This is a genomic window from Bacillus sp. 05T22 (assembly GCF_056396765.1).
Genome location: NZ_JBFTMC010000026.1, coordinates 1 through 49,255, shown reverse-complemented (window position 1 = coordinate 49,255; position 49,255 = coordinate 1). Strand labels below are relative to the sequence as shown.

Sequence of the window (49,255 nt, the reverse complement as noted above, 5' to 3'; positions counted from 1 at the left end):
CAATTATCCTCTCAGTTATATATCATTGATGATTACGATTTACAACATGAAGAGCGAACTGGTACATATGTCTTACTTGGTGATGAAATTACTTTAATTGAAACTTGCGCTGCTCCTTCCCTTCCACATCTTCTAAATGGCTTACAACAATTACGGATTAACTTAGCAGATGTTAAAAATATCATTGTTACACATGTTCATCTTGATCACGCTGGCGGTGCTGGTTTAATGATGGAAAAATGTCCAAATGCAACTTTATTCGTCCATTCGCGTGGTGCTCGTCATATGATTAATCCTACGAAATTAATTCAAGGTGCCAAAGCTGTATATGGTGATTCTTTTGATGAACTCTTCAATCCAATTCTTCCTATTCCAGAGAAACAAGTCCATATCGTACAAGATGGTGAGACATTGCAAATCTCAGAAAAGCGGGTACTAACATTTTACGATACACCAGGGCACGCCAAACATCATATAAGTATCCATGACTCCTTAACAAATGGCATTTTCACGGGTGACACAATTGGTATTTATTATCGAGAACTAGCTGAACTTGGTGTTGAACTATATTTACCGACCACATCTCCTTCACAGTTTCAACCAAATGCGATGATTGCTGCAAAAGACCGCATTCGAAATATGAATGTTGACTCAATCTACTTTGGACATTATGGTGCATCTTCCCATGTTTCTGAAGTATATAAACAGCTTGAATATTGGCTCCCTATCTTTGTTGAAGCTGGAAAACAAGTATTTGAAAAAAATCAAGATTTTGAAACATCAAGTCATGAATTGTATAGTTTATTATTGGAAACAGTATCCTCACATCTTACAAAACAAGGTGTAACACCGACCCATTCTATTTACGATGTTATCAAACTCGATATGGAGATCAGTGCGATGGGAATTATTGATTATCTTACAAAGCAAGAAAAGGCGGAAGCAACTACTAACTAAATAGAAAGACAATTCGAGGATATTATGCTACATTTCAAGCATATATCCTCTTTTTTTGAATATGTTTTTTCAATAATAAACATACAAAAAAAGGAGTGATACAATGAAAAAGGTTAGCAAATACTTATGTTTCACTTTATTCATTGTTATATTGCTATTTACAGGAGGGAAAATTCAATTTTATTTAGATCAACAAGCTGAACTATCCTTTCATATGTATCCTCGAATATTTTCCTTTGTATTTTTCCCCTTTTTCATTGGTGGCGTACTGCGCTTCTGTCAACTTATCAATAACAAGAAAAATCAACATGTATGGAAATTTCAACTAGAGAAATTTATAGGCATTGCGTTACCTTCAGCATTGATTGGCTTTTCACCTATTCTATTATTCTCACCTATCGGACAATTTTTTCCTTACTTAGCTTACTTAGCTATCCTAACTCTTTTAAATACAACATTTCCCGTAATAATAAATATAATAGCTGGTTACTCATTATTAGATAGTTTCATACGAAAAGAAAACTAACATGATACGAACCTCACACCAATAAAAAACCCTATCGGTATACCTCTACTCCTGTGACTTTAAACATATAAAGGAAACTTGACGATTTAAGTTCAAAATTAGAGAACGGTGAACTATCCCTAAAAGTCGGATTTTTCTCAGATCCAACAAATGCTTCTTTTGTCACCACATTTATCTCTCAACTCCTTATCGCTCTTATAGGAACAGCATTTGGCGGTATTTCAATTGATGTCTTATATTTAGCAAACAATGCAAAAGAACCAAACGATCAATTTTTAAGCGTAGTTGGTTACGGTGGCTTATTTATTAGTGCAATTCTCCTTGTGAGAGTGGCTATACATGCGGTAAGAAAATTCAAATAATAACTTGCATACACTACAAAGAAGAGCCTTTTTATAAACATCGGCTCTTCTTTTCATATATTTAATTTATTTGTTGTACTTTTCCATTTACATACTCCATAAACCGATCCGCTTGTACAAATTCTTGTACAAATTCTTCTTTATACGCTTCGGGGACTTCTTCTACCGTTACATGTCCGCTTGATTTAATGTTCACCAGCACTTTCTCATATGTCATTAATGCTTCTATATACTGCTCGTACTCTTTAGATGTTAATACTTCTTTACTAGATTTATCCCCATTCAATTGTCTTACACTATATATTGGCAAGTTAAAAACATTTCGTTCGTTTTTTAAAATTATTTTCGATATAAATTAATATAATGATTTAAAACTTATAACTTTATAACATTAACTTATAATCCGCTATAACAATTATATAATTTTCCATTTTATGATAGGTGTTTAAAATAATATATATAATATATTTTTAGGAGGACATCTAAATGAAAGCAATTGTTGTAACTGCATTTGGCGGACCTGAAACAATGAAGTATACAGAAGTCGATATGCCAACTTTTAATGAGAAACAAGTGTTAATTCGCGTTATCGCGACAAGCGTCAATTTTGCCGATATTAAATCGCGCTATGGCAAAAAAGGGAATGGAAAACTCCCATTTATTCCAGGTATAGATGCGGCAGGAATTGTAGAACAAGTAGGTTCAGATGTGAGAAATATTCGCGCTGGACAGCGTGTAATCGCCTTTCCTCTTACTGGTTCGTATGCTGAATATGTTGTCGCAAATGAAAACCTTACCTTTGTATTACCTGATGAAATTGACTTCACAACTGCAGCCGCTTGTCCTATCGTATCTTTTACGAGTTATAACTTGCTTGCAAATGTCGCAAGATTACAACAAGGTGAAACCGTTCTTATTCATGCTGCGGCTGGTGGTATCGGAACAACATCGATTCAATTAGCAAAAATATTAGGGGCTGGAAAAATTATTGGAACAGTCGGAAATAAAGCGAAAAAGAAAGTTGCTTTAGAAGCTGGGGCTGATCATGTTATTTGTTATCAAGATGAGGATTTTAGTAAAAAGGCAAATGAACTTACGGGTGGTAAAGGTGCCGATGTTATTTTGGATTCCATTTCCGGAGCAGTGTCAGAAAAAAGCTTGGAGTGTTTGGCTTACTATGGTCGCCTTGTCCATTTTGGTAATGCTAGCGGGGAAATTGGAACATTTCGGACAAAGGATTTACATGCAAGCTGTCGTTCTATTCTTGGCTTTAGCTTTGGAACGACTCGTAAGAAACGTCCTTACTTACTTCGTCATACCGCTAACCAAGTTTTTCAGTATTTACGTGATGGAAGCCTACAAATTGCAATTGGTAAACGTTTTACACTTCAAGATGCAGGGAAAGCGCATGAATGGATCGAAAGTAGACAGAGTACAGGAAAAATCATTCTGACTGTTAAATAGAGGTGTCATTCATGGGGTCACGAGTTATGCATTTGATTATCGCAAATGGTATTGCAGAGAAATTATCCATCCCTGATAAAACATCTTTCTTGCTTGGGGGAGTAGCTCCTGATGCAGTTCGTTCAAAAGAGGAAAAAAACGTATCACATTTTTATGCTGGTACAACAAAGAACTATACCAGAAGAATTGATTACGGTACATTTCTTCAAAAATATAAAAAGCACATAGATTCCTCTTTCATTTTAGGGTATTATACACACCTTATTGCTGATGATAATTGGCTCAACGGTTTTTTTCTTCCTTGGCTCAAAAATAGAATCGAGCATGATCAAACAATTTTATCTATGTATCATAACGATTTTAAATTATTGAATGCAAAACTATTACATCATTACGATAAAGAGCAGGAATTCCTTTCTATTCTTAATCAAGAAGCAAACATACCAAATGTTGAGGAAGTAACAGAAGAAAACGTTCTAGCTTTTAAAAAGCTTATTTTTAATGATATGGTATTTCCACAGCAAGATCTGCATGCTGAATTACAAGTGTTTACGTTTAACCAAATTGTCGGTTATGTAGAAACTGCTATTGAGAAAGGTGTTTTCTTTTTAGAAAGGCTCTAACATAGTTATTTAACCTTTTAAACACTAAAAAGGCGTGACTACTTTATACATGTAGACACGCCTTCTCACTTTCATTATTCTCCCATTAAGGGAAGTCTCCTATTATCTAGGCTTCTTCTTCCCAGTAAATGCAGGTTTCGTTTTCTTTGGTGCTTTCGGTTTAGACTCTACAAATGTTCCTTTAAACATCTCGTGTTTCTTGAACTGAATGCCTAACTTTTTCGCAAATTGAAGTAGTTTACGCTCTTCTTGCGGAGTAACAAGGGAAACAACTGTCCCCTCTTTCCCCATACGTCCTGTACGGCCTGAACGGTGAATGTATTGATCTAATGTATCTGGTAACTCTAGGTGAATTACATGTGTTAAATCATCGATATCTAACCCACGCGCAGCGATATCTGTCGCTAATAAGATTTCTAAATTCCCATGACGGAATGCGCGCATCGTTGCTTCACGTTCTTGCTTATTCGCTTCCGCATGAAGAGCTGCTGCTTTCATTTTACGGAATTTCAGTTTCTCAGTAATTTCATCTAAGCGGAAGGGATCATTTAAAAAGGCAACTGCTTTTACATTCCCCATATGCATAATTCTTCTAATATAATCATTTTTTTCACGGCGTTCACAAACGATATACGTATGCTCAACTAAACTCTTTGTTTCTGTACGTGTGATGCGAACTAATTGTGGATCAACTGCAAAATCGCGTGCTACTTCTTCTGCAGCTTTTGTCATTGTTGCCGAGAAGAATACTAATTGACGATCACGCATTGTTGATTTAATTACATCAAACACAGCTTCCATCATCTTTTGTTTTACAATTTGATCAAATTCATCAAATACAATTGTCTTCACTTCATGCATTTTTAACTTTTTCATACGAATTAATTCTAAAATACGTCCTGGTGAACCAACAATGACTCTTGGATGCTTCTTTAACTTTTCGACTTGGCGCTTAATATCCGCACCACCAATTAAAGATGCACCTGAAATGTCAGTTCCGATTGTAAACTTTTGAACTTCTTCATGAATTTGCATAACAAGTTCACGCGTTGGCGCTAGAATTACAACTTGTGGTTGTTTCACTTCAGGATTAATTTTATGTAAAAGTGGTAATAAGTACGCTAATGTTTTCCCTGTCCCAGTTGGTGATTCAGCTATAACGTCTTGTCCTTCTAAAATGGTTGGAATCGCTTGTTTTTGAACTTCAGTAAACTCTTTAAAACCAGCCTTCTCCCAAGCTTGTTGCAAAAATGGTTGCATATCTTTTATCATTTGTTTTTCTCCTTTATCTCTATTTTTGAAGAAAATGTTGTATTGTTCGCACTGTTTCTATCATGTGAGAAATAACAGTTATTAAATCATCAACATGGTCTTCTGTAATCGCTTTTTGAAATAGAACCTCTACCTTATTATGATATGAAATCGCTTGCTTATTATATTCGTATGAAATTTCCTGCGTAATCATTCGCTCTTTTCCCCAAATAGATTGTACTAACGATTCGATCTCTTGACAATCTGTTTCTGGGTGCTGTAACGGAAATGCAAATTGCAGTTTCAGTTCACAACCTGGTATAAACTGCGGCACTTCTAAAATCTCACCTGATAAATTTTTCGCATCTACTGACAGTGAGAATGTCGCTTCTACTAACGGTTTAAACTGTTCAGTTAATTGAAATGAAATATGATATATACGGCTTAGCGATGCAAGGTCCATCATATCTTTTCGATCCGTTACAAGAATATCACCATGTAAATCAAAATCATAGACAGCTCCTTCAACGATTACTTTTAAATTTTCAAAAGCAGTTGGATCAAACATAATTTCCTCCAAAAAACAGGCGCCTTTCGATGGAAAGGCGCCACTTGATGTATATATAGTTTACAGATAAACGTGATGAATTACAACCTTTTAGAATAAACCTACTGCTTTTCCATCTGCATTTACGTCCATTTGAAGTGCCGCAGGCTGTTTTGGAAGACCTGGCATTGTTAACATTGTTCCTGTTAACGCTACAATAAACCCTGCACCAATCGATGGTTTCAATTCACGAATTGTAACAATAAAGTCAGATGGTCGACCTAATTTTGTTGCATCATCAGAAAGAGAATATTGTGTTTTCGCCATACATACTGGCAGGTTGCTCCAACCTTCTCCTGCAAATTGAGCCAATTGCTTACGAGCTTTTGGAGCAAATTCGATATCTTTTGCACCGTATACTTTTTGAGCAATTGTACGGATTTTTTCTTCTAATGGCAATTCTAATTCGTAAAGTGGTGCGTATTTGTTGTCACCTTTTTCAATTACTTTTAATACTTTCTCAGCAAGGTCTACACCACCTTGGCCGCCTTTTTCCCAAACTTCTGTTAAGGATACTTCGTAGCCACGCTCATTGCACCATTCTTGTAAGTATGCAACTTCCGCATCTGTATCTGTAATGAATTTATTAATTGCGATTACGAATGGAACACCGAACGCTTGAATTGTTTCAACATGTTTTTGTAAGTTTTCCATTCCTTTTGCTAGCGCATCTATATTTTCTTCTTTCAGCTGATCTCTCGCCACACCGCCGTGCATTTTAAGCGCACGAATTGTCGCAACGATAACGACTGCTTCTGGTTTAATACCAGCTGCACGCGCTTTAATATCTAAGAATTTTTCAGCACCTAAGTCCGCACCGAAACCAGCTTCCGTGATTACATAATCGCCTAATTTTGCTGCCATTGTTGTAGCGATAACACTGTTACAACCGTGAGCGATATTAGCGAATGGTCCGCCATGAATGATTGCTGGTGTATTTTCTAATGTTTGTACTAAGTTTGGTTTTAACGCATCTTTTAATAGAAGTGTTAACGCTCCTTCTACGCCTAAATCTTTAACTGTTACAGGCTCGTTGTCCATATTATAAGCAACGACAATGCGAGATAAACGTGCTTTTAAATCTTGAATATCTGTCGCAAGGCAGAATACAGCCATAATTTCAGATGCTACTGTAATATCAAAACCGTCTTCACGCGGTACACCTTGAACCGGCCCACCAAGACCAATTACTACATTACGCAGTGCACGGTCATTTAAATCGACACAACGCTTCCATACGATTTTTCGCGTATCAATCTTAAGTGTATTTCCTTGTTGAATATGGTTATCGATAAACGCTGCTAATGCGTTATTTGCAGTTGTAATGGCATGAATATCACCAGTAAAGTGAAGATTGATATCTTCCATTGGTACAACTTGTGAATAACCTCCACCTGCTGCACCACCCTTTAGTCCCATTGTTGGTCCAAGTGATGGTTCACGAAGTGCAATTACTGCTTTTTTACCAATTTTATTAAAAGCTTGACCTAGACCAACTGTTACTGTTGATTTACCTTCTCCTGCTGGAGTCGGGTTAATCGCTGTTACTAAAACAACTTTTCCGTCTTTCTCAGTTTGTAAGCGCTTAAAAATATCAAGAGATAATTTTCCTTTATAATGACCATAAGGCTCTAGTTCTTCTTCTAAAATGTTTAACTCCGCTGCAATCTCTTGAATTTTCTTCATACTTGCTTCTTGTGCAATTTCAATATCGGATTTAACTGTTGTAGTAGTTGTCATATACCCTAGTCCCCCTTTAATTGGTTCTGCCCATATTGTATCAGTTTTTTGTATTTTCTGCACTTATTTACCTCCTAAATTTGCGCATTTCGTTGTACTTTATTTTTTCAACATAAATACCCATAAAAATGTTAGTGCTTGCTGCAGTTCTACCGATAATTGTCCAAGCATCTTTTCATTTACTCCTCGTTTATATACGCCTATACCATTCACTACTTGGAACCCTTGCTCCTCTGCAAGCTTTTCAAATTCCCAAGGCATCATCGTATTACAAACGACATCTTTTCCATATAAACGAGGATAGCTATTTTCACGCGGTTTTGCTGTCGGTCCTAAAATAGCAATACACGCATATCCATCTGGTTTCAAAACACGCTTTATCTCGTTTAACGCCTGTAGTGGCTGTTCTGTCCATTCTAACGAGTTCACTGCTAATATGGCTGGAAATTGCTCATTTTCAAAGGGCAATGAAGAAAGATCTCCCTTTACAAATGACAAATTAGGCCCTTCTCCGCGTTCCTTTCCCTTTTGAATCATTTGTTCGGATAAATCTATACCACACGCCTTATATCCTGCGAGACTTAATTTATATGTACCATATCCATCACCACATCCGACATCTAAAACTGCCACACCATTTTCTACATACTTTTCAAAAAACGGGATGATTGTACTCCGACTCCCATGATCCCACATTTCTTGACTATTTTGATTCCAAGATTCCGCATTGCTGGTACACTTATCGGTTATGTAGCACTGTTTCTTTCTTTATTCTCGATTGCCTTTTATCCAGTTACCCTTGGTTCCCTTTCCATTTTAATTGGCTTATTGGCTGTTAATTTTGGAGCAAAAACACTCGGATATACAGCCATTGGGTTTGGTAGTTTTTCTGTTTTATTTACATTATTGTATCCACTTGCTTTATCAGCATTATAAAAACACACCAAGTATTACTTGGTGTGTTCACTCATGATACAACATAATATGTCCACATCCGCAGCAATGTTTTGCTGTAATTTCTTGAAACACTGGATAATTCTCTTCATTCCGATGTTCAATAAATACCTTTTCAAAACGATACATGTTAGGTGCATATGCCCAGTCTTGTTTCGTACGTGCATATAATGTAGATGAAAAAAATTCTTCTCCACCACAAACTACACATATTTTTTTCATTCTCATCCCTCCTATGCTTGTCTTACTTCATCTATATGAACATATGCATAAAAAAAAGACCTTCTATAATTAGAAAGTCTTTTCCGTAACAAAAAGAAATGTACCAAATATGCCTATTCCGCTATACTCTTTCTGTTTACCATTTTCCATTTCAAAAGTTTGTTTCACTGTTATAAAAAATACACCGTTTCGTGTATTCGTACTTACAAACTTCATCTTTTGTTCTTTCTCATCTACATTTTGTGTACATTCAAAGCTATCTTGATTACAAATCAATGCATACTTATCCTCTAAGTAAGACCTGAAATCAGATTCTTTCGGACAAGTTAAAAGTAGTACTGCAACAAGGATAATGCTGACAATACCTACCGCTATATAATATTTCTTCATTTTTTCTCCTTTCAAAAAACAAGAAAACTTGACCTAAATCGTCAAGTTCTCTTAGTCCACAACCCATTGCCACTCTTGTTCTTTCTTATCAAAAATAAGCCAGCCAGTTTCGGTTGCACCTTCTTTTAATTCCTCTATGTTATCTAGTACTTCATCCGTACTTTCATACGAACCAACTACATATACAGGAATCTCTAAACCTCTTCTTGACTCAATTTTCCCCGCTAAATCAATATACAGCCCGTCTTCCATTAATGGAACAAGCCCAAGAATAACTTCTTTTGAAATTGCTGGGAATATTTTCGATTTTTGAAAGAAAGAAAATCGTTTTTTTCCAAATGAACCTAGTTTGTACGGAATTACTTTGCTAAGCATTCCTACAAAATCAGCGATTCTACGGTAATACACTTTGTTGTACCAACCGTCATCATGTGAAAAATAGACAAATCTATTTTTCAAAAGTGGGAAAAACGCTCTCCCAAGTGGTTCTTTTTTGTGAGCCAAATATAACAATTCTGCAATTTCCTTTGGCTCCAATTCATCTAAATCGCTTGCGTCATCAAAATCCACCCAACAAAACTCATCAAATTCATCAATCTCTGCTTTAATTAATTTATGTATGTTTTCTTCTTCGACATATTCAAATAAAGTATGATAGTGAAAATCAGTCCACTCAAAATTATGTTTCAAAAGCAACACTTGATGAAGCGGTGATGGGATATTACTTGCAAACTCTTCAAATGTAATTCCAGATGTAATAAAACAATGACCCCGACGATTACCATTAATATATATCATATTTTTTACTTGGTCAGATCCTCCAGACAAAGCACCTAGCCACCTTCGTTTTATATGTTTCAATTCTATAGCATATTTTAACATGAAAAATTTTAGAAACATAGAAAAAACTTCAAAAACTATTTACAATTTCATGAGTTTTATTACATACTGATTACAAGAAAAAAAGCCTGTTGAAAAACAGGCTTTTTTACGCGATTTCGTCTGGATTTTGCGGATGATGATTTTCAGTATGCTTTTCGTTTTTTTGAAAAATGGATTGAATCTTATCAATTGTTTGTGGCGCTAACTCAATCATTTTTTCAGCTAGGTGTGTGGCATTTTGTAAGTGAAGAATATTTACTCCATCTTTATTCACTACAAGAAAGGCTACTGGAGTAATGGAAACACCACCTGCGCTCCCTCCGCCAAATGCCGGATTACCTTGTGCTCTTTGACCATCATTTGTTTGAAAATCCGATCCACCTGCTCCAAATCCAAACGCTACTTTGGAAACAGTTAACACTACACCGCCGTCAGCCGTCTGAACAGGCTCTCCAACAATCGTATTAACATCGACCATTTCCTTTAAATTTTCCATTGCTGCTTTCATTAATCCTTGAATTGGATGATCCACCGTTCATAACCTCCTTTGTCATATCTTTCCTAGTTTTTCCGAAACCTTGTGAACTAAACATAAAATTTTATATTGATTTCAAAAATGATAAGTAATAATATTTAGAAAAAACAAACTAAAGAGGGGATTATAATGATACGGAAGCTAACAAAGAGTGATCATGAACAAGTACTGGCCTTTTTAACGCTTTATCCGAAAGAATTCTCCTTCCTCAAGCGTGTGCAGGGCGATAGCTCAACGGTAGGTGGGAGATGACTTTCGGTTTGGCGTTAGCCAAAAAGTACTTGCTATTATTTTTATTTTCGCTCTGATATAATCAGTCTTATATTGTAGAAAAATTTGAAGACATACAAGACATACAACTTGGCACAAAAAATAAAATGTACTTTTGTGAATGTAAAGATGATACTGCACTACCTAAAACAATGCTTCATACTGCAATCACACTAGCAACCATAGATGATGTTGAGCAAATTATGAAGCTCCGAAGCAACATTGAAGAATTCCCTCAAACAGGACAATCAGAAAAGATTTTGCGGCAATCACTCGAAGCAAATACAGGACGCACTTACTACATTGAAAAGAAAGGAGAAATCATCTCTTCCGCTTCCACATCAGCTGAAAATTCCTTATCTGCAATGGTCGTTGGAGTATGTACTCATTCAAATTATCGTGTCAAGGGATATGCTTCACTCATATTACAAAAAATGATTCAGGATTTTATTAAAGAAGGAAGAACTCTTTGCTTATTTTATAACAACCCAGCTGCTGGATGGATTTATAAGCGGTTAGGTTTTAAGGATATTGGAATGTGGACGATGTATCGGTAAATTTGGATATTTATTAATAAAGTGAAACTTTAATCAGTGGGATCCCCCACTGATTATTAGCTCTCACCAATTGGACTACATAATGAAATTTATCCTGTTATTCCATTCTATTCAACAGCAATTATATCGATAAAATTAAAAGTGCTCTTGTGATAAAATGCATCCGTACATATTACATTCTTTCTTTTAGGATCGATATCAATAACCGTCATATAACTAGTAAGGACATAACCATCTTCATAATATGTAATTAATATTTCCTCTTCGGATAACAACGAGAATAATAACTTATTCTCGTTCATTTCTTTCGCATCTTGAGTCAGTATTGGTCGTGGTACTTTCGTTTTTTCTTCAATAATCTTTCGTATACCAGCAAATTGTTCCGGCATAGATACAAATGGTGTCCACTTTACCATCCCTCTTCCTTTTGACATGTTTGCGTTATTCATGATTTATGTCCCCCTATAATAAAGTATTTCTATATCTTGCTGTCGCGATACTTGTATAAGATACGTCACGCAAAATACTATTTTTACCGAAACGATTGCGTATTTCATCCATCACTTTTGTTAGTTTCATTTCTTTTTCGCGCTATATTACATTATCAAAAAGAGAAATTTCTTAAGTAGTGGCGTCGCTGCCAGAACAATTGAACCATTACGATTTACGTCCTCTACTACCGCTAGCTTCGTACGCAAAGGGTCCAGACCCATTTTGATACATGATACACCTGCATAAAAACTACGAAGATCTACACACAAAATAATTCGATTAGGTAAAAGAGAATAATCATACAAGATAATCGTTCTTTTAGAAGTCTTTTTTAAGAAAATATTGGTTAAAACAAAAAAGCGCTGACTCTCAATTGATGATTTTCATCTGAGTCAAACTTCATTTTATATTCAAAAATTCGAATGTAAAGCTTATCAATCCCCTCTAAACGTATGAAAAAAAATGATTTGGACATGAGCACATAGTAATAGATGTTCTCATACCGTGATATATATGTGTTCAAAAAAGGAGTGTATTCATTATGTACCCTTATTGGCAATCCTATTATTTCACACACGATGCCCCTTATTTAAATTGGAATCCAACAGCTACATTTTCACCCGTACGGAATTACCGTGTCAGTAAAAATGAAGTTGATTTAAAAAGTTATATGCGTTCACTATGGGAACAACATGTTGCTTGGACCAGATTGGCTATCATTAGCATTATTTTCAATTTACCTGATGTTAACTTTACGATTACACGCCTCCTTCAAAACGCTCCAGATATGGGAAATTCTCTTAAACCTTTCTACGGTGACAATGCAGCAAAAAAATACAGTGATTTGATAAAAGATCACTTAGTGATTGCTGCCGATCTTGTCAAAGTAGCAAAAACTGGTAATCAAAACGCCGCATCAATTGCAGAGAAAAAATGGTACGCCAATGCAGACGACATTGTTGAATTTTTAAGTAGTGTAAATCCGCATATACCTAAAGAAGAATTTAGGAAAATGTTTTATGAACACCTAGCATTGACTAAAGCGGAAGCAGTAGCCATTCTAAGTAAAGATTATCAAGCAGGTGTTCAATTGTATGACAAAATTGAGAAAGAAGCTTTAGAAATGGCGGATGCACTTACTGAAGGAATAATAAAGCAATTTCCTCAACTATTTCAATAAAGTGAAACTTTAATCAGCGGGAATTTTCTTCTTTCCCCATCTTACTTCTTTTTTTGCTGAATTTTGAAGTGGGTGTCTTACTACCCTCGAATAGCTAAATAAAAAAGGGACCGATTCTTTCAAAAGAATGGTATTATCCCCTTTAGGTAGACAGTGTAAAAAAGACCATGTGCACACATGGATGTTACACTATTACTTGGAGGGGATTTTTCATGACTAAAAAAGGCTCAACTTTTAATACATATTCAGAAGAATTAAAGTTATCAGCTGTTCAAAGTTATTTAAACGGAGAAGGAAGAGTGTATTGAACTCTCGTATTCTCTCTAACAACTGCGTTTCTATACGGAGCTTTCCAACCTCTTTACCATATTTTCATTTACGATTAATACATCATTATTCTGACCAATTTCATTCAAATAATCGGATTGGAACTGTAATTCAGAATATACTTCTTATAAACAACATATTCCTTTTCTTCCCCCTTCAAGCTACTTTTCTTGCTTCAAGGTCATAACTACTTGCCTCTCAACAAATCCAAATTCTTTATACATCTCTTTGGCGAAATTCCCAGCGAATACATTTAAACGTATTTCTTTATACTTTTCTTGCAATCTATCAATTCCTACTTTCATTAGTTTTCGGGATAATCCTTTTTCTCTATACGTTGGAAAAATATATAATTCATAAATGAATCCCATTTTTTCTCCTGAAAAATAATCTGTATTCTCTCCAATTAAAATCCATCCTGCTAGCACATTCTCTTGTTTTACAACTAAATAATACGCTCCTTTTTCTAATAGAGGCTGTGTAATCTCAATCGCTTTTTCTTGGCTTAACTGGCACGTTTCTTTTGTTCCTTCAAAGAGTGATTGTGCTGCAAAATTTAATATTTGCTGAACTTCCTCTTCATTCGCCTTTTGAATCATCCCTTCATCCTCCTATTCCTTCGTCTTCTCTTTCTACAATCGGCATTCGGATATTACTTTCTAGATTCTCTGACTCAATTACAATTGCCATAAGTCCAGTTTCAGTAGTTGTTTCATGGAATTCCCCTCTACTCCAGAAAACAGCTTGACCAGGTTGCACTTTCTTTTTCTTTTTATCTGCGCCACAAACAAAACCATCCCCTTGCACAATAAGAAGCAACTGAGAAACAACTGCTTCATGATACCGGATTATTCCTTTTGGTTGTAAATGCATACAACCAATATGTATATCTTCTTGATGTTTTACTATTTTTGACATAATAAAGTTAGAATGAACCACTGATATGTGATTCCCTACCTTTTCACTGAAATCGAATATTTTCATCTTTTCTCCTCCTAAAACATTCCCTACACATGTAACACCATTCTTACCGTTTGCATCATGCACCCCTCAAAGTCTTCTTCAAACTGTTCTAAAACGGCAAAACCTTTCGCTTTATAAAACGTTTTTCCTTTTTCGTTTGCCGCTTCTACACAAATATAAATCTTCTTAACACCATCTAAAATTGCGATACCTCTTTGCAATAAAGCTGTCCCAATTCCTTTTCCTTGATGCTCCGGTAATAAATAAATAGCCCCTAATTCTGCTTCGTTTTGATGTTTTACAGGTGAAAAATTAGCAAATCCAACAATTTGGTCTTCTACTTCTGCTACGAGTAAGTATGAATGTTCTAAACGTCGTTTCATCATTTCATTTGAATATGCTTGCTTTAAAAATTTATCTTGAATTTCCTGTGGAATGATTCCTTTATATGTATCATGCCAAGCTATTTTTGCCACTTCTTGTACAGCTGTAATGTCCTCTACATTCATTTCTCTAACTACATACGTCATATCGATGTCTCCACTCCTTTTAAATTGTATTCTGCTACTATGCTACAAGAAGCTGAATTCCGATTTTCATAGTTCACTTTAATTAACTTTAAACTTTCTACAACTGCCGTTTGTGCACGAAAACCTTTATATACAAAATCCATTACACGAACAAATTGCTCCTGCTCTAAACGATTGGTAATTGTACAATGTGGTACCCACTTCTCAGGTACATAATACGACTGTGGCTGATCATGAAAATCCGTAAAATGATTATGAAACGATTGATGCAACTCTAGTAATCTTCTTGTTATTGTTGGTGCCAAAAAGATTGTTCCATTTGTAGGGAAGGTACCAACAGAAGAGAATTCAACTAGAAAACACTCTACACTCTCTGTAAACTTTTTAAATTCATGTCTATATGTTTCCAAATCCAAAGTATGATAATCAGCTAATGTAATATGAAGCTCTAAGCCCTCATTATGTACAATGTCCGTTAGTCCTTCCCGAATCTCTTTCACGTGCTTTGAAAACTTCTTATCAAATGTAGCAATAACGGCATACATCTTTCTTCACTCCTTCGCTTCTCTTAATGTTTCCCACTCTTCACGAATCATTCCCATTCGAATAGAATCATAATATGTCCCATTATAGTAACGACAGTTTCGCATTCTACCTTCTAACTTCATCCCAATTTTTTCTGCAACTTTCATCATTCGTTCATTTCCAGACCAAGTCGTTAATCCAACCCTACCAATCTCCATATTTTCGAATAATAAATCTCTATATAGTTGCAAAGCTTCTGTTCCATAACCGCCATTCCAATATGCTGGGTCATAAATGGTGATCCCTATTTCTAACCAGCGTGACGCCTTATATTCCCAATAGAAACCAACTGTTCCAATTATTTCGCCATCAACCTCAATAATAAGTTGAGACAAGGGTTCCTCTCTTAACTTAGATTGTAAATTCTCCTTGTACACCGGGTATTCCTGAATAGAAAATGGAAAGTATGGTGCATCCCACCTTTTCCACTCAGGATTTTCTTCCTTATATATTTGTGAATATAAAGAATGTATATCTTTCTCTTCTATTTTTCTTCCTATCACTTTTTTACCTTGTAAATATATCTGTTCCATATTGCCTCCTATGCTATCAAGTAGAATATTAGAATTTAATGTATCACTAATAATAAAAATAATATACATTCTTCTGAAAAATCAAACAATAAATCCCACTTTGTTGTATAATATTGTAAAAAGATGACGGAGGGATTTGATGTTACACAAAACATCTCAATTTATGATAAAACTTTCATCAATTGTTTTATCACTTTTACTACTATTAAATCTACCTTATTTATTTATCACTCAAGGTGGATTCACCTTTCAACCAATTCAATTTTTCAAACAGATCTTTACTATGTTAAAACAGGTTTTCTCTCCCGAGTCTCTTGTAGTTCTATCATCAGAAGCGAAGTTCGGTAATTTCAAAAAAACACCATTATTTCCAACCGTATTAGAACCTTACATATATTCATTTACTGTTTTGTTTGTAGCTTTCGTTCTTGCACTCTTTATTTCATCTAGCATGGCGTTTTTCTATTTTTTAGCAAAGGATTCTATCAAAAAGTGGATTAACAGATTTATTTTTGTATTAGAAGCTATCCCTGATATGATGATGATGATTTGTTTACAAATGTTTTTCATTTGGTTCCTTCAGAAATTCGGGGAATCTCCTGTCACAATTATTTCTTTTAATGAAAATCGAGCTTATTTACTCCCTATTTTATCTTTAGCAGTCTTACCTACATTACAAATGTTTCGCATGATGATTTTATATATAAAAGAAGAACATGGAAAACAATATGTAGAGGTTGCTTACGGAAAGGGCCTTTCATCAAGTTATATACTATGTATCCATTTATTCAAAAATATATCCATTCACTTCTTCCACCATTTAAAAACAATTTTTGTTTTCTTACTTTCTAACTTGTTCATTTTAGAATTTATTTTTAATATGCAAGGTATCATTCAATTTTTATTTAAGAAGGCTTTTATTTCACCTCCCTCTACATTTATCATACTTATCATGATTATCTTACCGTTTTATATTATTTTTCAAATCACTTCTTTTATGATAAATAGGTGGCAAAAACAAATGAAAGGAGAAACTCTATGAGGTCTATTTGGAAATCAAAACGCTTTTTAATCGGATTCATTTATCTTTTTGTACTACTTACAGCTAGCTTTATTTATAGTTGGTTCTTTAAAGATAGCATACCAGAAGCACCTCTATTGCTTTACAATGACAAGAATGAATTAATTGGCAAGGCACCCTTTTCACCATCTTTAATGCCACCTTTTGGCTCTGACCGTTTTGGAGAATCTATTTTCTTACAAATTTTAGACGGGGCAAAATTCACAATTTTATTTGCTGTCGGAATTAGCTTATTACGTATTTTATTTGGAACATGTGTAGGTATCCTATTAAGTTTATACGCTGCAAAATGCAAAAGATTTTTCCAAGCATGTTCAGAAGTATTTTATTATATTCCCACTTTATTTATCGCATTTATACTCATCACACCGGCTAATATTGTAATCACATCAAATGCGGATCGGCTAAGTCCAAATATTCCATTTACACTTTATCAAGCTATCATACTCATTTTCATTGCTCTACCTACAATTTCTTTATATATTTCATCAGAAGTTGATGAGTTTATGAAGCAAGATTATATAATGAGCTCACAATTAATGGGGGCAAGCCGTTTTCATATTATAAAGAAACATTTGCGTGTCTTATTATTAGACCGAGCATTTGTTTTATTTATGGAGCATATTGTCCAAACACTTATACTTATGATCCATCTAGCATTACTTAACATTATAATCGGTGGAATACAACTGAAAGAAATGGATCTAGGTGAGTTCAAACCTGTTTCACTCTCAAATGATTGGGCAGGCCTTATTGGATTAAATCGTTATGAAATGAATCTTTCATTATGGATTATCTTTTATACACTCGTCACATTCTTTATTACTATACTTTTCATTAAACTCATGACTATTGGAATTCAAGATGCCCTAAAAACAAGAAGTTCACAAGCAGTAATGGTGCAACCTGTTCAAGACCAAAAAATATATGTAAAAAAGAAGGATTCTTTTTCATTTGCTTCTTTAGAGGAAAGAAAACGTTCTTCGTTACATTTGTAAAAAATGATTGAACTTATACAAGAGAAAAACTATTTGTTAATCTATGCCTTTTATATTAATGCATCAATAGTTCCAAGAAGAAATAGGCTGGAGTCGTAACGATAAGAGAGACGTATTTCAAGCAAGCTAATAATGTCTCTTATACACCCATCTATTATTGACAACAGATGTAGCGAATGTGATCAAGGAATTTCCCACGCTTTTTTCTAAAACTGAACGGCTAAAAAAGACAAGGTTCCTAAATTTGAAGCCTACCTTCAAGCAAAAACAGAAATACGCGAAAATCTCGGTAAAGAGTTTGCAGATTGTTTAGCTTATCTATGCAAACTAGCTAATTTTTTTGAGTTCAACTTAAAAGATGAGCTTCACAAATAATTAACCGAAATACAAATTCGCTCTCAAAGCCTACAACATAAAGTGAAACTTTAATCAGTGGGGGTTTTCTTCATCCCCCACTGATTATTAGTTGAACGAATCGGGCTTTTACGGGCAGTTTATCCCCCACCTAACTTCTTTGCTTTTTCTGAATTTTGAGGTGGGGGTATTACTGCTCGTTAATGCGGGATAAAAAATAGGGGGATAAGTTCCCCCTATTTTCTTTCATTAGCTAAATGTCTTAATCTTCTTATCACATTTAGAATCTACTATTTTTCTTCTCTATTGTAACTCTTTACGAAAAGAATAACTTACCTTATCATATCCTTCTCTTTCATAAAATCTATGTGCATCACTTCTTGGAAACGCTGATGTAAGAACGATAGAACTGCAGCCCTTTTCTATCCCCCATTCCTCTATATACGACAGAAGAACCTTTCCATATCCTTCTGATCGATGAACCTCTGCCGTTACAAGATCATATACAAAAACATGTTTCTTATTATAGAAATTCGTACATACCGCTACCCCTGCAAGGCTTACCACCTCATTCTCTTCATTATACAAAGAAAATAATTGATAACGTTCCTCTTTCATCTGATGAAATAAAGACTGTGCTTCCTCTTTTGTAAGTGCAGTTCGTAATTGGTGTAAAACGGGTAATACCTCATCTAATTGCTCTTCTGTTTTTATTTCCTTAACATTCATCACGAATCTCCCCTAACTATTTATACAATTTTCTAAATGTTATATTATTAGTATAAATAGAGACTGCCCTTTCCTTAAGTGGCAGTTCATTTCTTTTTTATAAGGTCAGCTTTAAAGGAGAGCGCATGCAATGGATTTAACCATTCCTTTACAATTAGAAAGTAAAACACCCATCTATATACAAATTTACGACTACATAAAACAAGAAATCTTAAAGGGAACGCTCCCTGCCAGAACACGTCTCCCTTCTCACCGAAATTTAGCATTACAACTTGGTGTTAGCCGCATTACAGTCGAATCAGCTTATCAGCAATTATCCGCGGAAGGCTATGTGGACAGTAAACCGAAGCGTGGCATATTTGTTACGGAAGTAGATGTAGATGTTATACCAAATAAACAACATGCTCCATCTTACCAATTTGAAAAAAAACAAACAGAACCGCTCTTTTTTGATTGTAGTCAAGGAAACATCGATCAAACAGCCTTTCCACTCTCAAATTGGAAAAGAGCACTACAAGAATGTTTACTCCAATATGAAAACGAATTATTTACAAAAGAAGATCCACAAGGAGAATATATACTTCGTACTCACATTGCAAAATATTTGTATCATGCTCGCGGGGTTCATTGCACACCTAACCAAATTATTATTGGAGCTGGTACACAGCCGCTTCTTTGGTTACTTGTTCAATTACTTGGGAAGCAAAAATCATACGCAATCGAAAATCCTGGATTTCACCGCGTAAAAGCTATTATTCAAAGCTGCGGCATTCCTTTTCATCCTGTTCCATTAGATGAGCAAGGAATGAACATTTCATCTCTCAATAATTGCAATGCGGACGTTGCTTATGTTACACCTTCTCATCAATTTCCATATGGCATGATTATGCCTTTATCAAGGCGGCTTGAGTTATTAAAATGGGCTAATGATCGCTCTGGTTATATTATTGAAGACGATTATGACGGGGAATTTCGCTACGTTGGAAAACCTATTCCCTCACTGCAAGGGCTTGATACAAATGAACGTGTTATTTACATGGGAACTTTTTCAAAATCATTTTTACCTTCCTTAAGAATGGGTTATATTGTTCTTCCAAATCATCTTTTGGATGCTTATAAAAACTTAGGTGGTATCTTCAAACAAACTGTTTCTAAAATACAACAGCTTGCTCTTGCTAACTTCATCCAAAAAGGAGATTGGGATCGGCACTTAAACCGCGTTCGTACATTATATAAGAAAAAACATCATAAACTAGTCAAATCACTTGTGAATCAAATGGGCACTGGTGTTAATATACTTGGGGATCAATCTGGACTTCACATTGTACTACATGTTCATAACGGCATGAATGAACAAGAACTCATTCAATCAGCTGCTGAAAAACATGTAAAACTTTACCCGTTATCCATATACGATTCAGTAAATAACTTACAAAAAGAAGCTCATGTATTATTAGGTTTCGGAGGGATACCGATTGATGCAATCGAAACTGTTGTAACATTATTAAAAGAAGCTTGGTTTACAAAAAAAAGCTGTTCCCTGCAAAAATAATTGCAAGGAACAGCTTTTTCACATGCCTAATCATTTGATGTTTGCCCTGAACGTGATGAGATACCTGGGCGTTTTACGCCAGTTGTTTCCGTTGAATAAGAAGCTTCAATGATGGCACTTGAATCTACAGAGAGAACGAGATCTTTCATCTTCGGATAAATAAAACGGTTTGTAATACAGTAGATAATTCTCTGGTGCTCTCCTAAAAAACCACCTTCTCCATGTAGATACGTAACTGAAAGTTGTAACTCCTTCATAAGAAGTTCACCAATTTCTTTATTCTTACTCGAAATAATCATGACACTCTTGCCTTGATTAATGCCATCTAATATGAAATCAATCATCTTCGTAACAATATAGAAAATTGCAAGTGAGAACATCGCTTGCTCGATTGAAAACAAAATAGCGACAAATACAAAAATAACAGCATTTACAGCAAGTAAAAATGTACTAATCGGCACTTTAAAATGTTTGTTCATCCAGACCGCTAACATTTCTGACCCGTCAATTGCACCGCCCATCTTCACAACAATTCCAACACCAATTCCAAATAATACTCCACCATACAATACAATTAGTAATTCAGACGTTGTGATAGCCGGAAATGGCTTCAAATAAATTAAACCGAGAGTTGTTACAACATTTGCATAGGACGTACGAATAAAGAACTTTTTCCCCATTACTTTTGCAGTAAATAATAAGATAGGAATGTTAAGTCCTAAAAACACACCATAAAGCGGTAATCCAGCAACTTTATTCGCCATAATAGAAATGGCTGTTACCCCACCATCTACCAGTCCATTTGGTGCCAAAATCAACTCCAATGAGCCAGCTACAATAATCGATCCAATTGTTAATAAAACATATTCAAATATTTTTTTCATTGATTACCCCCAAAACAGATATATTTTCTTAGTATTATCATACCGAAAATTCTCTATTTTTTCAAAGAAATGGCTTTATTTACACAAATTCGACACTAATTTGGAAATTTTTATATATTCTATGTCTAAATAATATATAATGATTTTATTGAATTTTTAGAGAAAAGGAGTTTTCTTATGTTACAAGCCCTATTTACCTCCCCTATCCTATCTATAGACACATTACACCCAGGTTATGAAGATCATGCTTTCCGAAAAGGTTACGAAACAATTATGCCTCTTCCTAATTTAGAACAATGTAGGGCACCGTACCGATATTTAATTTATATCGATTATTATCCGTTCAAGGAAATGTGGATTTAGAGGAATGGCTACAACACCCCGCCTTTTTCTAAAATACTCTTAAGGAGATTACAATATGCAGATTCGAAAAAAGAAACGGTTATCAATGACTGAAATTCAGCACATTATAGATTTAGCTCATATTTGTAAACGAAAAGATGGCGTCGATTATCCATCAGACTTGCACGTCAATATTCTTAAGAATCGAAAAGAAAACCAGCTAAACGATTTTCTTTTTTATAACAATGAACAATTAATCGGTGTGTTAAGTATGTATGAATTTGAAAGACCGACGAAACTTGAATTAACAGGATTTGTCCACCCTCATTTCAGAAAACATAAAGTAGGAACTACTCTTTTGCAAACGGCCATGGAAGAAATACAACAACGAGATGTTGATGAAGTCTTACTCATTATAAACGGGGCATCAACCTCTGGAAAAGATTTTGCCAAACAGGCCCACTTACCATACTTATACAGCGAGTACGGTATGGAGTTTCAGTTAGACACACAACAAACAACTATACAAAAAAATACGATTGAGCTTATCCCAGCATCTACTGAACTATTTCCTACTCTTTTAGAAATCTCTAGCAGAGCTTTTGGTGATTCATTGACAAACACATCCTCCTGGTTACAAAAAATAATGTCTTCACCTACTCACCAAGTATATATTTCTCTCATTCATAAACAGCCAATCGGGACCATTACAGTAAATAAACAAAACGGATTTACTTCCTTATCCGGATTTGCTGTTCATCCTTCTTATCAAGGAAAAGGATATGGAAAAAGCATTTTGCAGTACATCATACATCAGCTATTAACTGAGGGAAGAACGAAGATTGAATTAGAAGTTGAAACTAAAAACGATAGTGCTCTAAAACTTTATAAACAGTGTGGTTTTGAGATTACAACAAGGTATGATTATTATAATTTACTAAAATAGAAAAGGACTGAATCTTAGCGATTCAGTCCTTTTCTATTTCATTTGTTTCTTAATATATTCACAACAGTAGTCGTTTCATCATTTTCTTTATATACACGTGGGATTCTTCGATCTAGCATACAAGTCACTTCATAATTAATGGTACCTAATATATCCGCGATTTCTTCTACAGAAATTTCTTCCTCACCTTGTCTACCGTAGAAAACAACTTCATCTCCTACTTGTACAGGCATTGCTTTTGTAACATCTAACATTAACTGGTCCATACAAACGCGCCCAAGAACTGGTACACGAATTCCATTAATTAACGCATGCCCCTTATTCGACAGCTGACGGTTATACCCATCTGCATAACCAATTGGAACAGTCGCAATCCATTCTTCTCCTGTTGTTACATACGTATTCCCATAACTTACACCACGATTTTTTTTCGCGTGCTTAATATGAGCCACTTTCGACTTCAATGATAGTGCTGGCTGTAAAGAAACAACTGTATGATCTACTTCTTTCGAAGGATACATACCATAAATCCCGATTCCAACACGAACCATATTTTGAAATGTATTGCTTAGCTCCATTGATCCAGCACTGTTTGAACTATGGATATACGGAAGATGAATACCCATTTCCTTCGCTGTATTTACAGCTTTCTCAAATAAACTGGTTTGCATATTTGTGTATGTTTTATTAATTTCATCAGCTGTAGAGTAATGTGTAAACATACCTTCTACTTCTATATATTTCATATTTTTTAGTTCTTCTAAAAATGGCGCAACCTCTTCTTCTTGTAAACCAATGCGACTCATTCCTGTATCTATTTTCACTTGAATATGCGCTTTCTTTTCAAGTTGCTTAGCAATTTCATTGATACCTTTTAGATCCTCTATTCTATATACCGTCATCATAATATCATACCCAATAGCATCTTTAGCAGCTTCCACTGGTGTATAACCTAAAACTAAAATCGGCACCGTAACTCCTGCTTCGCGTAGTTCGATTCCTTCATCTACAAAAGCAACTGCAAGTTGATTCACTCCTGCCTCAATTGCCGCTTTTGCAACTTCAACCGCCCCGTGTCCATACCCATTTGCTTTTACCGCTGCCATCATTGCAATATTTTTATCATTCACACGTTTTTTAAATTCTCTTACATTATGTTTTACAGCATCTAAGTTAATTTCAACAATTGTATCTCTTCCATATCTCGAACTCATGGGTCTAAACTCCTAACTCAATAATTGCTTTCCATTCTATTTCTCGTTTAATTATGACCTTTTACAATATAATACTTTTCATTTTCCTAGTCAAACTACTAGAATTTTCGGAATTTTGAATATGATTTAATACTCCTAAGACACTATTATATACGGAGATGAGGAGAATTACAATGTTTGCTCAAGCTACATTAATCGACTTTAAGCCTCATCAAAAATAGATTCATTGTTAATGAAAAGAGAAGAAATCAGTCCTACAAAGAGTATTAAGCCTATTAAAATAAAAGTTAGATGGAGCGTATCACCATCTAACTCTCTTACTTTCGCTCTACAAACAAAAAAGTAATTCTTATTTTTAATAAGAATTACTTTTACAGGCTGTGGAGAAAGTCTTCTCCACGGCCTTTTTTTGTGTCTGAGCCTCTTTTAATCTGTCAACACTGATAAAAAGAGGAAAAGGAGCGATTTTATTATGATGGGTGCATTGAAAAATCATCGCAATGAGTGCGTATCAGTTTCTGTTGAAGAGTTAGTTCCTCAAGATCATTTTCTTCGTGCAATTGAGGCAACAATTAATTTTGATTTTATTGAGGAAAAGTTACGTCCCTATTATTGTGAAAATAATGGACGTCCTTCTATTCATCCTATCGTTTTATTCAAAATGATGTTTATTGGCTATTTTTACGGTATTCGTTCTGAGCGTCAATTAGAAAAAGAGATTAAGATGAATATTGCATACCGGTGGTTTTTAGGGTTTTCTTTATCAGATCCTGTTCCTGATCATTCAACAATTAGCTGGAATCGTCGTACTCGTTTTCTTCATACAAATATTTTTGAAGAAATCTTCGAGGGAATTGTACGTCAAGCGATGGAACATCGCATGGTAGGAGGACGTGCGTTGATGACAGATTCCACACACGTAAAAGCAAACGCAAATAAAAACAAATTTGTAAAAAAAGTAAAAGAAGAACGCCCGAAAGCTTATATAGAAGAGTTAGAAGCAGCAATAACGGAAGATCGAGAAAAACATGGAAAAAAGGATTAAAACCTAGAAAGGAACGTGATACCCCAATCAAAGAAACACGTGTAAGTACAACGGATCCTGATAGTGGCTTTTTAATGAGAGATGGAAAACCAAATGGTTTTCATTTCTTAGACCATAGAACAACTGACGCAAAATATAATATTATTACAGACACTTTTATTACGGCTGGAAATGTAGTGGATTCCGAGCCGTATTTAGCACGCCTGCAAGTGCAAATTGATAAATTTGGATTTGAAGTAGAAGCGGTAGCGCTTGATGCAGGATATTTTACAAGCTACATTTGTAAAAAATTATCGGAACAGAATATATTTATGGTGATGGGGTATCGCCGATTTGGAAAACGAAATAAAGACGTACCAAAAAGCCAGTTTAAATATGAAAAAGAAACAGATGTATTTGCCTGTCCAATGGGATGTATTTTAGAATATGCGACAACTGATCGAGAAGGATATCGCCAATATAAGTCTAATCCAACAGACTGTGTAGTTTGTCCGTTGCGTGACAAATGTTGTTCAGTGAAACAAAAGCAGAAAGTTCTTACTCATCATATTTGGGAAGAGTATAAAGATATCGCCAGAAAAAATAAGTTAACCCGTACAGGAAAAAAATTATATAAAGTACGGTGTTCTACGATTGGACGAAGCTTTGCGGATGCCAAAGAATTACATGGCTATCGATACGCTCGGTTCAGGGGGCTAAAGTCTGTCCAAATGCAGGCTTATCTCACTGCAGCCTGCCAAAATATGAAAAAAATAGCCCTTCATCTGACCAAAAAGGGTCAGGTGAAGGGCTATTTTTTGTATTTCTATCATTTTTTACTGTTTTCGTTCACTAAAATACTAAAAAACTTCAGAGTGTCGGAAACCCTAAAGGGTTTCCCAACACTCTGAAAAAAGTAATTCTTATTTTTAATAAGAATTACTTTTACTCAACAACACTATTTTTCTTCTACATTACCTTTTACCTTTCCTCCGACACCCCAATGCGAACCCGGAATCTCATTTACTAGTACACGTACACGTTCAGTCTCCACGTCCAAACTTTTTGCAACTGCATCTGTAACATTTGAAATGAGATTTTGAATCTGCTCCTGTTTTCGACCCTCAATAACTTGAATTTGTACAATTGGCATACCCATCTCTCGCTTTACTCTTTATTCACAAAACATCAATACACTACCCAACCCTTCAAACTGCGCAATAATAGCGTCACCAGTTTTGAAAGCAACCGCTTCAGATAATGCCCCACTTAGCACAATATCACCTTTTTTCAACCCTTCATTTTGTAATCCAAGTTTATTTACCGCCCAAGCAATTGCCGTTGCCGGATGTCCAAGTACAGCTGCCCCTGTGCCAGTTGTCGCCGTTTTACCGTTTTTCGACATAACCATTCCAACATTAGCTAAGTCTATTTCCTGAGCGTTAATCCATTTGCTTCCTAATAGAAATTTTGAGGATGAACAATTATCTGCAATTACATCAGGCAATGTAAATTTAAAATTCAAATAACGACTATCAATAATTTCCAAAGCTGGCGTAACATATTTTGTTGCCTTTAATACATCATCCGCTGTAACGCTAGTACCCTGTAAATCATCTCCCATTAAAAAGGCAATCTCTGGTTCTACTTTTGGATGAATCAACGTTTCATACTGCACAGGTTCCCATTCAAACGCTAACATATCATGTAATAAATAACCGTAAATTGCTTCCTCAATCCCCATCATTTGTTGTTTCGCTTTACTCGTTAACCCAAGCTTTACACCAACTCGTTTGGATCCTTCTTTCATCTTTTGTTCAACTAATTGTTTTTGCAATATGTAAGCATCTTCTACTGTTAAATCCGGATGCTGATCTGTTACCTTTACTACTTCTTTTCGTTCCCTCTCCGCCTGAAGTAAATATTCAATAATCTCTGAATCCGCTCCTTTAACTAAAGCCATATTTTACACCCCCGTTTTTATCTTTGCTAATTCAGCTGCTACATCTAAAATCATATCTTCTTGCCCACCAACTACTTTTCTCTTGCCAAGTTCTATTAAAATATCACGAGCATCTACACCAAATCTATGAGCAGCTCTCTCAGCATGTAGTAAAAAGCTTGAATATACACCAGCGTATCCCATGACAAGACTACCTTTTTGAATTTCTTGTGGTCCTGGTAACAGCGGTGCAACAATATCCTCTGCCAAATCCATCATTTTATACAAATCTACATCTAGCGTATATCCCATCCGATCCAATACAGCTAACAATACCTCTGTTTGCGCGTTCCCAGCTCCAGCTCCAAGGCAGCGGACACTTCCATCAATACGGGTTGCTCCTTCTTCAATTGCAGTAATCGTATTCGCTACTGCAACAGAAAGGTTATTGTGGCCATGAAAGCCGATTTCAATATTTAGGGATTGACGTAATGCCTGGATACGTTCACGTACTTCATGAGGCAATAAAGCTCCAGCTGAATCTGTTACATAGACAGCTTGTGCCCCGTAACTTTCCATAAGTTTTGCTTGTTCTACCAATTTCTGTATCGGTGCCGAATGTGCCATCATTAAAAAACCACACACTTCCATACCCAATTCTCGTGCAAAATGAATATGTTGAGCGGAAACATCCGCTTCCGTTACGTGGGTTGCTATACGAACAAGTCTTGCTCCAATGCTTTCTGCTTGTTTTAATTCATGGACAGTGCCAATACCAGGAATAAGTAACACAGCTACCTTTGACTGTCTACATTCTTCCACTGCCGCTTCAATGAGTTTCATTTCATCTACTAACGATTTTCCATATTGCAAAGTGGAACCACCTAATCCATCCCCATGACTAACTTCAACATAATGCATACCAGCCTCATCTAACGACCTAGTTACAGACCGAACTTGTTCCTCTGTAAATTGATGCCTCATTACATGACTTCCATCACGCAAACAAACCTCAGTTATTTTGATTGGCATATCACTATTTCTTTTCACTCATCATACCTCGCTTCTGCTCTCCAATTATTCGAGATGCAAATCCTTCACCAACTTTTAATGCCGCTGCTGTCATAATATCTAAATTCCCAGCGTAAGGAGGAAAGTAATCCCCGGCTCCTTCTACCTCTAAAAATACAGTCACACGGTTTCCATCAAACATTGGCTCTTGTTTTAAAGAATATCCTGGAACGTATGACCTAACTACTTCAACCATCTTACAAATTGCTTGCCCAATAATGAATTCATCCATATGCTTAACTTCGCAATATACTGTATCTCTCATTAAAATAGGAGGATCCGCAGGATTTAATATAATAAGTGCTTTCCCGCAATCTGCTCCACCAAGCTCTTCAATCCCACGTCTTGTCGTAATCGTAAACTCATCAATATTTGCCCGTGTACCTGGACCTGCACTTAAACTAGAAATCGTAGCAACTATCTCCGCATACGTAACGTCCGCTACTTCATTGATTGCATGAACAATTGGAATTGTTGCCTGCCCACCACATGTAATCATATTGACATTTCGCATTTCTACATGAGTACCATCTTGTATAGCTGGACAAACAAATGGGCCACATGCTGCAGGAGTCAAGTCAATCACTAGCTTCCCAAACTCTCTTAAGACTTCCGCGTGACGAATATGAGCTTTGGCTGAAGTTGCATCAAATACAATATCTGCTATGCTAGGATTCTCAATAATTGCTTGTATACCATTATCAAAAATCTCATATCCTTCTTCCTTCGCTCGCTTTAATCCGTCTGATTCAGAATCTATCCCTATCATAGCAGTCATTTCAATTACTTCACTTCTTCTTAATTTATACATTAAATCCGTACCAATATTTCCGGAACCTATAATAGCCGCCTTCACTTTCCCCACATATATCCCCTCCTTTTCACACAACTATAAAACTATACAAATTTAATAGAAACCGAACCAAGAGATCCGAAATCAGCTTGAATTACATCATTACATTGAACTGAAACAGCGCCCGATAATGCACCTGGCAAAATTAATTCCCCTGCCTTCAATGAAATATGAAATCCACTAAGTTTATTCGCTAGCCAAGCAATCGCTTGTGCAGGATGTCCTAATGCCGCTGCTCCTGCTCCAGTAGCAATTAAACTATTATTTTTATAGAGCGCCATTCCAGCCGTACGCAAATCTACTTCAGATACATTGGACATCTTTTCACCAACAACTACTTTTGCAGAAGAGCCATTATCTGCTACTGTATCGACAAGCTTAATCTTCCAGTCTGCAATACGACTATCAATAATTTCAAGTGTAGGTACAATATATTTCGTTGCCATTAGCACATCTACATATGTAATATTAGGTCCATTCAAATCCTCAGCTAAAACAAATCCGATTTCCGCTTCTACTTTTGGAGATACAAACGAATCTATCGAGATTACACTTCCACTTTCTACTTTCATATCATCTAGTAAATGTCCGTAATCTGGTTCATCTACCCCAAGCATTTGTTGCATTGCACTACTCGTAAGTCCAACTTTCTTCCCAATCACTTTGCGGCCTTGTCTTAACTTTCGTCCCACTACTTCGAGCTGAATGTTATACGAATCTAAAACTGATAGATTTGAATACCTTTCCGTGAAAGGCGAAATTGGCCTACACGTTTGTTCTGCCTGTATAAGTTCATCTGCTAATTCCTTTATTAACACTTGCATTTATCTCACCTCATTTTTAAAATCTATATTTAGAACACATCAGTGGAAATACCATTCCACTGATGGAACATTCATTTTCCCCCGCTATTCGCAGGCAGTAAGACCCCCACCTCAGGTTTCAGAGAGAAGCAAAAAAGATAGGCGGGGGATAACTGCTCGTAAAAGCCCGATTGGTGAAGCCCCCACTGATGGAAGTTTCACTTTATAATTTCATCGTAACTGTCTTTGCTTCTGTATAAAATTCAAAACTATGGCGTCCACCTTCTCGGCCAATACCACTTGCCTTAGAACCACCAAATGGAGTACGTAAATCTCGCACATACCAACAATTAATCCATAATAATCCCGAATCAATTTGCGAAACAACTCGTTGTGCTCTTCTAAGATCATTTGTCCAAACAACTCCCGCTAAACCATAAATAGAATCATTTGCGATACGAATTGCATCTTCTTCTGTTTTAAATGGTATAACAACTAAAACTGGACCAAAAATCTCTTCTTGAGCTACACGCATACGATTATCGACATCATATAATATAGTCGGTTCATAAAAGTTCCCTTGTGCTAAACTCTCGATTCTTTTTCCGCCGTGGGCTAATTTTGCTCCTTCTGAAAGACCTATTTCCACGTACTGATCAACTGTTTCTAGATGTGATTTCGAAACAAGCGCTCCCATATCTGTATCTTCATCAAGAGGATCTCCCACTTTTATGTTTTTCACCGCTGTTACAAATTTCTCTAGAAACTGTTCATATACGCTTTCCTGTACAAGTAATCTTGAACCAGCTAAACAAATTTCTCCTTGATTCCGATAAATTGCTTCAATCGATCCTTGTACTGCTTCATCTAAGTCAGCATCTTCAAATACAATGTTTGCTGATTTTCCGCCTAATTCTAATGAAACTGGTATTAAGTTTTCTGAAGCATTCCGCATAATTGTTTTCCCTGTATTACTTTCCCCCACAAATGAAATACGTCTTACAGACGGGTGCGTCGTCATTTTCGTTCCTACCGTACTTCCTGGCCCTGTAATAATATTCAGTACACCTGGAGGTAGCCCGGCCTCATTCGCAATTTCACCAAGCATGACTGCACTTAGCGGCGTGTAAGATGCTGGTTTCACAACTACTGTATTACCAGCGGCTAGTGCAGCTGACGCCTTCCACGTCATCTGCATAAATGGCAAATTCCAAGGAATAATTAAGCTCGTTACTCCTGCTGGTGCGTATTTTGCATATGACATAAAGTTATGCTTATCATAATGTTCATGTACTATATACTTTGCCATCTCGGCAAAGAAACGAAGATTATGTGCAGAACGCGGAATATCAAAACCACGACTTTCTTTTATTGGCTTTCCGACATCAAGTGTCTCTATATACGCTAATTCATCTACTTTTTGCATAATCAAATCGGACATTTTGCATAAAATAGCTGAGCGCTCTTCCACAGGCATTTTACTCCAGATACCACTTGTGAATGTACGCCCCGCTACGTCTATTGCTCGCTTAGTATCCTCTTCATTTGCTTGTGCAACAGAGGCAAGTTTTCTATTTGTCGATGGATTGAACGTATCGAATGTTTCGCCGGACATCGCATCGACATATTGACCATCAATAAATAACTTCGCATCTTTTACTTTCATTTTTTCAGCTAATAGTTCTTTATTCACACTCTTTACCTCCTACTCTACAATTTCTAAAACCATCTCGATTTCAATTGTTGTATTATTCGGTAGTTGAGCCATTCCAACAGCGGAACGAGCATGCTTTCCCTTTTCACCAAAAACATCTACTAATAAATCGGATGCACCGTTCATCACTTTTGGCTGATCAATAAAATCTTCTGTACTATTTACAAATCCAAGTAACTTCACAACTCGTTTCACCTTATTTAAATCACCGAGTTCATTCTTTACAACGCTTAATAAGTTCAACATAGACCGCCTAGCTGCCTTATATCCATCTTCTATTGATACATCTTTACCTAATTTCCCATGGTACTGGTCAACACCTTGTCCAGCAGTAAACAATAAGTTTCCGACCCTTACACAACTTACATAATTACCTACCGCTGGACGAATAGCTGGTAGTGTGAGTCCCATTTCATTTAATTTACTCTCTGGTGTTTGTGCTTTCTGCATATACTACACCTCTTTTTTTCATATCAACATTTAAGAAACTCGCTGCATTTCCGCCAAGCATAGCTTCCTTTTGCTCCTCTGATAAATCAAGTGTCTCGTCAATTACTTTACCTGGCTGAATTTCTCGTAGTAAAAACGGATAATCCGACCCCATAAAAATCTTTTCATGTCCAAATCGCTCTATCATATATTTAAGGTTGATAGGATCATAGTTTAAAGAATCGAAGTAAAATTTCTTTGCGTAATGGCTCGGAGGATATGTAGTTAATCTCAGATGTGGCCATACTTGCCACCCTTGATCTAATCGCGGCAAAATATATGGAAAAGAACCTCCACCATGAGCAAAGCAAATTTTTAACCTAGGAAACTTCTCCATTATCCCGCCCCATATAAGTGTAGCTGCGGCAAGAGCCGTTTCACTTGGCATCCCAACTGTATACATAAAATTATGATGCGGCATTCTATCTCGCCCTAATGTTTCCCACGGATGAATAAAAATTGGAACCTGCCATTTTTCAGCCATCCGGAAAAACTCAATAAATGAAGGATCATCTAAATTTTTCCCATTTACATTCGTTCCAATTTCGATTCCATGTAAGTTTAATTCTGTTATGCATCGCTCCATCTCACGAACTGCCGTTTCTCCATCTTGCATTGGCACTGTTCCTAATCCAACAAAACGATCTGGATATGCCAAGACGGTTTCCGCAATAAAATCATTTTGAATACGCGCCATTGCTTCAGCTTCTTCTGGTTTTGCCCAATAGGAAAATGTAACAGGAATTGGTGATAATACTTGTATATCAACACCTTCACGGTTCATATCTTCAATTCTTTTCTCCGGGCACCATACTTGATCTGTCACATCGCGAAAGTTTTTCCCACCAACCATAATCGCAGCACCACATGTACAAGTGCGATTTAATATCGGCCAACGTCCACCACCAAACTTCTCCTCAAAATCCGGAAATGTTTCAGGAATAATATGTGTATGAAAATCTATTCGCACTTCCATTCCTCCACTTCCTCTGGCATAATATGTCCGCAGTTTTTACACGCACGAATTTCTTTATTTGAATTAAAACTATGAATCGCTTCTTTCACTTGTTTTTCAATATCGGTTAATTGAACCCGTACGCGATGCATTTCATGATTACACTCATCACAGAACCAAACAAAATCTTCAAGTTCTCCTTGGTTACGTTTCCTTTCAATTACTAATCCATATGTGTTTGCAACGCGGTGCGGTGAATGTGGCACCATGGCTGGTAACATAAACACATCTCCTTCTTTCACTGTAACAACTTCACGTTTCCCTTCTTCCGTAATACATTCCACATAACATTCGCCTTTTATTTGATAAAAGAATTCATCTGAAGGATCAACATGAAAATCACGTCTTCTATTTGGCCCTCCTAAAATCATGGCAATAAACTCTGAGTCTTGCCAAATTACCTTGTTATTTACCGGTGGTTTCAATAACTCTTTATTTTCATCAATCCATTTTAGTAAATTAAAAGATTGTAATGTTTTTGACATGTTTTTTCCTCCTTATAATTCATTCGCTTATATTGTTTTAAGAGGCCATCCTAATAAGGATTGAGGCCTTTGTAATTCTCCTTGAAATAAGTGATTCCGTATCCTCGTTGATGAAATTCGTTCACCTTCTTCGCAGCAAACCTCTTCGACGATAGAAACATCAAAGTATTTCATCAGTAGCTCTATATCACCCTCGCGATTTTTTCCAAATCGAAAATCTTCTCCGACATAAATTTCAATTGGGCATAATCTTTGTAATTCTTGAATAAAGTAACTAGCCCTTCTCGTTACATACAACTCATCAAAACGAATAACAATTACATGTTCAACACCGAGCTCCTGAAATCGATTTAACTTCTCATTAATTGGCGTTAGCACTTGTGCTCCCTGAAAATAAGAACGTGGTGATGGATCAAATGTATACACGACATTTGGAATCTGTAACTCTTTCCCTTTCTCCACCGCGTTTCTAATAACGGTCTGATGTCCTTTATGCACACCATCAAAAGCACCAATAGAAACAATCGATTTTTCCAATTCAGGTACACTATAATCATGTATATAAATGATTCTCACCTCTCTTTTACAGTTATGATTAAATGTCTAAATAACCAAATTCCTTTGAAATTAAATTTGCAGTATTCATCACACTTCGAATCATGACTTGACGATTGCTTCCTTGCATATACGTTTTCGGACCAACAATATTAAGAGCAGCAATGGTTCTCCCGGTGTAAGAACGAATAGGAGCCGCAATGCCATATAATCCATGTTCATTTTCGTTATCACTTATGGAATAACCTTGCTTACGAATTGTCTGTAACTCTTCTTGAAATCTCTTCATACAAGTAATTGTATTTGGTGCTCGAGGCAGCAGCCCATTTTCTGAAGTATACTCTAAAGAAGAAGGGTTAAATGAAAGAAGAACTTTTCCTGTACTTGTGCAGTATGCAGGTTTTCTTGATCCGACATGAGTTGATATTTGAACAGAATCCTTTGATGAAATTTTCAAAATAAATACAACATCTCCACGGTCAAACATACCGATATGTACCGTCCCATTAAATTTCCTTACAAGTTCTTCAACGATTGGAATTGCCCCGCTATAAATCTCTTGTTGAAACATCACTTGATTGCCCCACTCCAACAATTTCCATCCCAGTCGATATTTTCTCTGCTCATCTCGAATTAACATTCCTTCTTCACACAATGTACGGACAAGATGGTGAACTGTACTCGGGTTCATATTTAATTTTGCAGCAATTTCAGAATTTCCTAACACCGGCTCACCACTCGTAAAACAATTTAGAATTTTACAAATTTTACTGATAGATGCTATCACAATAACTTACCTCCTCTATTCCAGTTACATATTTTCCGGTTCATATATAGCTAAAACATGTAAGAAGATTTACATCCTAACAGTAAAATTCTTGTTATCTATTTGCCACTCCTTCCTTTTTTATTTCAAAATGTAAGCGTGATCATTTTATTGTCACCTTAATGGATTTCCAGATAATTCCGTTCGCAAGGCACTGTCCACAAGTGACAGCGATTGTTGTTTTTTGTACGCATTATAAAACATGCCCATTTTTCTCACTGGATCACCAGAATAATAACGCTCATATTGTAATAGGCGTTGTCCAAACGCTTCACCGCATAAGTCCCAAGCTAATTTAAATAATCGAACGCGTTCCTCAGAAGATACCCCTTCACGCCCGATATAATATTTATACATATCCTCTTGAATCTCTGGATTCATAAAGTCGGCACCTGTTGGCGACATTAGTAGGCCACCAGCCCCAATGGTTTGAATAATTTCAATAGCACGTGGATACATTTTAGGTAATAAGCTACGTATTGTATCAAGCGGTAGTCTCGCAGGAACAGCTTCACCATATGCATTCGTTTCATACTCATATTCTGCTACTTGCAAGAGTGCACGGATTGTTTCTACATCTTGTATTAATTCTGCTAACTGATTTTGTACATTTAAAAAGCCGTCTACTCCAATTGAATCTGCTAGTTTTATAGCCACTTCTGCTGCAAAAGAAAGTTTCACTAATCCTCTTACTCCTGATTGATGTGCTGGTTGATGACCAATTCCTGTTTTTGGATACAGCTGATTTCCAGCCTCTACACTTTGATAGATAAACACTTTATCCCACGGAATAAACACATTATGAAATACAAGGAGTGCATCCATTTCTTCAAACCTTGATGCAAGTGGATGATCAAACAAGGATCGTTTTCCATCTTGCATTGGCTCGCGACAAAGAATCCTTAAACCCGGTGCATCAATAGGAACTGCAAAAGAAATTGCATGACGTTCATCACCCGGCTTAAAACTTGGATAAGAATAAATGATTACCTCATCTGTAATTGGTGCAAGTGTCGCTAACATCTTAGCTCCGCTTACATACATTCCCTCTTCTGTTTCGTTCACTACACCTAAATGCATCGTTGCATCTTCTTGCTGATGTGAGGCTTTACTTCGATCATTTTGTGGATTGATAATCGCATGTGTTAAAAACAAATCTTGATCACGTATATGTTTATAATAATTTTTTATATTAGTCCCCCATGAGGAATCAAATTTTTCAAAAAACCATGCATTGCTCGCCATTGAAGTAACTGTAACATTTAAAAAATCTGGTGTTCTGCCCATTAAACCAAATGTAGCCTTTGCCCATACTTCAAACAATTCGCGGCGTGCTTTTAAGGCCTCATAATTTTTGGGCACTAAAAATGCATTCGAAACCCGCTCTCCTGTCTCTTCGCATATATGGGTAATCTTGTCCTGATACTCTGGATCGTGCTGCATATCATATAATTTAGCAATTTGTAAAATCGGTTCCCGAAAAACATCTTCATTCACAACATCGGTTATTCTTCTTCCACCAATCCAAATTTCAGGATTTCTTGCCTTTAATCCTTCAATATACTGAGCCCCTGTTCGAATCGCCATTTTTACCCCTCCAATATATACATTTTGAAGTTTACTATACAAATAAGTTTAGAAATTCTGTCACCTTTTTAAATTAACAGAATTTTAAATTATTATAAACCAATCTCAGCTCAAAACTACTGCCTTATTTCACATTATGAAATTCTAGTAAAATTTTTAAGGGACATGTAAAAAAGGAACAGTTCCCTGTTCCTTTCACATCATTCATTCACCTTCTCCGCATCCCAATAATATTTACTAAATGCTTCAGTTAACACATCAATTGTGTTATATAGCTCTTCTAAAGTATTATCAACGCCACCAACTTCGATAAGCATGGCATTTTTCGATAAATCTTGATTATAGACTCCATTTCCATCCTTTTTATACTTTGGAAAAATCCCTCTACTTAACCCATAATAGTTTTCATCTAAATACGAATTTATCGCTCTTGCAATCTTTTCATTATCAGAACGCCCTGCATTTTCCATCCCTATTATAAAATATAACCTCGCATAGGATTTGCCATTAATCACTTTTGTCGTAACATTCTTCCGCTGATCGTCCCTGTGAATATCAATTGGAAACATAATCTTATCATTTTGTGCCAAGGCTTCTTTCACATATCCATGAGATGCGGTATATGCTTGATACCATTTCCATTTCTTATTCGCCAATAAATCACCCATGTTTGTTTTGTCATGAAGAACCGGTATTCCCTGCCCTTCCAACTGTTCTTTTAGACGCTCTCCCAAAAGCGAGACATTTACATCCGGACTTGATGGACTCTTCGCCCCAGGTAACAATGGATAAAAGGACTCCCAACTATGCGTGTGATAAATATATACAGCTTTTTCACCTTTTGCATCGTTTTTATTTTTTTGTACAGGATTCTTTTTGTCTGCTTCTGTGACTTTATCTTTCGCTACTTCCCGTTCTTTCGTTACCTCTTCAATCGGTACACTAGATTCATTCGGAATATTCGTATAGTCCGTTCCTTCTCCAGCTACGATAATATTAGAATAGTACTTTGACATCCCCGGTACTTCTTTGCCAACGAACGTTCGTAAATCATGTATTTTCAGATCTGTTGTGATAGAAAACAATAAATTCCCAACAGACTCTCGTTTATTTGTTTTAAAATAATCCGATGCAAAATAACGATTTTCACTCTCAAACATTTGAATAAATCCTTGCATTGATACTTTTCCAAACCACTGACTCGCATAATAAGATTTCATAGTATGTAAAAGCGAGGTCACAATAGACGCCGCCACTATCACTACAAATACATATGATAAAATTAAAAATAGAAATTTCTTTCCATGTATACGAGTTGCATACTTTTTCAATGTATCACCTTCTTTATCATTTTAGGTGAGAAGCCCCCACCTCAAGGAACGTGAAGGGCACAGACCAATGAGTAAGTGGTGGTAGTTCAAACATGGATATGTACAAGCTTTATGTAATATATATTTACTAGACTTTTAAATTAGACCTTACATACTAGAATTCCATTTTCAATTTGTGTTGCACCCAAGTTTAAGTGTAAGTTAAAAATAATGTCTTTTCTTACCTAGCCCACTTAGAACAAATATAAATGATATACAAATCTTCAAAATATCTACAGCCCGTTTTGTACAATCCTCCCTAATTGAACTACCCCCACCTTCACTTCGTTTAGAGGAGGGGGTCTTCTCGGTTAAAATGATAAAAAAAGAGAAATGGCAGCCCATTTCTCTCTCATTAGTTATTGTTCTTTCGATGTATCCGACGAAGGTGATTTCTTCGCTTGTTTTTCTTTAAAAATTTCACCGATTGCACCAAGTGTGCCAAGTGTTTCAATTGCATTAGATGGGATGAAGATCTTATTTGCTGGTCCTTTTGCTACTTCAGCTAACGATTCAAATGATTTATAAGCAAGAACGCGTTCATCTAAGTCCGCTGCACGTATTAATTCGATTCGGTTTTGTTCTGCTTTCGCAATCGTTTCAATTGCTCTTGCTTCCCCTTGTGCTTCTAATTCTTTCGCTTCTCGTATACCTTCTGCTTCGCGAATACGCGCTTCTTTATCCCCTTCAGCCATCAAGATTTTACTTTGTTTTTCCCCTTCAGCACGAAGAACTTTATCTTGTTTAGCCGCTTCTGCTTCTAGAATAATCGCACGCTTATTACGCTCTGCTTTCATTTGTTTTTCCATGGATACCTGCACATCTTTTGGTGGATTAATATCAACAACTTCCACACGTTCAATACGAACGCCCCACTTCTCTGTTGCTTCGTCAAGAGCTAGACGAATTTCTGTTGAAATCTTTTCACGCCCTGATAATGTTTCATCCAGCTCCATTTTACCAATGATTTGACGCATTGTTGCAGATGTAATATTACGAACACCATATTCATAGTTAGAAATACCATATGTCGCAAGTTCCGGTTCAACGATTTGATAGAAAATTATTGTATCAATTTCTACCTGTACGTTATCTTTCGTAATTACCTTTTGTGGTGGCACATTTGTTTGTTGAATACGTAAATCATGGTATACACGTATACGATCTACAATTGGGATTATTAGATTTAACCCTGGCTGCATGATGCGTTGGAATTTACCAAATCTTTCAACCACACCTACCTTTTGTTGGGGCATGATTTTAATTGTTAACGCGATAAATACAATGACAATTAATGCAAAAATAATCGTTAATGTTAATGCTACCATTTTTATTCACTCTCCCTTTTCACATATAAAACAGTGCTGCTCCTCTTTATAACAATGACTCTTTCCCCAGTAGAAATAGGAACATCCGAAATAGCAGTCCAAGTATCGCCATCCACTTTCACGATCCCATTCCCTTCACTTGTAATCGCTTGCAGGATAATTCCTTTTTTACCAGCTAATTTATCGACAGTATCGATAAATCCTTTTGCCTCTCGAAAATTTTTAGAGATTCGTTTCGTAAAGAAAGTCAATGTTAAACTTACAATTGCTCCTACAACAACTTGTAAAAATAGTGCATCTGGAGCAAACAATGCAATAAGACCTCCGACAACCGCTCCAATTCCAAGCCATAACATGTAAAAGGTAATCGATAACATTTCTGCTATAAATAAAATACCGGCTATAATAAACCAAACTACCCATCCAGCCATATGCAACCCTCACTTTCTTTTTTATTTTCTATATGTATATGAAAAAAAAGAATTGTTTATCACGTCCTCCTAATTAAGGCGAGACGTTTCATCGGAAGCTACTATACATATTCACTGTTATAATGAGTATTATTAAAATAGTATATTAATATATTCTTTATTATACATGAAAATCCCTGTATAAAAGTTACAAAAAATAAAATTCTTTCAAAAATTTATTCCACGAATTATGATTACTATAAAGAAATATGTATTATTCTTTGAGTGGAGGTACCAATATTGCACCAACAATCGCTATCCTTTTATTGGTTTTCTAAAATGTGCATCACTCTTGCTGAAGTTGTTTACATAATGATTCTTACTACTCATATTTATATAACAACCAAATCAGCTACTATCACAGCTCTTTTTCCATTATTACGAGTTATTACAAGTTTTATTGCGAGTACATCCGCACCACTTTTAATGAACCGTTTTCCATCTTATTCATTGCTCTTTACATTGCAAGGCGTTAAGACTTTCTTTTTTATTCTTTTAACTGCATTATTTCCCTTACTATCATCTAACATCATTGCCCTTCTTGCTTTTATTATTCTCATTTCATTATGCGAAGGTTGGAGTTCTCCTTTATTATACGCTGTTATTCCACGTCTAACATCACAAGAAAAGTTAGTAAAAGTAAATAGTGTCTTTTCCTTTTCAACACAAATTGTTCAAGCAGCTGCTTATTCATTCACAAGTGTAGTGGTCTTATTGATTGGTGCCACTTCTACACTTATGATAAACAACGTATTAATGATTTTGGGGTGTATTGCATTATATGTTTCATTGCGCGCTATACAAACTGAACAAACAATAGAGAAATCCTCTTCCAAATCAGCTGTATTAATAGAAGGATGGAAACTTTTATTTCAGCATCCCTCCCTCCGTATAGTTACATATATGGACTTAATTGAAACTTTTGCTGGAACGATATGGATTGGTGGTATTACTATGGCTTACGTAACGACTGTTCTTCATAGAGGAGCAGAATGGTGGGGTTATATCAACACAAGCTATTATTTCGGAACATTAATTGGTGGGCTATTAGCATGGCGAATGAGTACATATATTCAAAATAACTTAATACGCTCAATGGCCTTAGGATCACTTCTATTTAGCGTGCTTACCTTCTTATATGGCATAACAAGCAACGGATTTATTGCACTGTTTCTTTGTGTTCTAATGGGACCTTCCTATCAAATTCGAGATATTTCCCAAACAACCGTTTTACAATCAAGCGTACCACCATCTCTATTATCAAGAATGTATACAGCTCACGGTACACTTACTTCGGCTGTTTCAGGACTTTCTATGCTATGCGTTGGCATTATTACCGATATGTTCGGTGTCCGTACTATATATATCATTGCTGCTTTTCTAATTTTTTGTTCTGCTTGTTTATCTTTTATTTTGTTAAAACATACAAAACAGCAAGAAAAAGACATTTCTCTTTAAGTTCACAGAATGCAAAAAGGATAGGTTACCCTATCCTTTTTGCATTCTATTTACGATAAATTTGGAATTCGTCTATGTTTTGTAGCTTGTTCAAATGCATATGCAAGCTTAATTAAAGTCCCTTCACTAAAAGCAGTACTTGCAAAAGTGATTCCAAACGGTCTTCCGCTTTTCATATATCCAGCCGGTACTGCTATGGAAGGATAACCAGCTTTGGCACATATTGTTGATCCTATATATGAAGGGAAGAGAATTGCATCAAGATCATATTTCTTTAACGCAAAATCAATTCCTTGTTCCTGGGAAAAATATAAATCTTCTAATTTTGCATTTAAGTATTCAGGGTTTCTTAACGTATTAGAAAAATCCTTTCCAAACTCCAACCTACTTTGTCCATATTTTAATGCTTTCTCTTCTATATTTTTATTAAATGCAATTAATTCAGAGATAGAATGGACTGGAATATTGGAAGGTAACTTGGAAAGATAATTATCTAGACTATGTTTTAATTCATACGATGAGACTCTCCAACTCCACTCCCTATGAAAAGATGGAATTTCGATATCTTCTAATACTGTTGCTCCTTCATTACGCAGTACTTGTATAGCATTCTGAAATAGTTCCTCATCATACTCTCCAGATTCGTAATAGCTTTCAGAGGCTTTGTTAAATACTCCAATTTTAGCACTCCTTAAACCATTAGAATCTAAATAAACCATATAATCTTGTTGAGCTCTTCCTTCACTTTTATAAGTTGCAGGATCAAGCTGGTCTATTCCTGTTAGACTCCCCAATAAAATTGCCGCGTCAGTTACTGTTCTAGCAAAAGATCCCGCTGTATCTTGCGAATATGTAAAAGGTATAATCCCCTTGCGACTTACTAAGCCAACAGTAGGCTTAATACCAACTACAGAGTTCTGAACTGCTGGACTTAAAATAGAGGCATCTGTTTCTGTTCCAACAGATAAAACGGTTAAGTTGGCAGCAACCGCTACGGCCGATCCTGTACTTGAACCACCAACAAAAAGGTCATCATCACCTGATCCATATGGATTAATGACTTGTCCACCTCTTGAACTATATCCAGCCCACATTTCAAAAGACATTCCATTCGCTAATTCTGTCATATTCGTCTTACCTAATATGACTGCACCTGCTTCACGAAGCTTTTCAACAAGAAATGCATCATGATTACTCCTATAGTTTTCAAGCGCAATTGTTCCTGCACTTGTATGCATTGAATCATTTGTTTCAATATTATCTTTTAAGAGAATAGGAATACCGTGCAAAGGACCTCTGACACCCTTTATTTTTCTTTCATGATCTAATCCTTCTGCGATAAAAATTGCATCTGGATTTATTTCTAAAATAGAATTTATTTTCGGACCGTCTTGGTCATACTTCGCTATTCTATGAAGGTAATACATAACTAACTCTTTCGAAGTAAGTTCCCCATTTTCCATCGCTGTTTGTATACCATGAATTGTTAATTCTTTTCTTAGTAGTTTATTGAATTGAATCTCCATCTGATTTCTCCCCTTACAAGTTGTTTCCTAGTTTCAGATCTTATCTTATTACTTATTAACTTTAATCATTGCCTTGTCTCCTCATTTCGACAAATTCACATCTGTTTAAACATTTCGTCTACCATACATAAAAACCTTCAAACAAAATAAAAAACGCCTTAGACGAATAAAACTATCTAAAACGTTGTTAACAATCACATATATTCTCTTCCTATTTTCAAACTCTCTTTTATTTCACATACACGTCCTCTAATAAATGTACAAATTCACCTTGATTCCCTGCTAATACAGGACACTTTGCTATATCAACCCATTCATAACAAAATGTTAGGCCCTCATCTTCCTCTCCTGCACTTACTATATGTTCCCACATATCTTTTACATCTGTTAATAATGAAATGTGAAAGAAGTGACGCTTTTGATACTCCTGTTTTTCTTTCATATAGATGATATAATCATCAATGAAACGTTCTATACATAAATGACGAAGTCCAGACTCTTCTATTACTTCACGCAGTACTGCTGCTTCTAATTTTTCTCCTTCGTCAACTGTGCCACCTGGGACCTGTATACCTGCTTCTGGTATATCACGATGAGTAAAAACAAGCAACTGCATAACTCCTGCTTTCTCCCTTGTAATGTATGCATATACTTTTTTCTTATATAACATCGTCATCTAATCCGTCTCCCCTCAATTCATTACTTCATCGCTTCCTCTAAGGTGAGTTGATTTTCATATAGATATGTCGCTTGTGGATTCCCTACATAACGTACGTGCCACGGTTCATACCGATAACCCGTAATGGACTCCTTCTCTTTTGTATACCGAATGACAAAACCAAATCGATGCGCATTTTGAGATAGCCATTTCCCTTCTTTTGTATCTCCAAAAACAGACTCTAATTGGAATTTAGCTGATTGTGATGTAATATCCATTGCGAGTCCCGTTTGATGTTCACTCGTTCCTGGAACAGCACTAGACATTGCTGTTTTTGCTTCTCCATCTTGAATCTTATACATTGTATTTAATGCTTTTTGCCGATCAAAAGACCGGTATCCAGAAACTGCAAAAAGAAAAATCCGCTCCTGATCTCCTTGCTCGAACATTTTTTCAAGTGCCTGCGCTGCTTCTTTCCTCATCTTCTTTTTCTCTTGATCACCTTCACTCGAATAACGCACTTTTGGAATAACTAAATCTTGTGGCTTATAACGATCTGGTAGCCGTCTGCTTTTATTTACAAGTACAAGTACGGAATCAGGATTATTGACAACCGCAAGATCTCCTTCCATTTTGGCAATAGTTTCTTGTGCTTTTGGAAATACAACGCTACTATTCACCTCTTGTGCCTGTTTATCTTTATACATTTTATAATTAATGCTTGCCACTCCAATAATAATTACAACTACTACGACACCCAGTAGTGTCCATCTTTTTTTCATACAACGACCTCTTATTTTAATAATTTGGCCATATAATACTCATCGACACGCTCACCCTCGACAATAAGAGAATCTTTTTTGACACCTTCTTGTTCAAATCCTGCTTTTTTATATAGTGCCTGCGCTCTTGTATTGTGGGCCATTACTGTTAATTCCAAACGCCATATATCATGTAATCTTGCCCACTTTTCTACTTCTTTAAACAATGTCGTCCCAATTCCTTTTCCGCCATATTCTTGTAAGATTCCAATTACAATTGCTGCTGCATGCTTGTTTCTTTGCACATTACCACCATTAGCTAAAATAAATCCAACTAATTGCTCCCCTTCTACTGCTACAAATATAGTAGAATTATAATCTTCTACAAAACGTTGAATCATTTGTGTTTGCTGCTCTACTGTTGTATTCCGTTCACCTGGTTCTAATAGCATAAAAGTAGTTTCTTCATCCAATTGTTTTCCTAATTGCAAAAATGCTGCTGCGTCCTCTACTCGAATTTCTCGAATCATTTCTATCACCCTACCAAGTTTATAATATAAAAATTTTCTTTATAAAGAGATTTTCGCTATTTTTTTATGAAATTCCTTTCTATTTTCCCCAGGAGAAATAGACAATTTTCGATATCAATATAATGAAGAAAAAATTGTGACAATAAAGTGAAACTTTAATCAGTGGGCGTTTTCTTCTTACCTCACTTAAATTTTTTACATTTGCTACATTTTAAAGTTGGGGCTTACTACCCGTGGATAGCGAGATAAAAGCTTAGCTTCCATCTTTTTATTTTTTGAACACACAAAAAAACGTAAGTATCTCACTTACGTTCATCCATTTACCTTTTCTGCTTGCCAAAAATATTCACTAAATGCTTTCGCCAATACATCAATGGAACGATTTAATTCTTCAGATGTATTATCTACACCTCCCACTTCAATTAAAATCGCTTGTCCTGATAAGTCCTGATTATAAACACCGTTCCCTGTTTGAAATCCCTTTTGAATAACACCGCGGCTTACTCCAGGATATTTTTTATTAATCGCTTCATGTAGCGCAGTTGCTAATTGTAAGTTTTTTGCATAATTTTTATTTCCTTTTCCAATGACAAAAGCAAGCTTCGCATATGATTTATCTCCAATCGCTTTTGTTGTGACATTTTTACGAGCGCTATCTCGGTGCAAATCAAAGAAGTATTGCAATTCTCTGTTACTAGCCATTGCTTCCTGTACAACTTCACGAGACATTTTATAAGAACTTGTATCATTTAAACCCTTACTAATCAACCTCTCCCCAACATCTGTTTTATCATTAACTGCCCCTATCCCTTCATTTTCTAATTGCTCACGGAATCTGTCTCCCAAAATAGAAATATTCGTCACAGAGCTTGTCGCTTTATTTGGATTTGGATTATTTGTCAAATTTAATAACGGTAAATAAGACTCCCAGCTATGCGTATGATAAATAAAGGCCACTTGTCTTTTCCCAGTTGTTTGAGATGGTTGTTTCTTGTCTTTATTTGTATCCGTTTTCGGAACTTGTCCTGCTTCTCCAGTCCGCTCTTTCACTACTTCCTCAAGTGGAACACTCGATTCTATTGGTAAGTTAGAATAATCTGTTCCTTCACCAGCAATGACGATTTCCGTATCGTATTTCCCAAAACCCGGAAGCTCCTTTCCAACAAAGCTACGTACATCATCAAATCGAATATTCGTTACTGTTGAAAAAAGAAAAGATGAAATCGAAAAATCTTGATTTAAATTCCGATATTCTTGTGTAAAATAGTGATTTTCCTTTCCAATCACATACATATAACCATTTATTGACAACTCATTCAACCAATTATATAAATATGCTGACTTTGTTTCTTTTAATGAAGTCACCATCATACTAATAAGAAAAAAAGTTGCTAACATCATAATGACAACAAATAAAATGAGCTTTCGTACACTCGTTAATTTTACATAAAAAAAGCCTCGATTCATAACATCACCCTCTCTGTTCCAACTTATGTACAAGCTATAGAGAATAGACCGCCTAAATTTCGGCTATATTGTCATAGAGGTGAAGTGAATTGAAGCTAATTATAGGTATAATTCCTATTGTTTTATCATGTGTTTTTTTATTATTTGCAGCACACCCTAAAATCCGTGCTTTCTTAGATATTTGCGCGTACCTTTCATTATATATACTGGGTATACTAATTGCTTTTAACATATATGATGTTGTACTGCACGGCTTAGTATTTATGACAACCATTCACAGTATTTTATTGAATCCATTATTTCTCCTTACCGGGGCTTATGTAGGAGTATATTCTTTATATCTCCTTATTTATAAACTAGTAACAAATGTAAGAAAAACTTAATACTTACCTTTAACGTATTTCCGAAAGAAGTCCCCATCTTCAAGCCCGTGACGGGCAATAGCCCAGCGATAAGGTTGGGATGAATTTCGTTTAGGCACAGCCTAACTGATTTGTAAGAACAACCAATTGTTATTATGGTGTATGCATTCTATATCCGATATCTTCACTTGCTTGTAAGACTTAGAAGGATTTTGTAGATAATGACCATCTATATCTTGTACATACATCATCTTCCCTGTAAATCCTGTCACAAATCCTACTTGTCCAAACACTTTTACTTTATCACCCAAATAGATTCCATGTACCTTTGGTGTATTTTTATTGTTTCGTTTTGCAGTTGTATTTTTTGTTTTTCTTCCTTTTCTTGCAGTCGATTCATGAAGGGATCGTTTTTTCTTTCTAAATTGTTTGATGCGAAATTCACCACTTTGCTCATATTCTTGTAGTTTTGTTGGGGTTGTAATCGCAATGGCATCATTATAATGTGTTTTCGATAAACGTAATTCTTTTCGTTTCGGTGTGGTGTAGCTGCCATACGTAATCTCACAACCTAAACGATTCATGATTTGCAGACGTAATATATTCATAAAAGCGGTCTCTTTATATTGTTTTGGTTTCTTGAAAATGTGTTTGATAGTTCCTTGGTGAAATTTCTGATGGCACTCTTCATGTACGGTTACAAGGTTATCTGCCATATCTGAACCGCCACTACATCGTTCAATGATATGATGCGTATGCAAAATACCGCCTTTTTTCTTACAAATTTGACAAGTATAATGATCTCTCGTAAACACGTAATACCTTGTATTCCAAAAGCCAAAGGCATCACCTTGTTGATATTCTTTTCCTTGTATGTCGGAGTTTTTTAGTTTTTGCGCATCAAACTTTCCTACTTCAACAATTACTTTTGGGGATGGTAATAACGAGCGGAATATTTCAATCCAATGAATTTGGTTATGCATCCTACTTTGAATCGATGGAGGCAACCAGCCTTCTCTCTTTTTTCGATTGAGAAAACGTGCTTTTCGATATCTTGTTTTTCGTTGTCTTCTACTTCTGCGTAATGTAGCTCTCAGTGTAAGATTCTCTTTAACGTCTTGACGTAACTCGATTGTTCCCTTTGCTAGCACTTTGTCTTCTGTGGTGATCGCAATGCCTACATACTTCGAACCGCTATCAACACCAATTGCAACGGATTGCACCGTTTCACCAGTAGCATACTGCAATTGAATTGTAAACGGAGTATACCCAATAATCTTGGCTTTTCCTTGTTTGAGAAGAAGCCTAGCTTTGCGATTGCTGCAAGGCATGAGCGGTTCTCCTCTTAAATTCTTGACAAATACACGCATGATTTGTCCCTCCTAAGAGTTTGTTTCCCTTCGCCAATGTTTGTAGGTGTTGGCAACTTCTTGTGCAAGAAGACTTGTGGTTGACCGTTCCTTCCCAACCAGAACTTTTACAGAGCCACCATAGAGCCAAGAACTAGGGAATCATTCTTGGGTATGCAACCTACGAACGGAGTCCACAAAGGACCGTGGCTAGACAACCAGAACTTTTACAAGCCCCCACTTCAAAACGCGCTAGCGTTTAAGTGGTGGGTAGTTGACATGGAGTGTAAAGATGAAACCACCTTTTATATGTCATAAATGCCAGAAAAAAATTGTCAGAAAACAAGATCTTATCACCACAATATTTTACATACGTATCTACTTATTTCACAATACTTGTTTTAGCCAACAATTTTTCTTTTCTAGTTTCATTCCTATTAACACGTTATTTGGAGCATATTTCATTTGGTATACTCTCGCTATAGGGAGTGTTTTAACCATAACTGAACCCTCAATTATTTGGATCTTTTTTTTACTACCAGCTCTATATCGCTTCATTTCTTATTATTATATCGAACGTCACTTTTGAAGATAGCGATTAGACTGTCCTTTAGGAATACTTAAACACTCCCAATCTTTTTCTTTCAGCAATTTCCCAACATAAATAATTTGTCCAATATGTGATGCATAATGAGCAATCTGCCTTTCAATTGCTTGCATAACACTATGCGCTTCACCACGAATATGAATTATCTTTAAAAGATCTTGCGGAGTTAATGATTGCAGCGCTTGAAAAACATACCCCCATCCTTCCCCCCATGCTGCTAGCACTTCTTCTTTTGAAGCATAACCGCCTTCAAATTCACCATCACGATTCCGATCTAGCTTTTCACCGTCTGTCGTTAAGAAATCTGTCCATCTTGAGCGCATATTCCCATGCAAATGTTTAATTATAATCGCAACACTGTTTGCTTCTTCATGAGGTGTCCAGCATAGTTGTTCATATGATAACTGTGAAAGCGATTGTTCTCCTTGCTTTTGAATCACCTTAAAGTTTGAAAAAACACATTCTAAATAAGCTTTTCTAACTTCCATTTCCAATCCTCTCCCATATTAACTAATTGGCGTTCCATTTGGAATTTCTATATCAGGTTGCAATAAGATTACATCACCATGTTCTGGGACTCCTCCTAACACAAGCACCTCTGATTTAAAGCCTGCAACACGTTTTGGTGGAAAATTCACTACGGCAACAACTTGTTTTCCAATTAACGCTTCTGGTGTATACCGCTTTGTAATTTGAGCACTGGATTGCTTCATACCAAGTTCACCAAAGTCAATTTCCAGCTTAATTGCAGGTACACGCGCTTCTTTAAACTCTTCTGCTTTTTTTATCGTTCCAATACGTAAATCTAACTGTAAAAAGTCTTCAAAATTAGCCATTTTATTCTCCCTCCCAAATTATCATTTAGACAAAACATGCAAATTCCCTCTAAAAAAAGAAAGATGCCTAAGCACCTTTCTTTTGTAACTCCCTTGATTCATTTGGTCTATATAGGAAG

At 35.9% G+C, this 49,255-nt stretch carries 55 protein-coding genes and 4 pseudogenes; 17 read left to right on the top strand and 42 right to left on the bottom strand.

Annotation, left to right across the window (positions count from 1 at the left end; all coding sequences use genetic code 11):
* The coding region (locus AC1DIT_RS11295; RefSeq protein WP_476998191.1) for an MBL fold metallo-hydrolase at positions 1-957 on the top strand (957 nt) is incomplete at its 5' end.
* 103 nt (positions 958-1,060) lie between these two features.
* Positions 1,061-1,483, top strand: coding sequence for a hypothetical protein (locus AC1DIT_RS11290; RefSeq protein WP_016114650.1), 423 nt, complete (start codon positions 1,061-1,063; stop codon positions 1,481-1,483).
* 423 nt (positions 1,484-1,906) lie between these two features.
* On the opposite strand, the pseudogene AC1DIT_RS11285 reads toward AC1DIT_RS11290, so the two are convergent.
* Positions 1,907-2,134, bottom strand: a pseudogene (locus AC1DIT_RS11285) (DUF3600 domain-containing protein); the annotation flags it as partial.
* 197 nt (positions 2,135-2,331) lie between these two features.
* Here AC1DIT_RS11285 and AC1DIT_RS11280 point away from each other — a divergent pair.
* Both AC1DIT_RS11280 and AC1DIT_RS11275 read left to right on the top strand, forming a co-directional pair.
* The gene (locus AC1DIT_RS11280; protein WP_016114648.1) at positions 2,332-3,309 is read left to right on the top strand and encodes a quinone oxidoreductase family protein; all 978 of its coding nucleotides are present in this window, start codon (positions 2,332-2,334) and stop codon (positions 3,307-3,309) included.
* An 11-nt stretch (positions 3,310-3,320) separates the two neighbouring features.
* Complete coding sequence (locus AC1DIT_RS11275) at positions 3,321-3,932, top strand: zinc dependent phospholipase C family protein (RefSeq protein ID WP_016114647.1); 612 nt, start codon at positions 3,321-3,323, stop codon at positions 3,930-3,932.
* Between the two features lie 102 nt (positions 3,933-4,034).
* Here the strand turns inward: AC1DIT_RS11275 and AC1DIT_RS11270 are convergent, their stop codons facing one another.
* From AC1DIT_RS11270 to AC1DIT_RS11255, 4 genes are all read right to left on the bottom strand, one after another.
* Complete coding sequence (locus tag AC1DIT_RS11270; RefSeq protein WP_016114646.1) at positions 4,035-5,204, bottom strand: DEAD/DEAH box helicase; 1,170 nt, start codon at positions 5,202-5,204, stop codon at positions 4,035-4,037.
* Between the two features lie 19 nt (positions 5,205-5,223).
* The gene (locus AC1DIT_RS11265; RefSeq protein WP_016114645.1) at positions 5,224-5,751 is read right to left on the bottom strand and encodes a hypothetical protein; all 528 of its coding nucleotides are present in this window, start codon (positions 5,749-5,751) and stop codon (positions 5,224-5,226) included.
* 90 nt (positions 5,752-5,841) lie between these two features.
* Positions 5,842-7,530 (bottom strand): formate--tetrahydrofolate ligase, encoded by a 1,689-nt coding sequence (locus tag AC1DIT_RS11260; RefSeq protein WP_033671148.1) that lies wholly within the window; start codon positions 7,528-7,530, stop codon positions 5,842-5,844.
* A 99-nt stretch (positions 7,531-7,629) separates the two neighbouring features.
* Positions 7,630-8,280: a class I SAM-dependent methyltransferase gene (locus tag AC1DIT_RS11255; protein ID WP_476998192.1), complete on the bottom strand. Its 651-nt coding sequence runs from the start codon at positions 8,278-8,280 to the stop codon at positions 7,630-7,632.
* Between AC1DIT_RS11255 and AC1DIT_RS11250 the strand changes: the two are divergent.
* Positions 8,263-8,466: pseudogene (locus tag AC1DIT_RS11250) on the top strand (permease); the annotation flags it as partial. The gene AC1DIT_RS11255 and the pseudogene AC1DIT_RS11250 sit on opposite strands and share 18 nt — an antisense overlap.
* Positions 8,467-8,493: 27 nt before the next feature.
* Here the strand turns inward: AC1DIT_RS11250 and AC1DIT_RS11245 are convergent.
* The 4 genes from AC1DIT_RS11245 to ytfJ form a co-directional block, all read right to left on the bottom strand.
* Positions 8,494-8,706, bottom strand: a complete 213-nt coding sequence (locus AC1DIT_RS11245) for a hypothetical protein (RefSeq protein ID WP_016114641.1) — start codon at positions 8,704-8,706, stop codon at positions 8,494-8,496.
* 69 nt (positions 8,707-8,775) lie between these two features.
* Positions 8,776-9,096, bottom strand: a complete 321-nt coding sequence (locus AC1DIT_RS11240; protein WP_016114640.1) for a hypothetical protein — start codon at positions 9,094-9,096, stop codon at positions 8,776-8,778.
* Positions 9,097-9,147: 51 nt separating this feature from the next.
* The gene (locus tag AC1DIT_RS11235) at positions 9,148-9,924 is read right to left on the bottom strand and encodes a hypothetical protein (RefSeq protein WP_016114639.1); all 777 of its coding nucleotides are present in this window, start codon (positions 9,922-9,924) and stop codon (positions 9,148-9,150) included.
* A 160-nt stretch (positions 9,925-10,084) separates the two neighbouring features.
* Entirely contained in the window at positions 10,085-10,510 is a 426-nt protein-coding gene (ytfJ, locus tag AC1DIT_RS11230) for a GerW family sporulation protein (protein ID WP_000349994.1), read from the bottom strand.
* 132 nt (positions 10,511-10,642) lie between these two features.
* Here ytfJ and AC1DIT_RS11225 point away from each other — a divergent pair, with 132 nt between their 5' ends.
* Together AC1DIT_RS11225 and AC1DIT_RS11220 are read left to right on the top strand one after the other, a co-directional pair.
* Positions 10,643-10,765, top strand: coding sequence for a hypothetical protein (locus tag AC1DIT_RS11225; RefSeq protein WP_016114638.1), 123 nt, complete (start codon positions 10,643-10,645; stop codon positions 10,763-10,765).
* 62 nt (positions 10,766-10,827) lie between these two features.
* Positions 10,828-11,340 (top strand): annotated as a pseudogene (locus tag AC1DIT_RS11220) (GNAT family N-acetyltransferase); the annotation flags it as partial.
* Positions 11,341-11,447: 107 nt separating this feature from the next.
* Here AC1DIT_RS11220 and AC1DIT_RS11215 read toward each other — a convergent pair.
* Together AC1DIT_RS11215 and AC1DIT_RS11210 are read right to left on the bottom strand one after the other, a co-directional pair.
* Positions 11,448-11,789 carry a YolD-like family protein gene (locus AC1DIT_RS11215; RefSeq protein ID WP_016114636.1) on the bottom strand — a complete coding sequence of 114 codons (342 nt, stop codon included), beginning with the start codon at positions 11,787-11,789 and terminating at the stop codon, positions 11,448-11,450.
* 171 nt (positions 11,790-11,960) lie between these two features.
* Positions 11,961-12,137: pseudogene (locus tag AC1DIT_RS11210) on the bottom strand (Y-family DNA polymerase); the annotation flags it as partial.
* A 236-nt stretch (positions 12,138-12,373) separates the two neighbouring features.
* On the opposite strand from AC1DIT_RS11210, the gene AC1DIT_RS11205 reads away from it, so the two are divergent.
* Positions 12,374-13,012, top strand: a complete 639-nt coding sequence (locus AC1DIT_RS11205; RefSeq protein WP_016114635.1) for a hypothetical protein — start codon at positions 12,374-12,376, stop codon at positions 13,010-13,012.
* Between the two features lie 488 nt (positions 13,013-13,500).
* On the opposite strand, the gene AC1DIT_RS11200 is transcribed toward AC1DIT_RS11205, so the two are convergent.
* The 5 genes from AC1DIT_RS11200 to AC1DIT_RS11180 are packed head-to-tail and all read right to left on the bottom strand — an operon-like array spanning position 13,501 to position 15,950.
* On the bottom strand, positions 13,501-13,938 hold the full coding sequence (locus tag AC1DIT_RS11200) for a GNAT family N-acetyltransferase (RefSeq protein ID WP_016114634.1): 438 nt from the start codon (positions 13,936-13,938) through the stop codon (positions 13,501-13,503).
* A 4-nt stretch (positions 13,939-13,942) separates the two neighbouring features.
* The gene (locus tag AC1DIT_RS11195; protein WP_016132750.1) at positions 13,943-14,323 is read right to left on the bottom strand and encodes a hypothetical protein; all 381 of its coding nucleotides are present in this window, start codon (positions 14,321-14,323) and stop codon (positions 13,943-13,945) included.
* Between the two features lie 23 nt (positions 14,324-14,346).
* Entirely contained in the window at positions 14,347-14,832 is a 486-nt protein-coding gene (locus AC1DIT_RS11190; protein ID WP_016114632.1) for a GNAT family N-acetyltransferase, read from the bottom strand.
* The gene (locus AC1DIT_RS11185) at positions 14,829-15,377 is read right to left on the bottom strand and encodes a 2'-5' RNA ligase family protein (RefSeq protein WP_016114631.1); all 549 of its coding nucleotides are present in this window, start codon (positions 15,375-15,377) and stop codon (positions 14,829-14,831) included. The genes AC1DIT_RS11190 and AC1DIT_RS11185 overlap by 4 nt, the downstream gene beginning before the upstream one ends.
* 6 nt (positions 15,378-15,383) lie before the next feature.
* Complete coding sequence (locus AC1DIT_RS11180) at positions 15,384-15,950, bottom strand: GNAT family N-acetyltransferase (protein ID WP_016114630.1); 567 nt, start codon at positions 15,948-15,950, stop codon at positions 15,384-15,386.
* A gap of 139 nt (positions 15,951-16,089) precedes the next feature.
* On the opposite strand from AC1DIT_RS11180, the gene AC1DIT_RS11175 reads away from it, so the two are divergent.
* Together AC1DIT_RS11175 and AC1DIT_RS11170 are read left to right on the top strand one after the other, a co-directional pair.
* Positions 16,090-16,992 carry an ABC transporter permease subunit gene (locus AC1DIT_RS11175; RefSeq protein ID WP_016114629.1) on the top strand — a complete coding sequence of 301 codons (903 nt, stop codon included), beginning with the start codon at positions 16,090-16,092 and terminating at the stop codon, positions 16,990-16,992.
* Positions 16,989-18,029, top strand: a complete 1,041-nt coding sequence (locus AC1DIT_RS11170; RefSeq protein ID WP_016114628.1) for an ABC transporter permease — start codon at positions 16,989-16,991, stop codon at positions 18,027-18,029. Before AC1DIT_RS11175 ends, AC1DIT_RS11170 begins: the two co-directional genes overlap by 4 nt.
* 657 nt (positions 18,030-18,686) lie before the next feature.
* Here the strand turns inward: AC1DIT_RS11170 and AC1DIT_RS11165 are convergent.
* Positions 18,687-19,112, bottom strand: a complete 426-nt coding sequence (locus tag AC1DIT_RS11165; RefSeq protein ID WP_016114627.1) for a GNAT family N-acetyltransferase — start codon at positions 19,110-19,112, stop codon at positions 18,687-18,689.
* Positions 19,113-19,242: 130 nt separating this feature from the next.
* Between AC1DIT_RS11165 and pdxR the strand changes: the two genes are divergently transcribed.
* Positions 19,243-20,664 (top strand): MocR-like pyridoxine biosynthesis transcription factor PdxR, encoded by a 1,422-nt coding sequence (pdxR, locus tag AC1DIT_RS11160; RefSeq protein WP_016114626.1) that lies wholly within the window; start codon positions 19,243-19,245, stop codon positions 20,662-20,664.
* A 26-nt stretch (positions 20,665-20,690) separates the two neighbouring features.
* Here the strand turns inward: pdxR and AC1DIT_RS11155 are convergent, their stop codons facing one another.
* Positions 20,691-21,548, bottom strand: a complete 858-nt coding sequence (locus AC1DIT_RS11155; RefSeq protein ID WP_003197206.1) for a YitT family protein — start codon at positions 21,546-21,548, stop codon at positions 20,691-20,693.
* A 177-nt stretch (positions 21,549-21,725) separates the two neighbouring features.
* On the opposite strand from AC1DIT_RS11155, the gene AC1DIT_RS11150 reads away from it, so the two are divergent.
* Both AC1DIT_RS11150 and AC1DIT_RS11145 read left to right on the top strand, forming a co-directional pair.
* A complete protein-coding gene (locus AC1DIT_RS11150; RefSeq protein ID WP_016114625.1) occupies positions 21,726-21,911 on the top strand; it encodes a hypothetical protein in 186 nt (61 codons plus the stop codon).
* Between the two features lie 55 nt (positions 21,912-21,966).
* Positions 21,967-22,836, top strand: a complete 870-nt coding sequence (locus AC1DIT_RS11145; RefSeq protein WP_016114624.1) for a GNAT family N-acetyltransferase — start codon at positions 21,967-21,969, stop codon at positions 22,834-22,836.
* A gap of 38 nt (positions 22,837-22,874) precedes the next feature.
* On the opposite strand, the gene alr is transcribed toward AC1DIT_RS11145, so the two are convergent.
* Positions 22,875-24,050: an alanine racemase gene (alr, locus tag AC1DIT_RS11140; protein ID WP_016114623.1), complete on the bottom strand. Its 1,176-nt coding sequence runs from the start codon at positions 24,048-24,050 to the stop codon at positions 22,875-22,877.
* 472 nt (positions 24,051-24,522) lie between these two features.
* On the opposite strand from alr, the gene AC1DIT_RS11135 reads away from it, so the two are divergent.
* Positions 24,523-25,985 (top strand): IS1182 family transposase gene (locus tag AC1DIT_RS11135; protein ID WP_229161606.1). Its coding sequence is split into 2 segments (ribosomal slippage): positions 24,523-25,090 and positions 25,090-25,985, totalling 1,464 coding nucleotides; the frame shifts between segments, so codons are not numbered across the junction.
* Positions 25,986-26,032: 47 nt separating this feature from the next.
* On the opposite strand, the gene AC1DIT_RS11130 is transcribed toward AC1DIT_RS11135, so the two are convergent.
* From AC1DIT_RS11130 to AC1DIT_RS11060, 15 genes are all read right to left on the bottom strand, one after another.
* On the bottom strand, positions 26,033-26,233 hold the full coding sequence (locus AC1DIT_RS11130; RefSeq protein WP_255255003.1) for a 4-oxalocrotonate tautomerase: 201 nt from the start codon (positions 26,231-26,233) through the stop codon (positions 26,033-26,035).
* Between the two features lie 15 nt (positions 26,234-26,248).
* Positions 26,249-27,037: a 2-keto-4-pentenoate hydratase gene (locus tag AC1DIT_RS11125; protein WP_016114619.1), complete on the bottom strand. Its 789-nt coding sequence runs from the start codon at positions 27,035-27,037 to the stop codon at positions 26,249-26,251.
* Between the two features lie 3 nt (positions 27,038-27,040).
* Entirely contained in the window at positions 27,041-28,066 is a 1,026-nt protein-coding gene (gene dmpG / locus AC1DIT_RS11120) for a 4-hydroxy-2-oxovalerate aldolase (RefSeq protein ID WP_016114618.1), read from the bottom strand.
* Positions 28,053-28,952 (bottom strand): acetaldehyde dehydrogenase (acetylating), encoded by a 900-nt coding sequence (locus AC1DIT_RS11115; RefSeq protein WP_016114617.1) that lies wholly within the window; start codon positions 28,950-28,952, stop codon positions 28,053-28,055. The genes dmpG and AC1DIT_RS11115 overlap by 14 nt, the downstream gene beginning before the upstream one ends.
* Before the next feature lie 32 nt (positions 28,953-28,984).
* The gene (locus AC1DIT_RS11110; protein ID WP_016114616.1) at positions 28,985-29,764 is read right to left on the bottom strand and encodes a 2-keto-4-pentenoate hydratase; all 780 of its coding nucleotides are present in this window, start codon (positions 29,762-29,764) and stop codon (positions 28,985-28,987) included.
* Between the two features lie 202 nt (positions 29,765-29,966).
* Entirely contained in the window at positions 29,967-31,436 is a 1,470-nt protein-coding gene (locus tag AC1DIT_RS11105; protein WP_016114615.1) for an aldehyde dehydrogenase, read from the bottom strand.
* Between the two features lie 12 nt (positions 31,437-31,448).
* Positions 31,449-31,907, bottom strand: coding sequence for a RidA family protein (locus AC1DIT_RS11100; protein WP_016114614.1), 459 nt, complete (start codon positions 31,905-31,907; stop codon positions 31,449-31,451).
* A complete protein-coding gene (locus AC1DIT_RS11095) occupies positions 31,879-32,922 on the bottom strand; it encodes an amidohydrolase family protein (RefSeq protein ID WP_016114613.1) in 1,044 nt (347 codons plus the stop codon). Before AC1DIT_RS11095 ends, AC1DIT_RS11100 begins: the two co-directional genes overlap by 29 nt.
* Positions 32,907-33,446: a 3-hydroxyanthranilate 3,4-dioxygenase gene (gene nbaC, locus AC1DIT_RS11090; RefSeq protein WP_006094629.1), complete on the bottom strand. Its 540-nt coding sequence runs from the start codon at positions 33,444-33,446 to the stop codon at positions 32,907-32,909. The genes AC1DIT_RS11095 and nbaC overlap by 16 nt, the downstream gene beginning before the upstream one ends.
* A gap of 27 nt (positions 33,447-33,473) precedes the next feature.
* Positions 33,474-34,022 (bottom strand): FAD synthetase family protein, encoded by a 549-nt coding sequence (locus AC1DIT_RS11085; protein WP_016114612.1) that lies wholly within the window; start codon positions 34,020-34,022, stop codon positions 33,474-33,476.
* A 19-nt stretch (positions 34,023-34,041) separates the two neighbouring features.
* Positions 34,042-34,788 carry an IclR family transcriptional regulator gene (locus tag AC1DIT_RS11080; RefSeq protein ID WP_016114611.1) on the bottom strand — a complete coding sequence of 249 codons (747 nt, stop codon included), beginning with the start codon at positions 34,786-34,788 and terminating at the stop codon, positions 34,042-34,044.
* A gap of 153 nt (positions 34,789-34,941) precedes the next feature.
* Entirely contained in the window at positions 34,942-36,414 is a 1,473-nt protein-coding gene (locus AC1DIT_RS11075; RefSeq protein ID WP_016114610.1) for a 4-hydroxyphenylacetate 3-hydroxylase family protein, read from the bottom strand.
* Between the two features lie 200 nt (positions 36,415-36,614).
* Positions 36,615-37,745, bottom strand: a complete 1,131-nt coding sequence (gene spoIIP, locus AC1DIT_RS11070; RefSeq protein WP_016114609.1) for a stage II sporulation protein P — start codon at positions 37,743-37,745, stop codon at positions 36,615-36,617.
* 398 nt (positions 37,746-38,143) lie between these two features.
* A complete protein-coding gene (locus AC1DIT_RS11065; protein ID WP_006094625.1) occupies positions 38,144-39,112 on the bottom strand; it encodes an SPFH domain-containing protein in 969 nt (322 codons plus the stop codon).
* A gap of 2 nt (positions 39,113-39,114) precedes the next feature.
* Positions 39,115-39,543: an NfeD family protein gene (locus AC1DIT_RS11060; protein WP_003197168.1), complete on the bottom strand. Its 429-nt coding sequence runs from the start codon at positions 39,541-39,543 to the stop codon at positions 39,115-39,117.
* A 318-nt stretch (positions 39,544-39,861) separates the two neighbouring features.
* Between AC1DIT_RS11060 and AC1DIT_RS11055 the strand changes: the two genes are divergently transcribed.
* On the top strand, positions 39,862-41,040 hold the full coding sequence (locus AC1DIT_RS11055; RefSeq protein ID WP_078211714.1) for an MFS transporter: 1,179 nt from the start codon (positions 39,862-39,864) through the stop codon (positions 41,038-41,040).
* Between the two features lie 50 nt (positions 41,041-41,090).
* Here the strand turns inward: AC1DIT_RS11055 and AC1DIT_RS11050 are convergent, their stop codons facing one another.
* The 5 genes from AC1DIT_RS11050 to spoIIP (AC1DIT_RS11030) form a co-directional block, all read right to left on the bottom strand.
* A complete protein-coding gene (locus AC1DIT_RS11050; protein WP_006094623.1) occupies positions 41,091-42,566 on the bottom strand; it encodes an amidase family protein in 1,476 nt (491 codons plus the stop codon).
* 229 nt (positions 42,567-42,795) lie between these two features.
* Positions 42,796-43,242: an NUDIX hydrolase gene (locus AC1DIT_RS11045; protein WP_003197163.1), complete on the bottom strand. Its 447-nt coding sequence runs from the start codon at positions 43,240-43,242 to the stop codon at positions 42,796-42,798.
* Between the two features lie 23 nt (positions 43,243-43,265).
* A complete protein-coding gene (locus tag AC1DIT_RS11040) occupies positions 43,266-44,006 on the bottom strand; it encodes a M15 family metallopeptidase (RefSeq protein WP_006094622.1) in 741 nt (246 codons plus the stop codon).
* Between the two features lie 11 nt (positions 44,007-44,017).
* Complete coding sequence (locus AC1DIT_RS11035; RefSeq protein ID WP_016114607.1) at positions 44,018-44,515, bottom strand: GNAT family N-acetyltransferase; 498 nt, start codon at positions 44,513-44,515, stop codon at positions 44,018-44,020.
* A 312-nt stretch (positions 44,516-44,827) separates the two neighbouring features.
* The gene (gene spoIIP, locus AC1DIT_RS11030) at positions 44,828-45,982 is read right to left on the bottom strand and encodes a stage II sporulation protein P (RefSeq protein ID WP_003206948.1); all 1,155 of its coding nucleotides are present in this window, start codon (positions 45,980-45,982) and stop codon (positions 44,828-44,830) included.
* An 89-nt stretch (positions 45,983-46,071) separates the two neighbouring features.
* Between spoIIP (AC1DIT_RS11030) and AC1DIT_RS11025 the strand changes: the two genes are divergently transcribed.
* Positions 46,072-46,365, top strand: coding sequence for a hypothetical protein (locus AC1DIT_RS11025; RefSeq protein WP_016114606.1), 294 nt, complete (start codon positions 46,072-46,074; stop codon positions 46,363-46,365).
* Between the two features lie 101 nt (positions 46,366-46,466).
* On the opposite strand, the gene iscB is transcribed toward AC1DIT_RS11025, so the two are convergent.
* A complete protein-coding gene (gene iscB, locus AC1DIT_RS11020; RefSeq protein ID WP_016114605.1) occupies positions 46,467-47,714 on the bottom strand; it encodes an RNA-guided endonuclease IscB in 1,248 nt (415 codons plus the stop codon).
* A 271-nt stretch (positions 47,715-47,985) separates the two neighbouring features.
* Between iscB and AC1DIT_RS11015 the strand changes: the two genes are divergently transcribed.
* On the top strand, positions 47,986-48,282 hold the full coding sequence (locus AC1DIT_RS11015; RefSeq protein WP_229161603.1) for a permease: 297 nt from the start codon (positions 47,986-47,988) through the stop codon (positions 48,280-48,282).
* On the opposite strand, the gene AC1DIT_RS11010 is transcribed toward AC1DIT_RS11015, so the two are convergent.
* On the bottom strand, positions 48,273-48,788 hold the full coding sequence (locus AC1DIT_RS11010) for a DUF1572 family protein (RefSeq protein ID WP_006094618.1): 516 nt from the start codon (positions 48,786-48,788) through the stop codon (positions 48,273-48,275). The genes AC1DIT_RS11015 and AC1DIT_RS11010 overlap by 10 nt on opposite strands.
* An 18-nt stretch (positions 48,789-48,806) precedes the next feature.
* Positions 48,807-49,136 carry a chaperone CsaA gene (gene csaA, locus AC1DIT_RS11005; RefSeq protein ID WP_003197150.1) on the bottom strand — a complete coding sequence of 110 codons (330 nt, stop codon included), beginning with the start codon at positions 49,134-49,136 and terminating at the stop codon, positions 48,807-48,809.
* Positions 49,137-49,255 lie beyond the last annotated feature (119 nt).

Bases quoted from the DNA above. Each gene is read 5' to 3' on its own strand.
- AC1DIT_RS11290 (WP_016114650.1), top strand. From the start codon at position 1,061: ATGAAAAAGGTTAGCAAATACTTATGTTTCACTTTATTCATTGTTATA.
- AC1DIT_RS11280 (WP_016114648.1), top strand. From the start codon at position 2,332: ATGAAAGCAATTGTTGTAACTGCATTTGGCGGACCTGAAACAATGAAG.
- AC1DIT_RS11275 (WP_016114647.1), top strand. From the start codon at position 3,321: ATGGGGTCACGAGTTATGCATTTGATTATCGCAAATGGTATTGCAGAG.
- AC1DIT_RS11270 (WP_016114646.1), bottom strand. From the start codon at position 5,204: ATGATAAAAGATATGCAACCATTTTTGCAACAAGCTTGGGAGAAGGCT.
- AC1DIT_RS11265 (WP_016114645.1), bottom strand. From the start codon at position 5,751: ATGTTTGATCCAACTGCTTTTGAAAATTTAAAAGTAATCGTTGAAGGA.
- AC1DIT_RS11260 (WP_033671148.1), bottom strand. From the start codon at position 7,530: ATGACAACTACTACAACAGTTAAATCCGATATTGAAATTGCACAAGAA.
- AC1DIT_RS11245 (WP_016114641.1), bottom strand. From the start codon at position 8,706: ATGAAAAAAATATGTGTAGTTTGTGGTGGAGAAGAATTTTTTTCATCT.
- AC1DIT_RS11240 (WP_016114640.1), bottom strand. From the start codon at position 9,096: ATGAAGAAATATTATATAGCGGTAGGTATTGTCAGCATTATCCTTGTT.
- AC1DIT_RS11225 (WP_016114638.1), top strand. From the start codon at position 10,643: ATGATACGGAAGCTAACAAAGAGTGATCATGAACAAGTACTGGCCTTT.
- AC1DIT_RS11215 (WP_016114636.1), bottom strand. From the start codon at position 11,789: ATGAATAACGCAAACATGTCAAAAGGAAGAGGGATGGTAAAGTGGACA.
- AC1DIT_RS11205 (WP_016114635.1), top strand. From the start codon at position 12,374: ATGTACCCTTATTGGCAATCCTATTATTTCACACACGATGCCCCTTAT.
- AC1DIT_RS11200 (WP_016114634.1), bottom strand. From the start codon at position 13,938: ATGATTCAAAAGGCGAATGAAGAGGAAGTTCAGCAAATATTAAATTTT.
- AC1DIT_RS11195 (WP_016132750.1), bottom strand. From the start codon at position 14,323: ATGAAAATATTCGATTTCAGTGAAAAGGTAGGGAATCACATATCAGTG.
- AC1DIT_RS11190 (WP_016114632.1), bottom strand. From the start codon at position 14,832: ATGACGTATGTAGTTAGAGAAATGAATGTAGAGGACATTACAGCTGTA.
- AC1DIT_RS11185 (WP_016114631.1), bottom strand. From the start codon at position 15,377: ATGTATGCCGTTATTGCTACATTTGATAAGAAGTTTTCAAAGCACGTG.
- AC1DIT_RS11180 (WP_016114630.1), bottom strand. From the start codon at position 15,950: ATGGAACAGATATATTTACAAGGTAAAAAAGTGATAGGAAGAAAAATA.
- AC1DIT_RS11175 (WP_016114629.1), top strand. From the start codon at position 16,090: ATGTTACACAAAACATCTCAATTTATGATAAAACTTTCATCAATTGTT.
- AC1DIT_RS11170 (WP_016114628.1), top strand. From the start codon at position 16,989: ATGAGGTCTATTTGGAAATCAAAACGCTTTTTAATCGGATTCATTTAT.
- AC1DIT_RS11165 (WP_016114627.1), bottom strand. From the start codon at position 19,112: ATGAATGTTAAGGAAATAAAAACAGAAGAGCAATTAGATGAGGTATTA.
- pdxR (WP_016114626.1), top strand. From the start codon at position 19,243: ATGGATTTAACCATTCCTTTACAATTAGAAAGTAAAACACCCATCTAT.
- AC1DIT_RS11155 (WP_003197206.1), bottom strand. From the start codon at position 21,548: ATGAAAAAAATATTTGAATATGTTTTATTAACAATTGGATCGATTATT.
- AC1DIT_RS11150 (WP_016114625.1), top strand. From the start codon at position 21,726: ATGTTACAAGCCCTATTTACCTCCCCTATCCTATCTATAGACACATTA.
- AC1DIT_RS11145 (WP_016114624.1), top strand. From the start codon at position 21,967: ATGCAGATTCGAAAAAAGAAACGGTTATCAATGACTGAAATTCAGCAC.
- alr (WP_016114623.1), bottom strand. From the start codon at position 24,050: ATGAGTTCGAGATATGGAAGAGATACAATTGTTGAAATTAACTTAGAT.
- AC1DIT_RS11130 (WP_255255003.1), bottom strand. From the start codon at position 26,233: ATGGGTATGCCAATTGTACAAATTCAAGTTATTGAGGGTCGAAAACAG.
- AC1DIT_RS11125 (WP_016114619.1), bottom strand. From the start codon at position 27,037: ATGGCTTTAGTTAAAGGAGCGGATTCAGAGATTATTGAATATTTACTT.
- AC1DIT_RS11110 (WP_016114616.1), bottom strand. From the start codon at position 29,764: ATGCAAGTGTTAATAAAGGAATTAGCAGATGAACTTATACAGGCAGAA.
- AC1DIT_RS11100 (WP_016114614.1), bottom strand. From the start codon at position 31,907: ATGCAGAAAGCACAAACACCAGAGAGTAAATTAAATGAAATGGGACTC.
- AC1DIT_RS11095 (WP_016114613.1), bottom strand. From the start codon at position 32,922: ATGGAAGTGCGAATAGATTTTCATACACATATTATTCCTGAAACATTT.
- nbaC (WP_006094629.1), bottom strand. From the start codon at position 33,446: ATGTCAAAAACATTACAATCTTTTAATTTACTAAAATGGATTGATGAA.
- AC1DIT_RS11075 (WP_016114610.1), bottom strand. From the start codon at position 36,414: ATGGCGATTCGAACAGGGGCTCAGTATATTGAAGGATTAAAGGCAAGA.
- AC1DIT_RS11065 (WP_006094625.1), bottom strand. From the start codon at position 39,112: ATGGTAGCATTAACATTAACGATTATTTTTGCATTAATTGTCATTGTA.
- AC1DIT_RS11060 (WP_003197168.1), bottom strand. From the start codon at position 39,543: ATGGCTGGATGGGTAGTTTGGTTTATTATAGCCGGTATTTTATTTATA.
- AC1DIT_RS11055 (WP_078211714.1), top strand. From the start codon at position 39,862: ATGTGCATCACTCTTGCTGAAGTTGTTTACATAATGATTCTTACTACT.
- AC1DIT_RS11050 (WP_006094623.1), bottom strand. From the start codon at position 42,566: ATGGAGATTCAATTCAATAAACTACTAAGAAAAGAATTAACAATTCAT.
- AC1DIT_RS11045 (WP_003197163.1), bottom strand. From the start codon at position 43,242: ATGACGATGTTATATAAGAAAAAAGTATATGCATACATTACAAGGGAG.
- AC1DIT_RS11040 (WP_006094622.1), bottom strand. From the start codon at position 44,006: ATGAAAAAAAGATGGACACTACTGGGTGTCGTAGTAGTTGTAATTATT.
- AC1DIT_RS11035 (WP_016114607.1), bottom strand. From the start codon at position 44,515: ATGATTCGAGAAATTCGAGTAGAGGACGCAGCAGCATTTTTGCAATTA.
- spoIIP (WP_003206948.1), bottom strand. From the start codon at position 45,982: ATGAATCGAGGCTTTTTTTATGTAAAATTAACGAGTGTACGAAAGCTC.
- iscB (WP_016114605.1), bottom strand. From the start codon at position 47,714: ATGCGTGTATTTGTCAAGAATTTAAGAGGAGAACCGCTCATGCCTTGC.
- AC1DIT_RS11015 (WP_229161603.1), top strand. From the start codon at position 47,986: ATGAAACCACCTTTTATATGTCATAAATGCCAGAAAAAAATTGTCAGA.
- AC1DIT_RS11010 (WP_006094618.1), bottom strand. From the start codon at position 48,788: ATGGAAGTTAGAAAAGCTTATTTAGAATGTGTTTTTTCAAACTTTAAG.
- csaA (WP_003197150.1), bottom strand. From the start codon at position 49,136: ATGGCTAATTTTGAAGACTTTTTACAGTTAGATTTACGTATTGGAACG.